General features: G+C 69.3%; 58 protein-coding genes (1 of these 58 cut by a window edge). 24 read left to right on the forward strand and 34 right to left on the reverse strand.

Translation table 11 applies throughout. The features are described 5' to 3' along the window. The 4 genes from K7W41_RS02995 to mqnE all read right to left on the reverse strand — a co-directional run. The coding region (locus K7W41_RS02995; RefSeq protein ID WP_224604581.1) for a hypothetical protein at window positions 1-765 on the reverse strand (765 nt) is incomplete at its 3' end. 214 nt (window positions 766-979) lie between these two features. Beyond that, the gene (locus K7W41_RS03000) at window positions 980-1,852 is read right to left on the reverse strand and encodes a menaquinone biosynthetic enzyme MqnA/MqnD family protein (protein WP_224604585.1); all 873 of its coding nucleotides are present in this window, start codon (window positions 1,850-1,852) and stop codon (window positions 980-982) included. Window positions 1,853-1,973: 121 nt separating this feature from the next. Then, complete coding sequence (locus tag K7W41_RS03005; protein WP_224604589.1) at window positions 1,974-2,312, reverse strand: nuclear transport factor 2 family protein; 339 nt, start codon at window positions 2,310-2,312, stop codon at window positions 1,974-1,976. 3 nt (window positions 2,313-2,315) lie between these two features. Further along, complete coding sequence (mqnE, locus tag K7W41_RS03010; protein WP_224604592.1) at window positions 2,316-3,458, reverse strand: aminofutalosine synthase MqnE; 1,143 nt, start codon at window positions 3,456-3,458, stop codon at window positions 2,316-2,318. A 110-nt stretch (window positions 3,459-3,568) separates the two neighbouring features. On the opposite strand from mqnE, the gene K7W41_RS03015 reads away from it, so the two are divergent. From K7W41_RS03015 to K7W41_RS03025, 3 genes are all read left to right on the forward strand, one after another. Continuing rightward, window positions 3,569-4,597, forward strand: coding sequence for a GGDEF domain-containing protein (locus tag K7W41_RS03015; RefSeq protein WP_224604593.1), 1,029 nt, complete (start codon window positions 3,569-3,571; stop codon window positions 4,595-4,597). Between the two features lie 85 nt (window positions 4,598-4,682). Continuing rightward, a complete protein-coding gene (locus K7W41_RS03020) occupies window positions 4,683-5,009 on the forward strand; it encodes a DUF3006 domain-containing protein (RefSeq protein WP_224604594.1) in 327 nt (108 codons plus the stop codon). Further along, complete coding sequence (locus K7W41_RS03025; RefSeq protein ID WP_224604595.1) at window positions 5,006-6,079, forward strand: ComEC/Rec2 family competence protein; 1,074 nt, start codon at window positions 5,006-5,008, stop codon at window positions 6,077-6,079. Before K7W41_RS03020 ends, K7W41_RS03025 begins: the two co-directional genes overlap by 4 nt. A gap of 66 nt (window positions 6,080-6,145) precedes the next feature. On the opposite strand, the gene K7W41_RS03030 is transcribed toward K7W41_RS03025, so the two are convergent. Beyond that, window positions 6,146-7,030 (reverse strand): RluA family pseudouridine synthase, encoded by an 885-nt coding sequence (locus K7W41_RS03030; protein ID WP_224604596.1) that lies wholly within the window; start codon window positions 7,028-7,030, stop codon window positions 6,146-6,148. Between the two features lie 507 nt (window positions 7,031-7,537). On the opposite strand from K7W41_RS03030, the gene K7W41_RS03035 reads away from it, so the two are divergent. Together K7W41_RS03035 and trmB are read left to right on the forward strand one after the other, a co-directional pair. Continuing rightward, on the forward strand, window positions 7,538-8,281 hold the full coding sequence (locus K7W41_RS03035; RefSeq protein ID WP_224604597.1) for an FAD-dependent oxidoreductase: 744 nt from the start codon (window positions 7,538-7,540) through the stop codon (window positions 8,279-8,281). Beyond that, on the forward strand, window positions 8,278-9,270 hold the full coding sequence (gene trmB, locus K7W41_RS03040; RefSeq protein WP_224604598.1) for a tRNA (guanine(46)-N(7))-methyltransferase TrmB: 993 nt from the start codon (window positions 8,278-8,280) through the stop codon (window positions 9,268-9,270). Before K7W41_RS03035 ends, trmB begins: the two co-directional genes overlap by 4 nt. A 96-nt stretch (window positions 9,271-9,366) precedes the next feature. On the opposite strand, the gene K7W41_RS03045 is transcribed toward trmB, so the two are convergent. Further along, complete coding sequence (locus K7W41_RS03045; protein ID WP_224604599.1) at window positions 9,367-9,753, reverse strand: hypothetical protein; 387 nt, start codon at window positions 9,751-9,753, stop codon at window positions 9,367-9,369. 237 nt (window positions 9,754-9,990) lie between these two features. On the opposite strand from K7W41_RS03045, the gene K7W41_RS03050 reads away from it, so the two are divergent. From K7W41_RS03050 to K7W41_RS03060, 3 genes are all read left to right on the forward strand, one after another. After that, entirely contained in the window at window positions 9,991-10,287 is a 297-nt protein-coding gene (locus K7W41_RS03050) for a hypothetical protein (RefSeq protein WP_224604600.1), read from the forward strand. Window positions 10,288-10,333: 46 nt separating this feature from the next. Further along, window positions 10,334-11,257, forward strand: coding sequence for a methyltransferase domain-containing protein (locus K7W41_RS03055; RefSeq protein ID WP_224604602.1), 924 nt, complete (start codon window positions 10,334-10,336; stop codon window positions 11,255-11,257). Window positions 11,258-11,335: 78 nt separating this feature from the next. Further along, window positions 11,336-11,788, forward strand: coding sequence for a hypothetical protein (locus tag K7W41_RS03060; protein WP_224604604.1), 453 nt, complete (start codon window positions 11,336-11,338; stop codon window positions 11,786-11,788). 54 nt (window positions 11,789-11,842) lie between these two features. Here K7W41_RS03060 and K7W41_RS03065 read toward each other — a convergent pair whose 3' ends face one another. From K7W41_RS03065 to K7W41_RS03075, 3 genes are read right to left on the reverse strand one after another with little or no spacing between them, the layout of a single operon-like run. Then, window positions 11,843-12,277, reverse strand: a complete 435-nt coding sequence (locus K7W41_RS03065; RefSeq protein ID WP_396114965.1) for a response regulator — start codon at window positions 12,275-12,277, stop codon at window positions 11,843-11,845. 5 nt (window positions 12,278-12,282) lie between these two features. Beyond that, on the reverse strand, window positions 12,283-14,553 hold the full coding sequence (locus K7W41_RS03070) for a PAS domain-containing sensor histidine kinase (protein ID WP_224604609.1): 2,271 nt from the start codon (window positions 14,551-14,553) through the stop codon (window positions 12,283-12,285). 15 nt (window positions 14,554-14,568) lie between these two features. After that, on the reverse strand, window positions 14,569-15,234 hold the full coding sequence (locus tag K7W41_RS03075; RefSeq protein ID WP_107137083.1) for a response regulator transcription factor: 666 nt from the start codon (window positions 15,232-15,234) through the stop codon (window positions 14,569-14,571). A 253-nt stretch (window positions 15,235-15,487) separates the two neighbouring features. Between K7W41_RS03075 and K7W41_RS03080 the strand changes: the two genes are divergently transcribed. Next, on the forward strand, window positions 15,488-17,167 hold the full coding sequence (locus K7W41_RS03080; protein ID WP_224604611.1) for a ribonuclease J: 1,680 nt from the start codon (window positions 15,488-15,490) through the stop codon (window positions 17,165-17,167). Window positions 17,168-17,230: 63 nt separating this feature from the next. Here the strand turns inward: K7W41_RS03080 and K7W41_RS03085 are convergent, their stop codons facing one another. After that, window positions 17,231-17,407 carry a hypothetical protein gene (locus K7W41_RS03085; RefSeq protein ID WP_224604612.1) on the reverse strand — a complete coding sequence of 59 codons (177 nt, stop codon included), beginning with the start codon at window positions 17,405-17,407 and terminating at the stop codon, window positions 17,231-17,233. Between the two features lie 97 nt (window positions 17,408-17,504). Continuing rightward, window positions 17,505-17,900 (reverse strand): hypothetical protein, encoded by a 396-nt coding sequence (locus tag K7W41_RS03090; protein ID WP_224604613.1) that lies wholly within the window; start codon window positions 17,898-17,900, stop codon window positions 17,505-17,507. Between the two features lie 258 nt (window positions 17,901-18,158). Between K7W41_RS03090 and clpP the strand changes: the two genes are divergently transcribed. From clpP to lon, 3 genes are all read left to right on the forward strand, one after another. After that, window positions 18,159-18,761: an ATP-dependent Clp protease proteolytic subunit gene (gene clpP, locus K7W41_RS03095; protein ID WP_224604614.1), complete on the forward strand. Its 603-nt coding sequence runs from the start codon at window positions 18,159-18,161 to the stop codon at window positions 18,759-18,761. Continuing rightward, window positions 18,758-19,966, forward strand: coding sequence for an ATP-dependent Clp protease ATP-binding subunit ClpX (gene clpX / locus K7W41_RS03100; RefSeq protein ID WP_221091111.1), 1,209 nt, complete (start codon window positions 18,758-18,760; stop codon window positions 19,964-19,966). Before clpP ends, clpX begins: the two co-directional genes overlap by 4 nt. A gap of 132 nt (window positions 19,967-20,098) precedes the next feature. After that, complete coding sequence (gene lon / locus K7W41_RS03105) at window positions 20,099-22,534, forward strand: endopeptidase La (RefSeq protein ID WP_224604615.1); 2,436 nt, start codon at window positions 20,099-20,101, stop codon at window positions 22,532-22,534. Between the two features lie 109 nt (window positions 22,535-22,643). Here lon and K7W41_RS03110 read toward each other — a convergent pair whose 3' ends face one another. Continuing rightward, window positions 22,644-23,144: a DUF3105 domain-containing protein gene (locus K7W41_RS03110; protein ID WP_224604616.1), complete on the reverse strand. Its 501-nt coding sequence runs from the start codon at window positions 23,142-23,144 to the stop codon at window positions 22,644-22,646. Window positions 23,145-23,383: 239 nt separating this feature from the next. On the opposite strand from K7W41_RS03110, the gene K7W41_RS03115 reads away from it, so the two are divergent. Then, window positions 23,384-26,770 (forward strand): HD domain-containing phosphohydrolase, encoded by a 3,387-nt coding sequence (locus K7W41_RS03115; RefSeq protein ID WP_224604618.1) that lies wholly within the window; start codon window positions 23,384-23,386, stop codon window positions 26,768-26,770. A gap of 338 nt (window positions 26,771-27,108) precedes the next feature. Here the strand turns inward: K7W41_RS03115 and K7W41_RS03120 are convergent, their stop codons facing one another. Then, window positions 27,109-28,572 (reverse strand): MBL fold metallo-hydrolase RNA specificity domain-containing protein, encoded by a 1,464-nt coding sequence (locus tag K7W41_RS03120; protein WP_224604620.1) that lies wholly within the window; start codon window positions 28,570-28,572, stop codon window positions 27,109-27,111. 92 nt (window positions 28,573-28,664) lie between these two features. Here K7W41_RS03120 and K7W41_RS03125 point away from each other — a divergent pair, with 92 nt between their 5' ends. Then, window positions 28,665-29,138, forward strand: a complete 474-nt coding sequence (locus K7W41_RS03125; RefSeq protein WP_224604622.1) for a universal stress protein — start codon at window positions 28,665-28,667, stop codon at window positions 29,136-29,138. Continuing rightward, on the forward strand, window positions 29,135-30,049 hold the full coding sequence (locus K7W41_RS03130) for a lactate/malate family dehydrogenase (RefSeq protein ID WP_224604624.1): 915 nt from the start codon (window positions 29,135-29,137) through the stop codon (window positions 30,047-30,049). Before K7W41_RS03125 ends, K7W41_RS03130 begins: the two co-directional genes overlap by 4 nt. Window positions 30,050-30,097: 48 nt before the next feature. Here the strand turns inward: K7W41_RS03130 and K7W41_RS03135 are convergent, their stop codons facing one another. From K7W41_RS03135 to K7W41_RS03145, 3 genes are all read right to left on the reverse strand, one after another. Further along, entirely contained in the window at window positions 30,098-31,123 is a 1,026-nt protein-coding gene (locus K7W41_RS03135) for an LptA/OstA family protein (RefSeq protein ID WP_224604626.1), read from the reverse strand. A gap of 122 nt (window positions 31,124-31,245) precedes the next feature. After that, window positions 31,246-32,139 carry an LptA/OstA family protein gene (locus tag K7W41_RS03140; protein WP_224604627.1) on the reverse strand — a complete coding sequence of 298 codons (894 nt, stop codon included), beginning with the start codon at window positions 32,137-32,139 and terminating at the stop codon, window positions 31,246-31,248. Between the two features lie 11 nt (window positions 32,140-32,150). Further along, complete coding sequence (locus tag K7W41_RS03145; protein WP_224604628.1) at window positions 32,151-32,756, reverse strand: hypothetical protein; 606 nt, start codon at window positions 32,754-32,756, stop codon at window positions 32,151-32,153. Window positions 32,757-32,957: 201 nt separating this feature from the next. On the opposite strand from K7W41_RS03145, the gene K7W41_RS03150 reads away from it, so the two are divergent. Genes K7W41_RS03150 through K7W41_RS03175 form a run of 6 tightly spaced genes read left to right on the forward strand, consistent with a single transcriptional unit; the run spans window position 32,958 to window position 36,591 of the window. Next, window positions 32,958-33,734: a TatD family hydrolase gene (locus K7W41_RS03150; protein ID WP_224604629.1), complete on the forward strand. Its 777-nt coding sequence runs from the start codon at window positions 32,958-32,960 to the stop codon at window positions 33,732-33,734. Window positions 33,735-33,765: 31 nt separating this feature from the next. Next, a complete protein-coding gene (locus K7W41_RS03155; protein ID WP_224604630.1) occupies window positions 33,766-34,080 on the forward strand; it encodes a PadR family transcriptional regulator in 315 nt (104 codons plus the stop codon). A 59-nt stretch (window positions 34,081-34,139) separates the two neighbouring features. Continuing rightward, window positions 34,140-34,670, forward strand: coding sequence for a hypothetical protein (locus K7W41_RS03160; protein ID WP_224604632.1), 531 nt, complete (start codon window positions 34,140-34,142; stop codon window positions 34,668-34,670). Then, window positions 34,667-35,260: a hypothetical protein gene (locus tag K7W41_RS03165; RefSeq protein WP_224604634.1), complete on the forward strand. Its 594-nt coding sequence runs from the start codon at window positions 34,667-34,669 to the stop codon at window positions 35,258-35,260. Before K7W41_RS03160 ends, K7W41_RS03165 begins: the two co-directional genes overlap by 4 nt. Further along, entirely contained in the window at window positions 35,257-35,898 is a 642-nt protein-coding gene (locus K7W41_RS03170) for a hypothetical protein (RefSeq protein ID WP_224604635.1), read from the forward strand. The genes K7W41_RS03165 and K7W41_RS03170 overlap by 4 nt, the downstream gene beginning before the upstream one ends. A gap of 12 nt (window positions 35,899-35,910) precedes the next feature. Next, the gene (locus K7W41_RS03175) at window positions 35,911-36,591 is read left to right on the forward strand and encodes a hypothetical protein (RefSeq protein ID WP_224604637.1); all 681 of its coding nucleotides are present in this window, start codon (window positions 35,911-35,913) and stop codon (window positions 36,589-36,591) included. Between the two features lie 3 nt (window positions 36,592-36,594). Here the strand turns inward: K7W41_RS03175 and K7W41_RS03180 are convergent, their stop codons facing one another. The 3 genes from K7W41_RS03180 to cmk form a co-directional block, all read right to left on the reverse strand. Continuing rightward, the gene (locus K7W41_RS03180; RefSeq protein WP_224604639.1) at window positions 36,595-37,620 is read right to left on the reverse strand and encodes an alpha/beta hydrolase family protein; all 1,026 of its coding nucleotides are present in this window, start codon (window positions 37,618-37,620) and stop codon (window positions 36,595-36,597) included. Window positions 37,621-37,719: 99 nt separating this feature from the next. Then, on the reverse strand, window positions 37,720-38,262 hold the full coding sequence (locus K7W41_RS03185; RefSeq protein ID WP_224604642.1) for a hypothetical protein: 543 nt from the start codon (window positions 38,260-38,262) through the stop codon (window positions 37,720-37,722). A 51-nt stretch (window positions 38,263-38,313) separates the two neighbouring features. After that, entirely contained in the window at window positions 38,314-38,928 is a 615-nt protein-coding gene (cmk, locus tag K7W41_RS03190) for a (d)CMP kinase (RefSeq protein ID WP_224604645.1), read from the reverse strand. Window positions 38,929-39,007: 79 nt separating this feature from the next. Here cmk and K7W41_RS03195 point away from each other — a divergent pair, with 79 nt between their 5' ends. Then, on the forward strand, window positions 39,008-39,799 hold the full coding sequence (locus K7W41_RS03195; protein ID WP_224604648.1) for a peptidylprolyl isomerase: 792 nt from the start codon (window positions 39,008-39,010) through the stop codon (window positions 39,797-39,799). Window positions 39,800-40,017: 218 nt separating this feature from the next. On the opposite strand, the gene K7W41_RS03200 is transcribed toward K7W41_RS03195, so the two are convergent. The 8 genes from K7W41_RS03200 to K7W41_RS03235 all read right to left on the reverse strand — a co-directional run bounded on the left by K7W41_RS03200 (window position 40,018) and on the right by K7W41_RS03235 (window position 45,700). Beyond that, entirely contained in the window at window positions 40,018-40,542 is a 525-nt protein-coding gene (locus K7W41_RS03200) for a hypothetical protein (protein ID WP_224604651.1), read from the reverse strand. 124 nt (window positions 40,543-40,666) lie between these two features. Continuing rightward, window positions 40,667-41,203, reverse strand: a complete 537-nt coding sequence (locus K7W41_RS03205; protein ID WP_224604653.1) for an HD domain-containing protein — start codon at window positions 41,201-41,203, stop codon at window positions 40,667-40,669. A gap of 156 nt (window positions 41,204-41,359) precedes the next feature. Next, window positions 41,360-41,917: an HNH endonuclease gene (locus K7W41_RS03210; protein WP_224604655.1), complete on the reverse strand. Its 558-nt coding sequence runs from the start codon at window positions 41,915-41,917 to the stop codon at window positions 41,360-41,362. Window positions 41,918-42,014: 97 nt separating this feature from the next. Beyond that, entirely contained in the window at window positions 42,015-42,689 is a 675-nt protein-coding gene (locus K7W41_RS03215) for a MarC family protein (protein ID WP_224604659.1), read from the reverse strand. 49 nt (window positions 42,690-42,738) lie between these two features. Beyond that, the gene (locus K7W41_RS03220) at window positions 42,739-43,896 is read right to left on the reverse strand and encodes a radical SAM protein (RefSeq protein WP_224604661.1); all 1,158 of its coding nucleotides are present in this window, start codon (window positions 43,894-43,896) and stop codon (window positions 42,739-42,741) included. Continuing rightward, complete coding sequence (locus K7W41_RS03225) at window positions 43,890-44,246, reverse strand: twin-arginine translocation signal domain-containing protein (RefSeq protein ID WP_224604663.1); 357 nt, start codon at window positions 44,244-44,246, stop codon at window positions 43,890-43,892. The genes K7W41_RS03220 and K7W41_RS03225 overlap by 7 nt, the downstream gene beginning before the upstream one ends. A gap of 301 nt (window positions 44,247-44,547) precedes the next feature. Beyond that, window positions 44,548-45,252: a hypothetical protein gene (locus K7W41_RS03230; protein WP_224604666.1), complete on the reverse strand. Its 705-nt coding sequence runs from the start codon at window positions 45,250-45,252 to the stop codon at window positions 44,548-44,550. A gap of 58 nt (window positions 45,253-45,310) precedes the next feature. Next, on the reverse strand, window positions 45,311-45,700 hold the full coding sequence (locus K7W41_RS03235; RefSeq protein WP_224604670.1) for a Fur family transcriptional regulator: 390 nt from the start codon (window positions 45,698-45,700) through the stop codon (window positions 45,311-45,313). A gap of 235 nt (window positions 45,701-45,935) precedes the next feature. On the opposite strand from K7W41_RS03235, the gene K7W41_RS03240 reads away from it, so the two are divergent. Together K7W41_RS03240 and K7W41_RS03245 are read left to right on the forward strand one after the other, a co-directional pair. After that, window positions 45,936-46,868 (forward strand): biotin--[acetyl-CoA-carboxylase] ligase, encoded by a 933-nt coding sequence (locus K7W41_RS03240; protein ID WP_224604672.1) that lies wholly within the window; start codon window positions 45,936-45,938, stop codon window positions 46,866-46,868. Between the two features lie 37 nt (window positions 46,869-46,905). Then, window positions 46,906-47,490 (forward strand): biotin transporter BioY, encoded by a 585-nt coding sequence (locus tag K7W41_RS03245; protein WP_224604675.1) that lies wholly within the window; start codon window positions 46,906-46,908, stop codon window positions 47,488-47,490. Between the two features lie 530 nt (window positions 47,491-48,020). Here K7W41_RS03245 and recA read toward each other — a convergent pair. From recA to ilvA, 7 genes are all read right to left on the reverse strand, one after another. Next, entirely contained in the window at window positions 48,021-49,088 is a 1,068-nt protein-coding gene (gene recA, locus K7W41_RS03250; protein WP_224604678.1) for a recombinase RecA, read from the reverse strand. After that, window positions 49,085-49,756, reverse strand: a complete 672-nt coding sequence (thpR, locus tag K7W41_RS03255) for an RNA 2',3'-cyclic phosphodiesterase (RefSeq protein WP_224604680.1) — start codon at window positions 49,754-49,756, stop codon at window positions 49,085-49,087. The genes recA and thpR overlap by 4 nt, the downstream gene beginning before the upstream one ends. Beyond that, entirely contained in the window at window positions 49,744-50,964 is a 1,221-nt protein-coding gene (locus K7W41_RS03260) for a CinA family nicotinamide mononucleotide deamidase-related protein (RefSeq protein ID WP_224604684.1), read from the reverse strand. The genes thpR and K7W41_RS03260 overlap by 13 nt, the downstream gene beginning before the upstream one ends. Window positions 50,965-51,677: 713 nt before the next feature. After that, window positions 51,678-52,700, reverse strand: a complete 1,023-nt coding sequence (locus tag K7W41_RS03265; RefSeq protein WP_224604688.1) for an SRPBCC family protein — start codon at window positions 52,698-52,700, stop codon at window positions 51,678-51,680. Between the two features lie 47 nt (window positions 52,701-52,747). Further along, window positions 52,748-53,221 (reverse strand): GNAT family N-acetyltransferase, encoded by a 474-nt coding sequence (locus tag K7W41_RS03270; protein ID WP_224604690.1) that lies wholly within the window; start codon window positions 53,219-53,221, stop codon window positions 52,748-52,750. 87 nt (window positions 53,222-53,308) lie between these two features. Then, on the reverse strand, window positions 53,309-53,629 hold the full coding sequence (locus K7W41_RS03275) for a hypothetical protein (protein WP_224604693.1): 321 nt from the start codon (window positions 53,627-53,629) through the stop codon (window positions 53,309-53,311). A gap of 108 nt (window positions 53,630-53,737) precedes the next feature. Further along, window positions 53,738-54,064, reverse strand: partial view of a threonine ammonia-lyase, biosynthetic gene (gene ilvA / locus K7W41_RS03280; RefSeq protein WP_224604694.1) — the 3' end only. Its footprint extends 1,218 nt past the window's final position; the window shows 327 of its 1,545 coding nt (coding positions 1,219-1,545); its start codon lies off the right edge, out of view; the stop codon is at window positions 53,738-53,740.

A 54,064-nucleotide genomic window follows, 5' to 3' on the forward strand; every position in this document is an offset into this window, starting at 1 on the left:
GACGTTACCCAGGGGCTGGGCTCTTTTCCCGGCCAGCGGCAACCAGGGAAAGTGCCAGCGCAGGTACGCCTGCACAATGGCCTCGCGGGTCGGGGCGGTGTGCACGACCTCTATCTCGCTGTAGCCCCCCTGTCTCAGCAGGCTGAACCCGCCGTCCATCTCCACCATGAGGGGCAGCGGTCTGTCGGCGGGGGTCCGGTGGATATGTCGCTCGCTCCAGCCCGTCGCGCAGGCATAGGCCGCCACCTGCTCGGCCGTGACGGGAAAGGCCCGGCGCAAATCCTCGCTGGTCAGCTCCCTCCAGGCCTGGACTGGCAGGCCGTACAGTTGAGCCGCCGTGTGGGCGGGCGCTGTGCCGCCCAGTAGCACTTTGCAGGCTTCGACCTCGCCCAGCTGCCGCTGCAATTGAAGCGGCGGTGCAGGACGCAGGGCCGGCAGGCGGCACTGGGCGCGCCCAGCCCCGACCGTGACGGGGCCTGCGGGAACTCGCCGGGGCAGACGGGTGGTCAGGTCATGCCACTGTTCTTCGCCCTGCTGCGAACGTGTGACGGCACAGAGAGGAAGCGGAATGGTGTGGCCCGGCACCTGAAGCCAGAGGGTCAGGTCTTTGGGGGTAGGTGCAGACGGGGGTGAAATCTGCAGGCGCAGGTGCAGGTCTTTGCCCAGCTGCGGCTGTTCGGTGATCAGCCGCAGCCGTCGGCGCGGGCGGGGCGCTGGGGCCGGTGAAGGCTCAGGCGAGGTCTTGCGCAGTGACTGGGCCGGCACCCTGTGCACTGCCTGCCAGGCCCCCCAGCCTATCGCCAGGAGCCCTGCGCCAAGGACCGCCCAGGCCAGTGGCGCCCCCGGCTGGCTCAGCACGCCCACGCCCCCCAGTGTTCCCACCACAAGACCGCCGCTCAGCACCGGGTTCAGCGCGGTCCAGGTGCCAGGGGGCGGCGTTTCGTTCCGCTGTCCCTGAGCCTGCCGAGTCCGCCGGCGTTCAGTGCGTGGGTTCATAGGGCCGGCGGGCCGCCACCGGCCCCGGCCGGGGCCCAAAGGTCAGCTCGGCGTGGCCCGGTACGGCCTTGGCGGCGAATTCGTGCAGGCCCAGACGATCCGGCGCTTCCAGGTGGTAGCGGAAGTTCCACAGGTAATGCTGCACCACGCGCTCCGGCAGCCCCAGGCGCGGGGCGTGGCGCCGGGCCACGGCGGCGAGGTGCCCCAGGCCCTCCCGGCGGGCCTCGCGCATGGCCTGAATCAGCGCCGGGGGTGGGGGGTTGTCCTTGCGGTAGGCCCACACGGCAAAGGTGAAGGGGTGCCCGGTCAGGTCAAACCACGCGCAGGCCAGGTCCGTCACGGTGATGCCCCGGCCGGTGTTGGGCAGGCTGGTCATGGTGGTCTGCGGGGTTAGCGGCCCGGCCACGCCATACCACTCGCGCAGGGCGCTGTCGCCAATGCGCAGCACGCCGTCGTAACCCCCCTTCAGCAGCGTCTCGGCGTCGCCCTCGGCGCGCTCCAGCACTGGGCTCAGGCCCCACTCGCGCAGCAGCACCTCCAGCAGCGCCACGCTCATGGCCGACTGCGCGGTCAGGGCAATGCGGCGCACCTGGCGCAGGGGCCGCGTGTGAAACAGGTTCACCGAATACACCGGCCCCAGCACCGCCACGCTGAAATCCGGCAGGGCTTCCAGAATGTCGGCATGGCGAATGAACTCGACCGCGCTGATGTTGGCGATGTCCACCCGCCCCGACAGCAGCGCCGCGTTCATCTCGGTGGGCACGCCCGTGATGGCCGTGACGCCAGATGGCAACGCCAGGGTGTCAAGAATGGGGGCCACGTTGGTGTAGTGAATCCAGCCGGCGCGGTAGGTCATAGCGCACCTGCGGTGCGCGTTGATGGGTGAAGGTTGAAGGTGGATGGAGAAAATCCCTGCGCAAGGCCAGAGGTGCCTACCGACCCCTCCATCAACCATGAACCATCAACCATCACCCCCCTCACGGCACCACCTGCACACTCACGGCCTGCCACCCTCCCTCTCGGCGGGCATACACGCGCAGGAAACTTTGCACGCGCTCGCCGCCGGCGTACAGGGTGCCCCGGGTAATGGCCGCGTCGCCGTACACGCGGCTGGCGTGGCGCTCGAAAATCAGGCCGGGGGGCGGGGTGCGGTTCATGTTGGCCAGCAGGTCGGCCTTGAACACGGCGGTGCCGTCGGGGAAAAAGGCCAGCCAGTCCTCGGCCAGTACGGCGGCCATGCGCGCCGGGTCGCCGTGGTGGTAGGCCGCGTTCCAGGCGTCGTCCAGGGCCAGCACGGCGTCCAGGTCGGTGCCCACGGCTCAGTCCGCCGCTTCCGCGCTGCGGGGAAAGGTTTCGAGTTCATGGTAGTAGGCGTCGCGCAGCACTGGCACGCGCCCGGCGTGCTGAATCATGCGGATCATGCCCGCCTGCGACAGTGCCATGGGGCTGGTGGCCCCGGCGGCGTGCGCAATGTGCTCTTCCTGAATGGTGCCGTCAATGTCCGACACGCCCCAGTCCAGGCTCACCTGGGTCAGCTCCGAGCCGATCATCACCCAGTAGCCCTTGATGTGCGGGAAGTTATCCAGGTAGATGCGCGCCACGGCGAGATTGCGCAGGTCGTCCAGGCCGGTGGTGAAATCGGTCTTGCCCAGGTTCTGTGCCAGGGTGTTGCCCAGCGGCTGAAAAGCCAGCGGAATAAAGGCGTGAAAGCCGCCGCCGTATCGGGCCACCGAGTCGTCTTGCAACTCGCGCAGGCGGTGCATGTGGTCCAGGCGCTCTTCCAGCGTTTCGATGTGCCCATAGAGCATGGTGGCGTTCGTGCGCATGCCCAGCGAGTGGGCCTCGGCGTGAATCTGCAGCCACTTCTCGGCCTTGACCTTGTTTTTGGCGACCTGTTTACGGACCCGGTCGGCAAAGATCTCGGCGCCGCCGCCGGGCATGGCCGCCAGCCCGGCCGCCTGCAACTCGCGGAGCACCTCCAGGGTGGGCTTTTTGCTGATCTTGCTGAGGTGCTCGATTTCGGCGGCCGTGAAGGCCTTGACCTGCAGGTCCGGGTAGGCCTCACGCAGGCGCTGCACCATTTCCGGGTAAAAGGCCCAGGGGTGGTTGGGGTGGTGTCCGCTGCTCATGTGCAGTTCGGTGATGCCGGGCAGGTAGCGCCGCCCCACCTCGGCCACCACTTCTTCGGGGCTGTAGTCCCAGGCGCGCGCCTCGCCCTTGCGGGCGGCAAAGGCGCAGAAGGTGCAGCCCACGTAGCAGATGTTGGTGAACTCCAGGCGCATGGAGTGCACGAAGTACACCTTGTCGCCGTGCAGCGCCCGCTTGCGCCAGTCGGCCAGGCGCATCAGGGTGTTCAGGTCGCGGGTTCTGAACAGCTGCATGCCTTCGTCAAAGCTCAGTCGGGCCCCGGCCTCGACCTTCTCGGCAATGGGGGCCAGCGCCGGATCGGAGAGCCACTTCATGGGGGCAGGATACGCGCAGGCGGGGGCTGAAAATGTCCCCCTGCCCCCGGTGAACGCCCCCGGGGGCAGGGGGCGCAGCCTGCTCCGCGCGTGCCACAATGGGCGCCAAGGTGAGCACCCCCACCGCCGACGCCCAGCGGCAGATTGCCCGGTACCGTTCCCTGGTGCAGGTCACGGCGGCCCTGGCCCGGCACGCGCGCACCCCGGACCTGCTGCGCACCATGCACGTGGAGGTGCAGCGCCTGTTTGCCATGCCCGTGACCCTGCTGGCGCGGCGCACCCCGGAGGGCGGCTGGCACTGCCTGACCCTGGAAAGCCACAACATGGCCGAGCAGGTCCTGGCCCCGCGCCGCGACGGCCTGCTGGAGCGCGTGCTGGGCGGCACGCTGCGCCTGGAAAACGACCTGCCGGCCTACCTGCAGCGCGAGGGCCTGGGGGTGGTGCGGGTGCACTACCGCCACGATCTGCCGCACACCATGTCCTGGATGGGCGTGCCGCTGCAGGTGGGCGGCGAGGACGTGGGGGTGCTGTCGGTGCAGAGCTACGACCTGCACGCTTTTGTTCCCGAGGACCTGGAATTTCTGGAGCTGCTGGGCGTGCACCTCAGCGTGGCGCTGGAAAACGCGGCCCTGCACGAGCGCATTGAGCGCGAGGCCCGCACCGATCCCCTGACCGGCGTGGCCAACCGCCGCCACTTTACCGAGCAGGCCCAGGCCACGCTGCGCCGAGGCACGCACGGGCCGCCCTGCACCCTGGCGGTGGTGGACGTGCAGGAATTCAAGGTCATCAACGACACCTACGGGCATCTGGCCGGCGATCAGGTGCTGGTGGTGCTGGCGGGCTTGCTGCGCGACCTGGGGCCCGGCAACCACGCCTTCCGGCTGGGCGGCGACGAATTCGCCGCGCTGCTGCCCCTGCCACTGCCCCGCGCCGAGGCGCAGCTGGACGCGTGGCTGGGGCAGGTGGCGGCGGCCGCGTGGCCGGTGCCCCAGCCGCCACGCCTGAACGTGGGGTTGGCCGCCGCGTGGCCCGGCGCCACCCTCAGCGAGTGGCTGCGCGAGGCCGACGCACGGATGTACCGCGCCAAGCGGCGGCGCACCCCCCGCCTGCTGGACCTGGAAGCGGACGACGGCAGCTGACCCCTGCCCGCCGTGGCCCCGCCCACATCCCTAAATCCACCCCGGACCACGCCCAGGCCCGGTGGCGCTGCGCTACGCTGAGAACATGACCCAGAGGAGTGATCCGGCACAGACAGAACTGCCCGCCGAACGCTGGATCGTGGACGGCCTGGAAGCCACGCCGCGCGGCCCGGTGGCCCGGCTGGAGCGGCCCGACGGCCGCACGGTGGTGCTGCCGCTCACCCAGCTGCCGGACGGGGTGAAAGAAGGCGACGTGCTGGCCCTGCACGACGGCCCGGACGGCGCGCGGCTGCTGCCCCTGCCCGGCGAGACGGCCGCGCGCCGCGCCGCCGCCCAGGCTGCGCTGGACACCCTGAACGAGGCGGGACGCGGCGCCCTGCCCCTGAACGATGACGGGGAGATCACGCTGTGAGCGGCGGGGACAAGCCCACGCCGAAGAAGCCCGCTGCCCGCGCGGCGAAGAAGGCGGCCGGCGACCACGGAAAAGCGCCAGCGGCGGCCAGGAAACCCGCCGCGAAACCAGCCGCCCCCCGGACCAGCCAGACCCCCACCCCAGGCCGCGCGGCGCGCGCCCCGAAACGCCGCGCCGGCCGTGGGCCCAGCCCCTCAGACCTGCTGGGGGTGCTGGTGCTGCTGGGCACTGTGGGGCTGGCGGCCTGCGGCTGGATGCGCCAGCAGGGCGGCACTGAGGGGGGCGGCCAGCCCGCCCCGGCGCAGCCCGGCGGCGAGGTGGTGATCCGCTTTCTGGACGTGGGCCAGGGCGACGCCATTCTGATCCAGAGCCCTGAAGGCAAGACCCTGCTGATAGACGGTGGCCGCAGCAGTGAGCGGATGCGCGAGCACTTAAAAGCCCTGGACGTGAAGAGCCTGGACCTGATGGTGGCCTCGCACGCCGATGCCGACCACATCGCCGGGCTGGTGCCCGCCGCTGCCCTGAAGCCGCGCGTGTTTATCAACAATGGCCTGGGCGGCACCACCCAGACCTGGGAGCGGCTGGTTGCGGCCCTGCAGGACGCTGGCACCACCTTTACCAAGGCCAGCAACCAGACGGTCAACCTGGGCAGCGTGAAGCTGCGCGTGGTGGCCCCGCCCCCCGGTATGGGTGACGACCAGAACGAGAACAGTGTGGGCATCGCCTTGCAGTTCGGCGCCTTCCGCGCCCTGATGACCGGCGACAGCGAAACGCCCGAAACCGAAGGTTGGCTGGCCCAGGAACGCGACGACCTGAAGGGCCCTTTTCAGGTGTACAAGAGCATTCACCACGGCGCGGCCAATGGCGACAGCGCCGCGTGGCTGGCGAATGTGCGCCCCGAGAACGTGGTCATCAGCGTGGGCACGCCCAACTCTTACGGGCACCCCACCCAGAAGGCGCTGGCCCTGTACAAGCAGGCGGGCGCGCGGGTATACCGCACCGACCGCCAGGGCACCGTGACCTTCCGGGGCCGGGCCGACGGCACCTACACCGCCGAAACCGAGCGCTAAGTCTCTCGCCGTTGATCTGAAGACTAACCAAGCGGACGAAGACAGCGGCGCCGCAGCGCGAGGGCCCTAACGCAGTTCGGGGGGTGGCGGGGCTTCCAGGGTCAGGGGCTCGCCGGTCAGCGGGTGGGTGAGGCTCAGGGTCCAGGCGTGCAGCGCGTAGCCCAGGTCGCCGGGCAGGCCCGGCAGGTCTGAGTGCGGCGTGCCGCCGGGGCCATACAGCGGGTCGCCCACCAGCGGGTGCCCAATGCTGGCGAGGTGAATGCGGATCTGGTGGGGCCGTCCGGTGTGGATCTGCACGTCAAAGAGCGTCTGCCCCGGGCGGCGCTGCCGGACCTGGGCGTGGCTGAGCGAGGCCTTACCCCCCGCCGAGGCGGCATGCACCGTGCCCAGGCGGGGGTGGGGCACCGGGCCGATGGGCGTGGTGATCGTAAAGGCGTCCTGCGCGGCCTCGCCCTGCGCCAGCGCGCGGTAAACCTTGCGCACCTCATGTTCGCGCCACGCCTGGGCCAGGGCCGAGCCCGCCGCCCCCGTGCGGGCAAACAGCACCAGCCCCGAGGTGCCGCGCCCCAGGCGGTGCAGCGGGTGGGCGCCGGGGAAGTCCTGCTGCACCAGGGTCAGGAGGGTATGGGCCAGAAAGCCGCCGCCCGGCAGGGTGGGCAGACCGGCCGGCTTATGGACCGCCAGCAGGCCCTCGTCCTCGTGGAGCACGGCGTAGTGCAGGGGCGCGGCCTCCTCCTGCCAGGGGGGGCGGTGCCAGGTCACCGTCTGTCCGGGGCGCAGGGGCTGGTCATGGGTGAGGCGCACGCCGTCCACCTCCAGTTCGCCCCCCTGCAGGCGCGCGGCCCAGGTGGCGGGGCCAGAGTGGCGGTATTCGTGGCTGAGAAAGGCCAGCACGCCGGGCCAGGGGCGGTGAACCTGGGTTCGGTAGGCGTAGCCGGGGTTGGGGGGCATGGGGGTAGGGTAGAGGGGCGGGGGGGTTGTTGGATGACGGTTGCTGGTGGCTTTGCCCCACCCCCCAGCCCCCTACCCCAGAGGGGCAGGGGGAGCGGCGCTGCGCTGGCAAACGTTGACTGACGATGCGGGGCGGCCCGGCTTCGTCCCGCGCTGTACGCCGTGGCCTTTCTCCGCCCATCGCCCCACGCCCGCGCGCTGCGCGCACGACGGCTTCGTTTGGACTTGGGCGGGAGAGGGGCAAGCGGTCTTGGTGCGGCCTAGAAGGTTCTACTTTTGAACAGATAGGGTGGTGTTTCGACCCTCTCCCCCCGTGGGACTCGAAGAGCTGCGCCGCAGAGAGGGCCTTGCGCAGCAAGGGGTGGCTCGAAGAGCTGCTTGCAGAGGGGGCCCACAGACCACCTAAGCCGCCCACCACCCACTCTCCTCTTTTCCCGCGCCCCGCCTCCTTCTTTTCCCACTTCCCACACCCCACTCCCCACACCCCATTCCCCTACACTGGCCCCCATGTTTGGTCCCGCCTCTCCCCGAAGCCGCCCGCAACCCGGGCACCTGTACGACGTGGCCGTGGTGGGTGCCGGGCTGGCGGGCACGGAACTCGCGTGGCGGCTGGCGCACGCTGGGCAGGATGTGCTGCTGGTCTCGCAGGCCCTGGACCACCTGGGCAACCTGTACCAGCCCACCACGCAGGGCGTCACCTTTCCGGCCGGCAGTCTGTTCGAAGAGGTCCGCGCGGGTATGGTGCAGGGCACCGACGGCTGGACCTTTCACCGCCTGCTTAAGGCGCGCATTGAGGAAACCGCCGGCATTCACCTGCTGCAAAGCACCGTGACCGCGCTGGACGAGGAAGACAGCGAGGTGGTGCTCTCCACCTGGGAAGGGCCAAAGCTGCGCGCCCGGCAGGCGGTGCTGGCGGTGGGGGCCTTCCTGAAGGGGCGGCTGCTGGTGGGCGACACGATGGAAGAAGCCGGGCGCCTCTCTGAAGTGGCCTACGACTTTCTGGCCGACGACTTGGCGCGCAGCGGCGTGTGGCTGGTGGGCCAGGAGCGCCGCGCCGAGGGCGAGGGCGTGGAGCCCCCCTACGACGTGCGCTTTCTGGTGCCGGCCCCGGGCGAACTGGACGGCTTCCGGGTGGGCCGCTTTGAACGGGTACGGATGCTGGGCCAGTGCACCCCCGGCGAGCACACGTACGCCAGCGTGCTGGAAGGCGCCGCGCGGCTGGCCGCCGAACTGCTCGAGGAGCGCGCATGATTTTCCGCCTCTCGGATTTTCAGTTTCCAGACCATGCCGCGCGCCTGTACCCCGACACGCCAGAGCGCCCCTGGGTGCTGGAGGTCGGCTTTGGCGACGGCCGCTTCTGGCCGCACTTTGCCGAGACGTTCGCAGAAGCGCCCAATTACCTGGGGGTGGAACTCTCGGGGGTGTCCCTGCTCAAGGCGCACCGCCGCCTGAAAGCCGCCGGGCTGACGAACGCCATCCTCACCAAAATGCCCGCCGACGTGCTGGTGCGCGAGGTGGTGCCGCACGCCGGGCTGGACCTGATCGTGGTCAATTTCCCCGATCCCTGGCCCAAAGCCGGGCACACCGACCACCGCCTGCTGCGCGCCCCCTTTTTCCAGCTGGCCGCCAGTCGCCTGAGGCCGGGGGGTGCTTTGCTCCTCACCACCGACCACGACGAGTATTTCGCCTTTGCCTGCGCCGAGGCCGAAGCGAGCGGCGTGATGCGCGTGGACCTGGGCCCGCCGCCCCCGGCCGCCCTGGAAACCAAATACGCCCTCAAGTGGCGCGATCTGGGCCTGGGCGTGAACCACGCCCGCTTCGTGCCGGTGGCCCACGCGCCGGTGCCCCACGGCGAGACCGCTGCCTACCCCAATTCCCCCACCCCGGAGACCCCCGTGCCCCACGCCGTGCTGACCCTGCCCGCCACCTTCGAGCCCCAGACCTTCGAGAAAGTCACCCAGCGCAGCCCCCAGGGGCGCGGCCCCGAGTGGACCGTGGTGCTGCTGGAGCTGTATCAGGGCCTGCGGCGCGACGGCTGGGTGGCCCTGGCGCATGTGGTGGAAGGCGAGCTGACCCAGGAGGTGCTGGTGGGCATCACCGCGCGCGAGGACAGCACCCATCTGGTGCGGCTGGCGAAGTTTGGGGGCCCGATCATCACCCCGGGGGTAAAGGCTGCTGTGGGCACCGTGACCGGGTGGCTGGAAAGCCAGGGCGCCGTGGTCAAGCACCGGGGGTATTAGAGCGGTTGGCCCTGGCCTGGGGGCATCTCTTGACTGTCCCGCCGTGACTGCGCCTGCCCAAGAGAAGAGGCAAGGCGGATTTTGACGACGGCCGGGCTAGAGGCCCGCTGTCGCCTCCCGGTACGCTGCCTGCACCTGTTTCAACCCGGGGGCCAGGGCCAGCGCCCGCAGCAGCGGCCCCTCAATCCGGAGCACCCCGCCCGTCATGGCGGCCACTGGGTTCAGGTCGCCGCGCCAGAAGGCGTGGGCAGCCTTGCCACTCAGCACAAACGTAAGGTCAGCGGGGCCCTGCCGGGCGGCGGCGCCGCTGCGTATCTGACTCTGCCCGCTGCGGCCGTCCACCAGCACACAGGCCTCCGGCTCTGTATGCACAAAGCGCAGGGCCAGCCGCGCCTGGGCAGGGCCGGGGTCGGCGGCGCGCAGGAAGACAGCGGTCAGCCGCGCTTCAAGCTCGGCGCCTGTGTGGGGCCAGGAAGGAGACATAAGGTCAGGTCAGCGTGATCGCCCGGCCATGACCGTCAGAAGTGCTGCAAAGTGGCGGCTGGGCGCGGCAAAAAGCACGGTCGCTTGGCGCTTCATGAAGCGTGCGCGCCTACACTCGCCCCACCCAGGGCTGTGGTTTGCTGCGCAGGCAGGACAGAGGCAACGAAGCCGCTCGGCGTGCGCCCAGGCGCCGGCCCAGCGGGTCCCGTTCCCTGCCCGCTTTCAGGAGGTGTTGCCATGAACCAGCAGTTGCAGCAGACCCTTCAGGCCCTGTCGGGCGGTCTTCAGGGCGTGCCCGCCAGCGCGGCCGTTCAGAACGTCACGGCGTGGCATGAGACCTTAGGCGGTGTCCCCGGCGCCGAAACCGTGGTGGAGCATCTGGCCAGCCTGAAGTCGGCCCTGGAAAGCGGCGATCTGGCCGGCGCCGCTGCCCTCCTGCCCGACCTGGGCGCCGCCACCGAGTCGCTGGCCGCCGACGCCCCCGAGGCCGACCAGGACGGCCTGCGCCAGCTGGCCGCCGCCCTGCAGGGCTAAGCCACCCGCACGCCCAAGCGCAGGCCCCGTCTATCCTGGCGGGGCCTTGACCCGTTTTGCTCCGCTGCACTTCACCCACGAGCCCCTGAGCGCCATCCTGCCCGCCGTGCGAGAGCGCCTGCGCGCAGGGGGCGAGGTGCAGTTCACCGTGCCCGACCCGGACCTGGGGCTGGGGCTCTACGCGGGCGAGGCCACCCCACACGGCCGCCACCGTCCCTGGGCGGTCTGGGCCGATCTGGCCGATCTGCTGGGCGCGCATCTGCTTACCCCACAGCCGGCGGGCCCGGGGCGGGTGCGCGTGACCCTGCGCACCTGGGCCCCCACGCCCGACCCCGACGCCGGGGGCTACGGCCCGGCGGGCACCTGGGGCCGGGTGGATAAACTGGAAGACCCGGTGTTTCTGGCCACCTTTGTGGAGGCCCTGCGCCGGGTGGACCCCCCGCCGGGTGGGCGGGTGCTGGCGCTGGGCGTGAATGCGGGCCGCGAACTGGACGCCCTGGCGCTGGCTTTTCCCGGGCGCGAACTGGACGTGGTGGGCATAGACCTGCAGGCAGACGCGCTGGCGGCGGCCCAGGCCCGCTGGCCCCAGGCCCATTTTCTGGCCCTGGACGTGAATGCCCTGCCCGCCAGCCTGGGCCGCTTTGACCTGGTGCTGGCCCTGAGCCTGCTGCAAAGCCCCGGGGTGGTGCAGGACGTGCTGCTCGCCCGCCTGCGCCGCGAGCACCTGACCCTGGGGGGCGGCCTGATTCTGGGCTTTCCCAATGCCCGCTACCGCGACGGCACCCTCAGCTACGGCGCCCGCATGCGCAACTACGCCCGCCCGGACCTGAGCCTGCTGGCCGCTGACCTCACGAATGCCCGGCGCGGCCTGCAAAAGCACGGTTACAAGGTCTTTGTGACTGGCAAGTACGAGGTGCTGCTCACTGCCATTCCGGCGGGCCGGCGCACGCCGCTTGAGCTGGAGCTGTAGGCAGGTCGGCTGCCAGGCCTCTTCCGGGCGCACATCTGCCCACCGTCTCTTCACGATTGCGCTAGGGTGTGCAGCCGTATGCGCGCCCTGTTTTTACTGCCCGCCCTGTTTCTTGCCGCCTGTGCCCCCGCCGCCACCGGCCCCGAAGACCTGCAAGGCCCCCTGGCTGAAGGCGAACGCTGGACCATCACCGGCTTTGACCAGAACAACGACCCGATGAACGGCGAAGTGGTGGTGCCCAAGACCCCCCGCTACGACCGCCTGGACCGCGATTGGACCTACAGCAGCGGCCGGTCGCTGATCTTCTACACAGAAGCCACGCGCTATTTCCAGGTGCAGGACATTCGCGACCCGCTGCGCATCCTGGTGTGCATCGTGCGCCAGCCCTACGATGCCAACATTCGCGAGTACGCGGGCGTGAGCGTGGCGGGCGCCCGGGACGAGCTGAAGGCGGTGTTCGCCAAGCTGAGTGGCAGCGGCACGCAGCTGGTGGGCGGCGACTGCACCGTTCAGCGCGAAGCGGGGAACTGAGCGTAAAGAGGAGGGGCCCCGGCAAGCGCTTGCTGGGGCCCCCTCCCTCTGCCGCTACACGCGCGGCGGAAAGCGCACGAAGGTGAGCCAGAAGGCCTCGAAAGCGCGCATGGCGCCCAGAAAGTTCTCGAAGCCCACGGGTTTGACCACGTAGCCGCTGGCGTGGCGCTCGTAGGAGGAGCGCACGTCGTCGTCGGCCTGGCTGGTCGTGAGCATCACCACCGGAATGCTGCGCAGCTCGGGATCGGCCTTCAGCTCTTCGAGCACCTCCAGCCCCGTCTTGCGCGGCATGTTGATGTCCATCAGGATCACGTCGGGGCGGGGGGCCTGGGCGTGTTCGCCCTCGCGGCGCAGGAACCGCAGGGCTTCGACGCCGTCGCGCGCCACATGCATGCGGTTGGGCACCCGGGAATCCTCAAAGGCTTCCAGGGTCAGCAGGACATCGGGCTCGTTGTCTTCAACAAGCAGAATTTCAATAGGAGCAGACATGGCGGTCATGGTGTGGGCACCCCCGGCAGAAGCACATGAAACGTACTGCCCTGTCCAGGCACAGACTCGACCCAGATGCGCCCGCCGTGGTGCTCCGCAATCTTACGGCAGATGGCCAGCCCCATGCCGTTGCCCGCAAAGGTGTCGCGGTGGTGCAGGCGCTGGAAAATCTCGAAGACCCGGGCGTGGTACTCCGGGGCGATGCCAATGCCGTGGTCACGCACCCGCAGGTGCACAAAGTGGCCCTCCTGCGCGGAGGACACGTGCACCTGGGGCGGCTGGCCCGGCGCATGGAACTTCAGGCCGTTGCCCACCAGATTGGTCAGCAGCTGAATGAGCAGCGAGGCGCGCCCCAACACCCGGTGCGGGGTGTCCCAGCTCAGCGTGCCGCCGCCCTGCAAGCTGCCCTGCAGGTTGGCGGCGACCGCCTGCAGCAGCTCGTCCAGGGCCAGGGGGGTGGGGGGCGCGAGCTGCCGCCCGGTGCGGGCAAAGGCCAGCAGGTCCTGAATGAGGCTGCGCATGCGCTCCACCGCCGCCTGCGTGAACTGCAGGTACTGCCCGGCGCGGTCGTCCAGTTGTCCCGCGTAGCGCCGCGAGAGCAGCTCGGTGTAGCTGCCGATGGTGCGCAGCGGTTCTTGCAGGTCGTGCGAGGCCACGTAGGCAAACTGCTCCAGGTCGTGGTTGCTGCGCTCCAGGTTCTCGATCATCTCGTGCAGCTGCGCGCGCGCCTTTTCCTGCTCGGTGATGTCCTGCACCATCACCACGGCGCCGCTCACCTGCCCCTGCGCGTCGTGGGTGGGCGTCACCACGTACCCCACGGGCACGGCGCGTCCAGAGGCGTGCCACATCACGTCGCGCTCGGTGCGCCGGGTCTGGCCGTCTTGCAGGGTCTGGTGAATGGGGCACTCGGGCAGCAGGTAGGGGCGCCCGTCTTCGTGGTGGTGGTGCACCAGCGCGTGCTGCGCCTGCCCAATCATCTGCTCCACGCTGTAGCCCAGCATGCGCGCCGCCGCCGGGTTGGCAAAGGTGGTCACGCCCTGGGCGTCCAGGCCAAAAATGCCCTCGCCCGCCGCCGTGAGCAGCAGCGTGGAAAAGCGCGTGACCTGCGCGAGTTCGGCCGTGCGGTCCTGGACCCGCTGTTCCAGCGCCGCGTTGGCGTCCAGCAGCAACTGCTGCGCCGCCTGCAACTCGGTGACGTCCGTGTTGGTGCCCACCCACTCCAGAATCTGGCCCTGTTCGCCGCGCACCGGCACGCCGCGCGCTTCCATGGGCACGTACTGGCCGTCGGCGCGGCGCACCCGGTACGACACGCTGTAGCCGCTGCGGGTGTCCACCGCCCGCTGCCACGCGGCCAGGGCGCGCGCGCGGTCATCCGGGTGCAGGGCCTGCGTCCAGCCCCCGGGGCTGTACTGCTCGGGGGTCTGGCCGGTAAAGGCTTCCCAGTCCGGTTGCGGCGGCACAAAAGCGCCGTCGGGCCGGGCCGTCCACACCACCTGGGCGGTGGCCTGCACCAATGAGCGAAAGCGCTGCTCGCTGGCCCGCAGGGCCTCTTGCGCCGCGCGCAGTTCGGTGACATCGGCAAACACGGTGGTGACCTGCTTGGGCGCTGGGTTCCCTGCGGCAAAGCGCGGAATCGCCGAGACGTCCAGCCAGCGCCACGTCTCGCTGGGCGGGTGAAAGATGCCCATGGGCACGTGGTGCAGGGCCACGCCGCTGCGCAGCGCCTGCATGGCAGGGTGGGTTTCTCCGGGAAAGGGCGAGCCGTCCGGGTGAATGGCCTGCCAGCGCGGGTCCAGGGAGTCGCGGCCGGTCAACTGGTCCAGGCTTAGGCCCAGAACGGCGGTGGCGGCGTGGTTGGCCTGCAAAATGCGGCCGTCCGGGGCCTGCACCGCCATGCCCAGGTGCAGGCTGTCCATCAGCTCCATGGCGACCTCCAGGGGGTCGCGCGCCACATGCAGGTGCACCAGCGCGCCCCCCCCTGCGGGCGCCACTGTCACCAGCGCCGGGGCCACGGTTTCCAACAGCCGCACGGTGACCTGCGCGCTGTGTCCGGCCATGGCCTGCTGCGCGGCGGCGCGCAGCGCCTCGGCGCTGGCGGCGTCAAACAGCGCGCTCCAGTCGCCCTGCGCCGAGACGCCCCCAATGCGCTCGCGGGCGGCGCGGTTTAGGGCCACGTGCCCGTCGGGGCCCATCCAGGCCACAGGGTCGGGCAGGGCCGCCAGCAGCGCCCCGGCGTCCAGGCCCGAAAAGGCCTCATCACCCAATGTGGGGGTCAACGGTGGGGTCCCGTGTCAGCCGCGCAGGGCGTAGCCCACGCCGCGCACCGTGCGCAGCAGCCCGTAGCCGTCCAGGTCGCGCAGCTTGGCGCGCAGGTTGGCCATGTGCACGTCTACCACGTTGCTGCCCTCGGGCAGGCGGCCCTGCCAGATATCCTGGCCGATTTCCTGGCGCGAGTACACGCGCCCCGGCTGGCGAATCAGCAGGGCCAGGATGTCGAACTCCTTGGGCGACAGGCGCAGTTCGTCGCCCTTGTAGGTCACCAGGCGCTTTTGCGGGTCCAGGGTCAGGTCGCCCATGGTCAGGCTCTCGGTGGTGCGCTGGCGCAGCTGCACCTTCACGCGCGCCAGCAGTTCATCGGGGTGAAAGGGCTTGATCAGGTAGTCGTCGGCGCCCAGGCCCAGCAGGCGCACCTTTTCTTCCACGGTGTCGCGGGCGGTCAGCACAATAATCGGCACGGCGCTGTTCTTGCGCAGTCGCTGCACCACGTCGCCGCCGTCGAAGTCGGGCAGGCCCAGGTCCAGCAGAATCAGGGTGGGCTGATCCTCGCGGGCCTTGATCAGGCCGTTCATGGCGCTGTCGGCGTGGTCCACCTCGAAGCCGGCGTCCGTCAGGTCCATGCGCAGGACGTTGGCAATGTCCAGATCGTCCTCGATGACAAGAATGCGTTGCGTGCTCACGCCCCCGATGATACCGCTTCATGAAGCGGGTCTTCACGCGCCTGCCCGCGCGCTGCGGGGCCCCGCGCCCATGCCCCTGCCGGGGGGTGTGCTAGCTTGAACGTACCGCGTCTCTGGACCCAACCTGCCCGGCAGGCTGGCCCTGAGCGACACAATCCATCCTCCCCCTGGCCGTGCCACTGCGGCCCCGCCTTCTCTCACAACCCGCCTGCAGCACGGACCCTGGCTTCAGGCGCGGACGTACGGAGTGTTCATGAGCAACCCCAGCAAGGCCCGCCCCGAGGGTTCGGCCCCCCCCGCCCCCCACCTCGAAGTGATTCCGCTGGGCGGCATGGGCGAGATCGGCAAGAACATCACCGCCTACCGCTACGGCGACGAAATTATGGTGGTGGACGCCGGTTTGGCCTTTCCCGACAGCCACCAGATGGGCATTGACCTGATCATCCCCCGCATTGATTACCTGCAGCAGCACGCCGGGCTGATTAGGGGCTGGATTCTCACCCACGGCCACGAGGACCACATTGGCGGCCTGCCGTACATCCTGCCCCGGCTGCCCAAGGTGCCGGTGTACGGCGCGGGGCTGACCCTGGGCCTGGTGCGCGAGAAACTCAGCGAATTCGGTATCCGCGACGTGGACACCGACCTGCGCGAAGTGCAGATGGGCGACAAGGTGCGCATTGGGACCCACTTTCAGGTGGAATTCCTGCGCATGACCCACTCCATTCCCGATAACGCCGGGTACATCCTGACCACCCCGGCGGGCGTGGTGCTGCACACCGGCGACTTCAAGCTGGACGAGGAACCCAGCGACGGCCGCCCCAGCGATCTGGCACGCATTGAGCAGGCGGGCAAAGACGGCGTGCTGCTGCTGATTTCCGACTCCACGAACGCTGAGCGCCCCGGGCGCAGCGTGAGTGAGGCGGAAGTGGCGCGCAACCTCGAACAGCTGATCGCCAGCTGTAAGGGCCGCGTGTTCCTGTCCACCTTTGCCTCGAACGTACACCGCATGCAGAACATCGTGCAGATTGCCCACCGCCTGGGCCGCCGCGTGGTGCTCGAAGGCCGCAGCATCCTGAAATACGCCCAGGTGGCCCAGAGCGTGGGCTACATGGAGCTGCCCGAGCCCTTCCTGACGAACGACGAGGTGGGCACGCTGCAGGACCAGCAGGTGCTGTACATCTGCACCGGCTCGCAGGGCCAGCCCATGAGCGTGCTGCCGCGACTGGCCTTTGGCAACCACGCCAAGATTGCGCTGCGCCGGGGCGACTCGGTGATTCTGAGCAGCAACCCCATTCCCGGCAACGAGGAAGCGGTGAATCTGGTCATCAACCGCCTCTACGAGATCGGCGTGGACGTGTATTACCCGCCGGCCCACAAGGTGCACGCCTCGGGGCACGCGTCTCAGGAGGAACTGGCCACCGTGCTGAACCTGGCGCGGCCCAAGTTCTTCCTGCCCTGGCACGGCGAGCCACGCCACCAGATCAACCACGCCCGGCTGGCCCAGACGCTGCCTCGCCCCCCCAAGCGCACCCTGATTGCCAAGAACGGCGACATCGTGCGCCTGGGCCAGGACGAGTTCAAGGTGACGGGCACAGTCCCTGCCGGCGCGGTGTACGTGGACGGCCTGGGCGTGGGCGACATTGGCGACGACGTGCTGCTGGACCGCGTGAACATGAGCCAGGAAGGCATCCTGATCATGACGGCGGTGCTGCACCCCACGCCCCATGTGGAAATCGTCTCGCGCGGCTTTGTGCGCGCCAACCGCGAGCTGGACAACCAGATTCGCAAGGTGGCGCTGGACGCGGTGGACCAGGGCATGCGCGAGAAAAAGCGTCTGGAAGACGTGCGCGACGACATGTACGGGGCCGTGCGCCGCTTCGTGCGCAAGGTGACTGGCCGCAACCCGGTGCTGATTCCGCTGATCGTGGACTGAGGGGAAGAAAGGAGAAGGCGCGCCAGACAGTTGCTGGCGCGCCTTTTGCTGAATACGACCGGCTTACTCCTCCACCACCGTCGTGGTTGTGGTGGTCTGGGTCACGGCGGGCTGGGGCGCTGGCTGCTCTTCCTGCCGCACCTCGTGGCGCTCGTGGTGGGTCTCGGTGCCGGTCATGGGGTCGCGGGTTTCGGTCACTTCGGTGACCTCGGAACGCTTGGCGGTGTCGTCTGCGTGCATGGCTGACCTCCTGGGAATGAATTGAGGGCCTTAGCGTACTGCGGCCCCGCGCTCGCCCGGCCTCAGATAAACCCTTGCGTAAGCCCGCGCGAAGGGTTCAGGCCTGGCGCGCTTCCCAGCGGGCGCGGAAGGCCTCTTCGGCGGCGCCCAGCTGTGCCAGGGCCGGTGCCCGTTCGGCTAGAGGCAGCAGCGCTTCAAGGACGAGGGCAGCGCGGCGAAAGGGAAGAAACAAGCTGGGCGAGACCAGCATCAGTGGCTGATAGTCCTCAGCCATGAAAGCCAGGAGGCCTGCTGGCGTGCCGACACGGTTGAGAAACGGGAGCAGGGCTTGACGGCAACTCGCCTCTAGTTCTGTGGCCACACGGTCAATCTTGGTTTCTGTGGCTTTTGCAGGCAGAAGCCACCTGTCGGGCTGGGCGGGGTCTAAACGGTGCGGCACACTGCGGAAACCCAGCTCAAGATGCTCGCCGCCGTGAACCACATGAAAGGTCATGCGGCCCAGAACGTTGAAAAAGCAGCCGTTCTGACGCTGGCTGACGTGGTATTCGAGAGCTTGAGTCCCGTACCCCACCCGTCGCTGGAAGACTGGGCCCCAGGTCCCCGCTTCTCCTCCCTCAAACCCCCACCCTCTCGCCTGTGCCGCCAGCCGGGCCAGCAGCGCGTCCCGGGCGCGCGTGTCGTCCGGCGCTTTCCCACCTTGACCCCCCACACTGACACTTTACTTTTTCCATCGCGTGCGATAATCGCCCCCATGAGCGTGATTCCCTACGTGATCGAGCAGACCGGGCGCGGCGAGCGGATGTACGACATCTACTCGCGGCTCCTGAAGGACCGGATTATTTTCGTGGGCACGCCGATCGAGTCCCAGATGGCCAACACCATCGTGGCGCAGCTGCTGCTGCTGGACTCGCAGAACCCCGAGCAGGAAATTCAGATGTACATCAACTGCCCCGGCGGCGAGGTCTACGCGGGCCTGGCGATTTACGACACCATGCGCTACATCAAGGCGCCCGTGTCCACCATCTGCGTGGGCATCGCCATGAGCATGGGCAGCGTGCTGCTGATGGCCGGCGACAAGGGCAAGCGCATGGCCCTGCCCAACAGCCGCATCATGATTCACCAGGGGTCAGCAGGCTTCCGGGGCAACACCCCGGACCTGGAAGTGCAGGCCAAGGAAGTGCTGCACCTGCGCGACAAGCTGGTGAGCATCTACCACAAGCACACCGACCTGCCGCACGACAAGCTGCTGCGCGACATGGAACGCGACTACTTCATGTCGCCCGAAGAGGCCCAGAAGTACGGCCTGATTGATTCCGTCATTGAAAACACCCGCGAACTGGGAGGCGTGCAATGACCAAAACCGGAGGAGACCGCTGCTCGTTTTGCGGGCGGCAACATCCGCAGATTGCCCAGCTGATTGAAGCGCCGGGGCGCGCGGCGTTTATCTGCAACGAGTGCACCGAACGGGCGCACGAACTGGTCAAGCAGAACAAGAAGTCCGGCGGGGAATTCAACCTCACCGAACTGCCCACGCCCAAGGAAATCAAGGCCTACCTCGATGAGTTCGTGATTGGGCAGGACGAGGCCAAAAAGGCCCTCGCCGTGGCCGTGGTCAGCCACTACCAGCGCCTCGCCCACCCTGACGTGAACCTGCAGAAGAGCAACATCCTGCTCATTGGCCCCACCGGCACCGGCAAGACGCTGCTGGCCTCCAGCCTCGCGGAGATGCTGGAAGTGCCCTTCGCCATCGCCGACGCCACCACCCTCACCGAAGCCGGCTACGTGGGCGACGACGTGGAAAACGTGATCGTGCGCCTGCTGCAGGCCGCCGAGTACGACGTGGCAGCGGCCGAGCGCGGGATTATCTACATCGACGAGATTGACAAGATTGCCCGCAAGAGCGAGGGCACCAGCATCACCCGCGACGTCTCCGGTGAGGGCGTGCAGCAGGCGCTGCTGAAGATCATTGAGGGCACGGTGGCGCAGGTGCCGCCGCAGGGGGGCCGCAAGCACCCGCAGCAGGAACTGGTGCAGGTGAACACCAAGAACATCCTGTTCATCGTGGGCGGCGCCTTCGACGGCATTGCCGACATTGGCCGCAGCCGCACCAACGTGCGCGCGGTGGGCTTCGGTGCCGAGCACAAGGGCGACGAGAAGGAAGAACTGCGCTTCCTGCCCGAGGACCTCGTGAAGTTCGGCCTGATTCCCGAGTTCGTGGGCCGCCTGCCGCTGGTGGTGCAGCTGCAGGACCTCGACGAAGGGGCGCTGGTGCGCATCCTCACCGAGCCGCAGGGTGCGATTGTCTCGCAGTATCAGGCGCTGTTTGGCTTTCAGGACGTGGACCTGAGCTTTACCGACGCCGCCCTGCAGGAGGTGGCCCGCCGCGCCCGCGAGCGCAAGACGGGCGCCCGTGGCCTGCGCGCGGTACTGGAAAAGGCCATGACCGACCTGCTGTTCGAACTGCCGGTGGAGGGCCTGCGCGAGCTGCGCTTTGACGCCGAACATATTGACCACCCCATGACCTTGCTTGAGTCGAAGGGACTCAAGAAGTCTGCGTAAACGCAACAGAGCTTACAGCATTCCCCCGCGCCCGTCCCTAGACTCTGGGGACACCGTGCGGGGGTGTTTTCTTCTTTTCCCTCCGCGATACACTGATCCATTCACGCGCGCTGCGCGACCCAAGGAGCAAGCATGATCTGGGAACTACCCGTCGTCGCCCTGAGAAACATAGTGATCCTGCCCGGCGTCACCATGAACGTGGACGTGGGGCGCCCCAAAAGCAAGCGGGCCGTGGACGAGGCCCAGGCCAGTGATCGCCGCGTGCTGCTGCTGACCCAGCGTGACGCCCGTACCGATGACCCCACCCGCGCCGAACTGCACGACATGGGCGTGCTGGCCGTGATCAAGCAGGTCGTGCGCATGCCCGACAACACCTATCAGGTGCTGGTCGAGGCCCAGGAGCGCGCCGCCGTGCTGGACGAGGTGCCGTCGAGCTACATGCGCGTGCGCGCGGAGACCCAGCCCACCGCCGCCGACGGCAGCCGCGAAGTCGCCGTGCTGGCCGGCGAGGTGAAGGCCGCCTTTGAGGAGTACCAGCGCCAGAACAAGAACCTGCGCCTGGACAACTACCAGCTCGAGGGCATCAAGGCCCTGACCGACGCGGGCGCGCTGAGCGATCAGGTCACGCACCACGCCACCTGGACCCCGGAAGAGAAGCAGGAGATCCTGAACGCCGTGGAACTGCGCCCCCGCCTGGAGGGCGTGCTGAAGCTGCTCTCGCGCGACACCGAGCGCTTCAACATGGACAAGAAGATCGCCGGGCGCGTCAAGGAGCAGATGGACGCCAACCAGCGCGAGTACTACCTGCGCGAGCAGATGAAGGCCATTGGCAAGGAACTGGGCGGCGGCGAGGACGGCCCCGCCGAGGTCGAGGCCCTGCGCGAGAAGATTGAAGCGGCCGGCATGCCCGACAGCGTCAAGGAAAAAGCGCTGAAGGAACTGCAGCGCCTGGAGCGCACCCCCGGCGGCAGCCCCGAAAGCACGGTCGTGCGCAACTACATTGACTGGCTGGTGGACGTGCCCTGGAACAAGCGCGACGAGGAAATCCTCGACATTGGCCGCACCCGCGAGATTCTGGACGCCGACCACTACGCCCTGGGCGATGTGAAAGACCGCATTCTGGAGTTCCTGGCGGTGCGGCAGTTGACCCACACCCCCGGCGAGACCGAGGACGCCCGCAAGGAGCGCGCGGCCGAGGAGCGCACCGACGACGCCGAACTGCGCGCGCCGATTCTGGTGCTGGTGGGCCCTCCCGGGGTGGGCAAGACCTCGCTGGGCAAGAGCATCGCGCGTTCTCTCAACCGCAAGTTCGTGCGCATGGCCCTGGGCGGCGTGCGCGACGAGGCCGAGATTCGCGGCCACCGCCGCACCTACATTGGCTCGATGCCTGGGCGCATCATCCAGGCGATGAAGACGGCGGGCGTGACCAACCCGGTGGTGCTGCTGGACGAAATCGACAAGATGAGCAGCGACTGGCGCGGTGACCCCAGCAGCGCCATGCTGGAAGTGCTGGACCCCGAGCAGAACCACACCTTCCAGGACCACTACCTGGAAGTGCCCTACGACCTGTCGCAGGTGATGTTCATCACGACGGCCAATAGCCTGCAGACCATTCCCCGCCCGCTGCTGGACCGCATGGAAATCATCCAGATTCCTGGCTACACCCAGCCCGAGAAGGTGGAAATTGCCAAGCGCTACCGCGTGCCCCGCCAAATCAAGTCGCACGGCCTGACCGGCAAGCTGGAAATCACCGACGCCGCCCTGAACCGCATCGTGGAGGAGTACACCGCCGAGAGCGGCGTGCGCAATCTGGACCGGCAGATCAGCAAGCTGGCGCGCAAGGCGGCCCGTGAACTGCTGGAACAGCCCTGGGACGGCGTGAAGGTGCTGGACGCCGCGCAGATTCCCGATTACCTGGGCGTGCCCATGCACCGCCCCGACAAGATGGAGAAAGAGCCCCAGGTGGGCGTGGCCCAGGGGCTGGCCTGGACCAGCGTGGGCGGCACCATGCTGCTGGTGGAAGCCCTGGCGACCCCCGGCACCGGCAAGATCAACATGACGGGCAGCCTGGGCGACGTGATGAAGGAAAGCGTGGCGGCGGCCGTGGCCTACCTGCGCGCCAACGCCCACCTGTACGGCGCCGACCCCGAGTTCCACAAGACTCTGGACCTGCATGTGCACTTCCCCGACGGCGCCACCCCCAAAGACGGCCCCAGCGCGGGGATCACCATTGCCACCGCTGTGATCAGCGCCGTGACCGGCCGCCCGGTGCGCCTGGACGTGGCGATGACCGGCGAGATCAGCCTGCGCGGGCGCGTGCTGCCCATCGGCGGCGTGAAGGAAAAGCTGCTGGCTGCGCACCAGGGCGGGATCCGCGAGGTCATCATTCCCAAGGACAACGAGCCGCATCTGCAGGAGGTGCCCGAGAGCATTCGCGGCGACCTGCGCATTCACACCTTCGAGCGCGTGGGCCAGGTGCTGGACCTGCTGCTGCTGCCCAAGCCCGAAACCGACGAGCCCAACATGCCCGTCCCCATGAGCAAGGGCGCCACGCAACCCGGCGCGTAAGCGAGCGAGAGAAAGCCCCCCGGTGCAATGCCGGGGGGCTTTCCTGTCTGACTCTGAGCCGTGGGCTCTGGGGGGTTGCCCCATGGCTCATGGCCCAGAGCCCACAGCCTTACTGCGTTTCGCCGTACGCCCCGCTGCACGAGGCGCCGCGTTCCGGCGCGGTGGCGCCCTGCTCGTATTTGTCGAGGAAGGCCTTCAGGCGGCTGTCGTCGGCCTTGTCCACCTTCAGCTGGGCGCCCCAGGCGCTGATGGCGACCGGCTTGTCCAGGCCCTCGTAGGGGCTGAGCAGGGTGTACGAGCGGCCCTCCACCAGCTTTTTCAGCTGATCCACCTGGGCCTGGTCCAGGTCGGGGCGGTAGGTGAGCCACACGGCGCCGTGCTCCATGCTGTGAACCGCGTATTCGTTGTACAGCGGGCGGTCGTACACGCCGCAGTTCTGCCAGCTGGCGTTGTGGGCGCCGCCCACCGGGGGGCTTTCGGCGTAGACCAGCGAGCCGGTGCGGTGGTCGCCGCCGTTGTACTTGAAGGTCTGCACGCCTTCGATGGTCTTGGAACCGCAGGCGGTGAGGGCCAGAAGGGCGAGGGGAGCCAGCAGGAACAGGCGTGTCATGGGCCCCCACAGCTTAGCGGCTGGGCATGAGGGGAAGGGCAGGGGTGGCCGCCCCCACCGCCTGGGCCCGCCCGCTGGGGGGGCGCGCCGGGCACTCCCCCACAACCGCCGCGTTTTCACATACTCTGGCAGCACCCCACGGCTGAAGGCTGGTCCGCCGCTGCAGCCCATCCCTTCCCTGGCGGGGTGGCCGCCCGGCCTCTCAGCGGGCCGCGCCACACACTGTTTTCTGGAGGGTCATGTCGCAGGAACCCAGCGCGTTCAAGCTGCCGCCCCAGGCCCACGCCGCCGTGTCCCGGCTGCTGAAGCTGGGTGCGCGGCTGCTGGGGGTGCCGGCCGCCGCGCTCTGGGCCCCGCGTGCCGACGCGGCCGGCGCCGCGCCGCGCACACGGCTGGACTGGCTGTGCCTGCAAACGTGGCTGAGCCCGGACCAGGGGCCCCTGGTGTACCCCGGCCCGGCCCTGCACCCGCCAGCGGCGCTTCGGGCAGATGAACCGCGTTTTTTCGTGGGCCTGCTGCTGCGCCAGGACGACGGCCAGCCGCTGGCGGTGCTGTACGGCGCGGCCTCTACCCCAGGCCCGCCCCTGGACGACGACACCCGGGCGGCCCTGGCTGACCTGGGGGCCCTGCTGGTGCATGAACTGGGCCGCGCATCGCCGGCGGTCCCCGAACCCGCGCTGCAGGCGCTGGCCGAACACACCTCGGACGCGGCGTATGTCAAGGACCGCGCTGGTCGCTACCTGTGGGTCAACCCGGCCGCCAGTGCCCTGCTGGGGCTGGCCCCGGCACGCCTGCTGGGCCAGACTGACGAGACGCTGTTTGGCCCGCAGGCCAGCGCCGAGCTGCGGGCCCTGGAACAGCGCGTGATGACCACCCGCGTTCCCGAGGTCACCGAGCGCGAGGTGCAGCGGGCGGGCGGCCCCCACATCTACCAGCTCACCACGGTGCCGGTGGTGGAGGGTGGCGGGGCAGTGGAGGGCGGCGCGGTGGAAGGCGTGGTGGGGCTGGGCCGCGACATCACCGACCGGCGGCGCCGGGTCCAGGCCATTCAGGACGTGAGCGCGGCCCTGTCGCCCCAGGCGGACCTGCACACCCAGACCCTGGCGCGGCTGGCGCTGGAGGACCCGGTCACGGGCCTGCGCAACCGCCGGGCTTTCGACGCCGATCTGGAGGCTTACCTGGCCCAGCTGGCCCCAGGCGACGGGGTCTCGCTGCTGCTGCTGGACGTGAACGCATTCAAGGCCTGGAACGACGTGCACGGCCACGCGGCGGGTGACACGCTGCTGCGGGCGCTGGGCGCGGCGCTGCAGGCGCACTGCGCGGCGGCCACCGTGTACCGGCTGGGCGGCGACGAGTTCGCGCTGCTGCAGCCCGGCCCGGCCCCGGGCTCCCTGCGCGAGTGCGTGCGCGCCGCCGAGCGCGCCGTGCAGGCCCAGGGCTTTGCCGAGCTGAGCTGCGCCGCAGGGCTGGCCCGCGCGCCCGCCGAGGCCACCACCCCCAGCACCCTGGCCCGCTTGGCCGATCAGCGCATGCTGCACGAAAAGGCCGCGCGCCGCGCCGACCAGGGCCTGGGCAACCTGACCGGCGCCCCGCCCGACGACCGGGCGCTGGAACTGGCGGGCGAGGTGACCTTTGGCGCGCTGCGCGCCACCCTGGCGCTGCTGGCCCACGACACCCGCCCCGAGCAGAACGTGTGGGCGCCGCTGCTGGAAGCTGCCGTGGCGGCTGTGCCCGGGGCTGAAAGCGGGTCGCTATCGCTGCGCGAGGGGGACAGCTTCGTGCTGCAGGCGCAGGTGGGCTTTTCCAGCGCGCTGGTGGGGGTGCGCCAGCCGGCCGCCGCCGCGCACGTGTGGTACGGCGCGGCCAGTGCCCCCCAGGTCAGCCGCGCGCGGGTGCTGACCCGCCGCGAGATCAGCCAGCGCCTGCGGGCGGCGGCGGCCAACGAGGAATGGACCCGCGCCCGGCCTGCCTTTGAAACCCACGGCGAACTGACCCATATTCAGGCCAACGTCTGCGTGCCGGTGGTGCAGGGGGGCGAGGTGGTGGCCTACCTGAATCTGGACAACCTGCAGAACCACGCGGCGTTTTCGGCCCGCAGCGCCGATATTGCCGAGGCTTTTGCCACCCAGATTGCCGCCCTGCTGGCCGCGCAGCGGCGCCAGGCCCAGGAAGCCGCCCGCCGCCGCGAACTGGAAGGCCTGCTGAGCGTGACAGCGGCCCTGCGCGAGGTGGCCCACTCGGCGCAGGCGCAGGGGGTGCTGGCGCAGCAGGCGGCGGCGCTGCTGGGCACCGCCCAGGCCACGCTGTGGTGCCCGGCCCAGAATCAGCCCCCGCTGCCCCGGCCCCAGGACGAAGCCCTGGCCCGGCAGGCCCTGGCCACCCGCACCGTGATGCGCTGGCCGCCCCCAGAGGAGCCAGCCTCGAATCCGGCGGCCCAGAGCGCGGCAGCCCAGGAGCCGGCCCCCGCCGTGATGGCCGCGCCGCTGTGGCGGGCCAACGGCGAGCCCCTGGCGGCCCTAGTGGTCAGCCGCCCGCACCCGCCCTTCAGTGAGCTGGACGCGCAGCTGCTGGGCGGTATTGCCGCCATTGGCACCACGACCCTGGAGCGCCTGGAAGGGGTGGAGGCCCTGCGGCGGCGCGCCGAAGAGTTTCAGAAGCTCAGCGACCTGTCGCACCTGACGGCCACCCTCACCGACCCGGCGCAGGTGGCGCGGCGCATTCTGGCCGAATGCCGCAGCTTCCTGGGCGCCGAGGTGGCCGCCTTTCTGGACATCGACGGCCAGCCGGTGGTGACTGACGGTCACGCCTCGCCCGGCCTGCTGGCGGCGCTGGGCGCGCCCCAGGTGCTGGCCCCGGACGGCCAGATGACCGCGCCTGTGCAGCAAGACGGGCTGGTGGTGGGGCAGGTGGGCCTGTTGTGGCGCCCGGCGCGGCCCCTGCCCCACGCCGCCCGCCCCCTGCTGGACCGCGCCGCCGAGCTGATCGGGCAGGCGCTGGAGCGCCGCGCGCACCTGGCGGCCCTGGAAGCCACCCAGGAAGGCGCCCTGCTGACCCTGGGGCTGGCCCTGGAACTGCGGGATTTCGAGACTGCCGGGCATACCCGCCGGGTGGTGAGGCAGGCGCTGGCCCTGGGCGCGGCCCTGGGCCTGGGCCCCGAGGAACTGGAAGGCCTGCGTCAGGGCGCCTACCTGCACGACATTGGCAAGCTGGCGGTGCCCGACCGCATTCTGCTGAAGCCCGGGCCTCTGGACCCCGACGAGTGGCGGGTGATGCAGGAGCACGCGGCCGTGGGCGATGGGCTGACGCGCAGCATCGCCACCCTGCACCCGCTGGCGCGCGCCGTGATTCGCCACCACCACGAGCGCTGGGACGGGCGCGGCTACCCCGACGGCCTTGCCGGCGCCGCCATTCCGCTGGTGGCCCGGGTGTTCAGCGTCGTGGACACCTACGACGCCCTGACCAGCCACCGCGTGTACAAGGCCGCGTGGCCCCCTGAAGCGGCCATTCTGGAGTTGCAGGCCCAGGCCGGCCACCAGTTTGACCCGGTGATCGTGGCTGTGTTTATCCAGCTGCTGCGCGCCCAGCCCGACCCCCTGGCCGGCCTTCAGGAAACCCCAGCGGATTAGCGGCAAGAGGGAGTGGAGGTGTGCGGCCTCGGGCAAGAGGGGAGGCGGCGCGGCGGGCGAGTGAGCTCATACGGTGCCCGTTCAATCCAGGATTGAACCGCGACACCGCCGATTCGATCTCTCCTTTCCCGGCCACCGTTTTTTTCTCCCTACTCTGCTCGGGTTGAACAATTTTCGCACCTGTTCAACCCGACTTCGGATCACCTGTCCGCCGCGAGGAAGCAAGCCGGGGCCATTGGGAAGGCCCCGACCGCGCCGCTAGCTCTTTCGCACACTCCCTTCGTTCGCCTCAGAGCCAGGAAGGGTATTGGCTCGGGCCAGTTCTGGGGTCCTCCAGCCTACTCGCCCCCGGCCACCACGTCGCGGCCGGTGTCGGGCTGCGCCGCGAACCCCGGGGGGGTGCCGTTCGGAAACCCGGGGCCCAGCAGGTCCACCGGCTGGCGGTCGGGCACAATGTCGCCCTTCAGGCCCTGGGCGGCCAGCACCGGCAGGAAGGCTGCCATGACCTCGTCTTCGCCGTGCACCAGCCACACATGCGGCTGGCCCGCGCTCTGTAAGAAGGCCAGCAGGTCGTCTTGGTCGGCGTGGGCGGAAAAGCCGCCGATGGTGTGCACCTGTGCGCGCACCGCCACCTCCTCGCCCATGATCCGCACCGTGTCGGCGCCCGCCACGATCCGCCCGCCCAGGCTGCCCGGCGACTGGTAGGACACGATAATCAGGCTGGTCCCCGGCTTCCAGAGGTGGTGTTTGAGGTGGTGCTGAATGCGCCCGCCCGTCATCATGCCGTTGCCCGCCAGAATGATCGCCGGGCCGTCGTAGCGGTTGATGCGCTGGGATTCGGCGCTGGTGTTCACCACATGCAGGGTGTTCGGCCGGAAGGGGTCCTCGCCGGCCTGCAGGGCGTCACGGACCTCGGGAATTAGTTCGTCGCCGAACTCGAAATACTCGTGGGTGGCGCGCGCCGCCATCGGGGAATCCAGAAACACCGGCATGCGCGGCACCTCGCCCGCGTCCATCAGGGTCTTCAGGGTGTGCAGGATGGTCTGGGTGCGCTCAATGGCAAAGCTGGGAATCAGGATCTTGCCGCCCTGGCGCACGCTGTCGCGCAGGGCCGCGCTGAATTCGGCCAGGGTGTCCGGCCAGGCGCGGTGGGTGCGGTTGGCATAGGTGGATTCAATCACCACAGCGTCGGCCTGGGGGGGCGGGGTGAAGTCCAGCTGCAGGCCGCTTTCGCGGTTGCCCAGGTCGCCGCTCATGATCAGGCGACCCTCACTGCCCTCCAGCAGCAGGTAGGCGCTGCCCAGAATGTGCCCGGCGCGCTCCGGGGTCACGCGCACGCCCGCAATGCGCTGGGTGTCGCCAAAGTCTAGGCTGGGGCGCAGCAGGGCCAGCGCGCGGTGCACGTCCGCTTCCTCGTACAGCGGCGGAAGCACGGTGTCGTCGGCGTGGCCCTGGCGCCGGGCGCGGCGCAGGTCATGGCGGTAGCCGTCCACCTGCAGGCGGGCGCTGTCCAGCAGCACCGTTTCGGCCAGCGCGGCGGTGGGGGCGGTGCAGTACACCGGGCCCCGGTAGCCGCGCTGCACCAGCAGTGGCAGGCGGCCCACATGGTCCAGGTGGGCGTGGGTCAGGATCACCGCGTCCAGCCCGGCCACGTCAAAGGGAAAATCCTCGCGGTTGCGCGCCTCTAGGTCGTCGCCCCCCTGAAACAGCCCGCAGTCAATCAGCAGCTGCCGCCCGCCCAGCGTGAGCAGGTGCATGCTGCCCGTGACCGTCTGCGCCGCCCCGAAGCTCTGAAGGTTCATAGGGCAGTGTAGGGGCGCGGGGCCGTGCGGCACGCTTTACCTGCCCTTTACCCTCCTGGCGCCGCGCGGCGGGATTGGGTACGGTCTGAGGCATGACCCAGCATTCCGGCAGCTCCGTGCCCGGCGCCCCAGACGGCTTTGGGCGGATTCTGGTGGGCGTGGATTTCTCGGCGTCCTCTCAGGCGGCCCTGCGGCTGGCCCGCAGCCATTTTCCGGCCGCCCAGCGCCTGCTGGTGCACGTCACCGACGCCCGCGTGACAGCCGCCCCGGACCTGATGGGCGGCGTGACCCCTTCCCTGACCGACCCGGCGCTGCTGCACACCATGGAGCAGGCCGATGCCCAGCGCCTGCAGGCCCTGGTGCAGGACGGCGAGGAACTGGCGGTGCTGGTGGGCGACCCGGTCACGGGCCTGCTGGACAGCGCCCGGCGCTGGGGCGCGGACCTGATCGTGGTGGGCACCCACGCCCAGAGCGCGCTGGAGCACTTTTTCCTGGGCAGCACCGCCGAAAAGATCGTGGGCCGCAGCGCCGTGCCGGTGCTGACCGTGCGCGGGGGCGCGGCGTGAAGGTGGGCATTGTGGGCGCCGGGCTGGTGGGCGCCACCGCCGCCTACGCCCTGACCCTGCGCGGGTCGTGCAGCGAACTGGTGCTGACCGATATGGACGAGGACCGCGCCCGCGCCGAGGCGCAGGACGTGGCCCACGCCGCGCCGGTGAGCCACGGCGCCCGGGTGACCAGTGGCGCGCCCGGCGACCTGCAGGGCAGCGCGGTGGTGATCGTGGCGGCCGGGGCCAACCAGAAGCCCGGCGAATCCCGCCTGGACCTGCTGCAGAAAAACGCGGCCATCTTCCGCGACCTGATTCCACAGGTGACGCGCGCCGCGCCGGAGGCCACGCTGCTGATCGCCACCAACCCGGTGGACGTGCTGACTGGCCTGAGCGCCGAACTGGCCCCCGGGCAGCCGGTGATCGGCTCGGGCACGGTGCTCGACAGCGCCCGCTTCCGGCATCTGGTGGCCGAGCGCGCGGGTGTGGACCCCACCCATGTGCACGGCTACGTGCTGGGCGAGCACGGCGACAGCGCCGTCGTGGCCTGGAGCACCGCCACTGTGGCCGGGCTGCCCGTGGCCGACTTCATGGCGGCGCGCGGCCTGCCCTGGACCCCAGAAATTCGCACGCAGATTGAGGCAGACACGCGCGGCGCCGCCGGGCAGATCATTGCGGGCAAGCGCGCCACCTATTACGGCATTGGCGCGGCGCTGGCCCGCATTGCCGAGCGCATTCTGGATGACCGCCGCGCCGTGCTGACCGTCAGCGCGCCCACCCCTGAATTCGGCACCAGCCTCAGCCTGCCGCGCGTGCTGGGCCGCGCTGGCGTGCTGGACACGATTGTGCCCGCCCTGACCGAAGAAGAACGCGCCGCCCTGGGGCGCAGCGCCGACATTCTGCGCGAGGCAGGGGCGTCCCTGGAGGGGTAGGGGAGAGCCCGGCCCCCGTTCTGGGCCGGGCTCTCTACTTGGGTGCTTCTAACGGCCAGTGCCGGGCGGGGTCACTGGGGCTGGCGCGGCCGTCCCCGGGGCGGGTTCAGCGTCCACAAACTCGCCCGTAATGGTGCCGCCCTCGGCCTTCACGGCGCGCACCTCGTTGCGGTCCAGGTCGTACAGGATGGTGCCGGCGCGCAGCACGTCCTGGCCCTTGACGCTCTCGGCGGGCTGCTCTGGGGTGCCGTACAGGCGGGCCACGTTGCGCGTGTCGTCGTACTCCACCCGCGCGGCCTTGCTGATGCGCCCACCTTCAGAATTCAGCACCACGTTGCCCACCAGCGTGGTTTTCTCCTCGTCCACGCTGACCTCAATGCGTTCGCTCTGGCCGCTCAGGGCGTCCTTGTCGCTGCGGCGCTGAAAGGTGATGGGCCCGTCAATACGGGCAATGCCGTCGGTGCTGTCGTACACCAGTTTCTGTCCTTTCAGTTCGGTGCGGCCCTGGGTCACCAGCACCGTGTTGGGAGCGGGTTTGGGGCTGGTCTCCACGCCGCAGCGGCTTAGGCGGTCAGTCTTGCCGGGCGGGGCTTCGTCCAGAAAGCGGGCGGTGCCGGCGCTGGCTTCCACCCGGCCGTCGCTGCCTTCCTCGTCCCCTTTGGGCGGCAACTGCGTGACCAGCGCCAGGGGCACCTGAATGACATTCTTGTCAATGGTGATGCGCACTCCGCCTACGTCCGTCTCGCTGAACACGGCCAGGGTGGGAGCGTCTTCGGGGTCGCTCTCGGTGGGCTGGCAGAACGTGAACACCCCGGTGTCATCCCGGGTCCCGGTTTTGACAATGAGGATGCGCCGCTCCTTGCCGTCCTTTTCACTGCGGCGCACCAGCTCTGTGCTGGACTGCTCTGCTCCTGGCTCCTGCGGCGCCAAGTCTTCCGGGGGCACTTGTGGGGTGGACTGGGTGGCGGGCGGCGGCGTGCCCGGCGCCTGCTGCGCCCACACCATGCCTGCCCCCAGCCCCAGCAGCAGGGCCAGCGTGGCCCGCCCTGTCCATGTCCAGCCCGCTTTGCTCATTGCGCGCAGTCTAGCGGCTCCCTGCATGAGACTTTGCGTGTCGGCGCCGCCTTCTGGCCATGTCCATACCGCAAAAATCCCCCCGGCACGGAGGAGCCGGGAGGGCAGGGGAGCGACTGAAGTTACTTCTCGCCAGTCAGCTTGAACTGTTCGGTGGGGATCTTGTACGCCGAGTTCAGCGCGCGCACGCGGGCCAGGTCGGTGCGCTGTTCCAGGTAACCGCTGGCGGGGGCCTTCACCGTGGCCTTGCTCTTGCTGTCCACGCTCACCGCGTTGCCCACCACGTAGGCCACGTTCTTCTTGTCGTCGTAGTACACGGCGTCGCCGGTGGTGGTGGTGGTGCCCTGCACCAGTTTCACGCCGCCGCGCACGTACAGGGTCTTGGTTTTGGTCAGCGCGCGCACTTCCTGGCCGGTGATTACCAGTTCCTTCTGGTTGCCCTTGGCCGCGCGGGTGAGGCTGGGGGTGCCGGTCAGCTGGGCCACCTCGCGGTCCTCGTCGAACACCAGCTTGTCGGCCTTGCCGCTCTGGGTGCCGGTGGACAGGGTCACGCCGCCGGTGCTGGTGGACACGTTGTTGTCCACGTCCAGGCTCATCTTGGGCGCCTTGATGGTCACGGTGTCGCCGTCTTCCTTCTTCTCCGGCACGAAGGTGGCGCTGGCGTTGCCGTCCAGCACGCCCTGGCCGGTGCTCTCGTCGTAGTTCAGGCCGTTGCCGGTGGCGGTGAGGCGGCCACGGGTCACCTTCACGTTGCCGGTAAAGGTGGCGGTGCGCTTGCCCTTGGCTTCAATCAGCGGCGTGCCCTTGGGGGCGGCCAGGACAGCCTGCGAGGCTTCGATGTTCAGCGTGCTCACCTTCGCCTTCACGGGGCTGCCGGTGAAGGTCAAAGGTCCATTGCGCACGTCGCCGCGCGGGCCACCCTGAATGGTGATCAGGCGCTTGGCGGCGTCGCCGCTCTGGGCCAGCACGGGGGCAGTCACGGCCAGCAGGGTCAGGAGGGAGGCAGTCTTTTTCATGGAAACTCCTTTCAGGCTTTCACGCGCTGGCCGTTGACGCAGCGCTCGGTGGTGTCGAGGTCGGAATAAGTGACAGAGTTGTCGTTGTCCACGTCTTCAATGTTGAAATCAAAGCCCATCTGTAGCTTCTGGTAGTCGCCGTTGAGGAAGGGAGAGCGCACCTTGGCCACCGGCGCATAAAAGCCCCGGCCCCCCTCAATCCGCACCAGAGTCTGTTCGTTCCCGGTCAGATCGATATCCGCACATTCCTTTACCAGGGTGATGCGGGCCTGACGGGTGGTCATGTTGTCCTGGCCGTCAATCGTCAGGTCTGGGGTGGTCAGCCGGGCGTCCAGGGTCATGCGGCCGGTGTAGCGGCCTCTGGCGTCCTTCTCCTTGACCACACGCTGGCCCCCCGACAGGCCCGTCAGGCGCGTGCGGTTTTGCAGGGGATCGCTGTCCACCTTGGCGGCCCGGAAGCTCCACACGGCGTCCGGATCGCGTGAGGGGTACAGGCGCAGTTCCACCCCGCTAAGGGTCACGCCGGTCCCCGCGTCGCGGCGCCCGGTGGGCACAAACGCAAAGACCAGCGCAAAGAGGGTGATGCCCGCCAGGGCGTAGAGGCCAGTTTTCTGCACGGCCCGCACTTTAGCGCGGTCCTCTCATGAGAGTGGTGGGGACAGGATGGGACGGGCGACCCCGGCAATCAGGACCTCACTGCTGGACTTGACCCGGGCAACGCGAGAAGCGAAGAAAGAGCCTTGCACCGGCAGTCGCCCCTGTCCGGCGACCCTCCAAACAGTTGGAGGGGGAGGGGTAAGGCCCTTAGCCTGCGGGGCATGATTGACACGCACACCCACCTCGATTACCTGGAGGACCCCGCCAGCGCGCGCGGCGAACTGGGTCTGACCGCCCTGGTCTGCATTGGCGCCAGCCCTGAACACGCCCGCAATGCCATTGCCCTGGCCGAGCAATTCCCCGATGTTTACGCCACCGTGGGCCTGCACCCCACCGACGCCGCCCAGGACAGCCCCGAGGCACGCGCCGAACTGGAAGCCCTCAGCGCCCACCCGCGCGTGGTGGGCATTGGCGAAAGCGGCCTGGACGACTACTGGGACGATACGCAGCGCGCCGCCCAGCGTGCGGCCTTCGAGTGGCAGCTGGACCTCGCCGCGCGCACGGGCAAGCCGCTGGTGATCCACACCCGCGACAAGGCCGGGCAGGACCGCGCCCACCAGGGCGTAATAGACGTGCTGCGCGCGTGGCCGGGGGTGCCGGTCATCCTCCACTGTTTCAGCGGGCACGCGGGGCTGCTGCGCTTTGGCCTGGACCGGGGCGAGCACACGTACTTTGGGTTTGCGGGCAACACCACCTACAAGAACGCCCCCGAGATCCACGCGGCGGCCCGCGAGGTGCCCCTCTCGCGCCTGCTGCTGGAAACCGACGCGCCCTTCCTGGCCCCGGTTCCCAAGCGCGGCAAGCCCAACCGTCCCGGGTACGTGCGCTACACCCTGGAGTTCATCGCGGCCCTGCGCGGCCTGGACCCGGCCGAACTGGAACGCGCCACCGACGCCAACGCCCGGCGGGTCCACAACCTGCCCGATACCTCGGCTTGAGATACATCTAACCCAGAGGTATGCTACGGCCATGAACACCCGCGAGCAGCTGCGCATGCTGATCCTGGCGGTGCTGGACCGGCAGCCAGAACACGGCTACGCCATCGCCCAGGCGATCAAGGGCCGCAGCGAGGGGTTGCTAACCGCCCGTGAAGGCACCCTCTACCCCGCCCTGCACGCCCTGGAAGCCGAGGGCCTGATTGAAAGCGAGGAACACGAGGTGGGGGGGCGCCTGCGCCGCGAATACCGCCTGACCGAAAGCGGGCGCCGCGTGCTGGCCCGCAGCCGCAAGGCGTGGCAGCAGCAGGTGAGCGCCGTGCAGGCGGTGCTGGGGGGGCAGTCGTGAGGCTGGAGGCGTGGTTGGCCGCAGCCACGGCGGGCCTGACGCCGGGTGTGCAGGCGCGGGTGCGCGCCGAATACACCGCCCATGTGCAGGACGCAGGCTTGGACGAGAGTGAAGATGTAGAAGGGTTGCTGGGTGAGCCGGAGGGGGCGCAGCGAGCTCTAGCGCGTCTCTATTTGAGCGCGGCGGCCTTGAAGGGTTTGCGCGAACCGAAGGGGCAGCAGGTCGGCTTCTGGATCCTGGGGTGTCACAGCGCCCTGCTGTTGCTGCTCTGGGCGGGCGGGAACGATCAGGTGGGCCCGTCTTTGACCGGGGTGGGAGCGGGTGGTCTGGTGCTGAGTGGATTGACGCTCTGGGCCCGTCGGCTGGCACCTGAACTTCGGACGCTGGTGACTGGACATGGGGGCCTCTGGGCCGTGAACTTTAGCCTGTGGGTGAACTGGATGGTGGAGGCTGGGCAGACCGGCACGGCGCCAAACGCCTTCGTGCGCCTCCTGCCGCTGCTGTGGATTCTCTGGGGGGCCACGTTGTTCGAGGAAGTGCGCAGACTCCGCCGCACCTTAGCCCTGGAACAGCCGGCGGTGTCCGCATGACGCCCGAACAGTGGCTGCACGAAGCCACCCGTGGCCTGCCCAGGGCTGTGGTCATGCGCGTTCAGACTGAGACGTTGGCCCACCTGCAGGAGGCCGGGCTGGGAGAGGGCGACGACATCACGGCCCTGCTGGGTCCGCCGGCCACCACCCGGAAGGCGCTGGGTCGGCTCTACGTGTCGGCGGCCGAACTGGACGTCTTGGGCCGTGACCGGGTGGACGGCTGGTTGCTGAGCCTTGTGATGCTGGGCGTGCTGGCGGTGGGGCTGCTGTTTTGGGGGGCCTGGACAGGTGACCCGCATCTGCCGACACTGGGTGGGGTGGCCGCAGGGCTGGGCCTGCTGGCGCTCACAGCGGCCTGGACCCACTACTGGCGCCCAGAACAGCGCCGACAGATGCGGGCCAACATGGGCTTGTGTGGAATGATGCTCTTTCAGATCGTGCTGCCGGCTCTGAGCAACCTTCCGCTGGGCCTCCTGGAAAGTGTTTCGCTGTGTCTTTGGGGAGGTTTGTTCCTTACGGGGCTGATCGCGGCCCAGCACAGCGCGCAGAAACTTCGCCGCACCCTGGCCCTGAAAGGTGTGCGCGTATGACCCACACGCCCCAGCCCCTCACCGACTATCTGGCCGCCGTGACTGCACCCTTTCCAGCTGAGACTGCCGCCCGGTTGCGCGGCGAACTGCAGGCCCACGTCCTGGACGCCGCCGAAGCCCTGGCCGACCAGGGCGACCCGACTCCTACCGAGACCGCGCTGCGCGACCTGGGCAGCGTGCGCGAGGTGCGCCGCGCCCTGGAACGCCAGCACTACACCGGGGCAGAAGAAGAAGTCCTGCTGGCCTGCCGGTTTGCCCATCTGAAGCGCACCTCTCCGCTTTCTATGGCCCTGGGCGCCGCCATCGTCCTGGCGTGGCCACTCCTGCTGCAGTGGCTGGAACGGCCGATCACCTGGGGGCTGTATGGGGCCCTGGGTGCGGTGGTCCTGGCCTCCGCCATTCTGGAAAGGTGGGTGCCGCCCCGCTTTCCAGCCCGCAGTGCCCGCGTGCTGCTGGGGCTGCTGCGCCTGTGCATGGTGCCCGCCGTGATCGGCGCCTTTCAGGTGCTCACCCTGGATGGGGAAGCGACGCGCTGGGCTGGCTTGCTGGGCGCTGGGGTGGGCTTCTGGCTGGTGGCGCGGCACGACTGGCGAACCCTCTGGGCCCTGTTGCCCAAGGCCCTCTCCGGGGCCCGCTGAGGAGGGGAGGACATGGCGGCCCAGACCCCTTTTGACCACTGGCTCACCCAGGTCACGGCCCCCTTCCCGGGCGATACGGCGTGGCGCCTGCGTGCCGAATTCAGTGCCCACCATGAGCAGGCGGTGGACGCCCTGACCCAGCTGGGCGACCCAGAGCCCGCGCAGACGGCGCTGCATGAACTGGGCGAGCCCGCCACCGTGATTGCCGCGCTGGCGCACACCCATTTCACGCGGGCAGACCTCGCCTGGATGGAACGCGATGGCGATCTGAAGAGGCTGCTGGCCGACCCGGACCAGCTGCACCGGGAACCGTTCGGGCGCTGGGTCGCTGGGGTGGCCCTGTGGCTGGGGCTGTCGGTCTGGTTGCTGTTCGGGCTGCCGGGATTGCCCAGCAGCATGTCGGCCCATACCGCCTTCGGCCTACTGCCCGGCTTGCTGCTGCTGGCGCTGGTGGGGGTGCAGCTTGGCGAGCGGTGGACCGTCAGTCGGCGGCCCCAGCGGTCCGCCGCCATCTTGCGCCGCTGCTGGCGCGTTCTATGGCATCCCCTCGGCGGCCTGCTGGTGGCCGCTGCCCTTCTGGGCCCTCACCCACTGCTGGGACTGGTGGCGCTGGGCCTGACGCTGCACGCTTTTCTCACTCGGCCCCGCGAGGCCCTGTCCCTGCTGGACAAAGCGTGGCGCGGAGCGCACTAGCCTCTACAGGTGGCGCTTGAAAAAGGCCACGCTGCGCCGCAGGGCCAGCCCCAGATTGCCGCTGAGGTTGTGGTTGTCGCCCTCGTAGCGGTAAGCCTCCACAGGCTGGCCTGCCGCGCGCAGGTCATCCGCCAGCGCCTGCTGAAAGCTGTAGGGCACGTCCTTGTCGGCGGTGCCGTGGTGCAGCTGCAGGGGGCGGCCCTCTAATTCCTTCAGGTAGGCATTCGGACTGAGCAGGCGCAGGTAGCGGCGGCTCGGGCTGCCCAGGGTGCGCCGCTGGCCCCCCGGCGGGTTCCAGTCGGTGTTCAGAATGTCGTAGCCCGCCACCACGCCCGCCCACAGCGAGGCGGCCTTGAGGTCACGGTCCACCAGCAGGGCCCGCAAAGAGAGTTGCCCGCCCATCGAATGGCCCCACAGGCCCAGGCGCCGCCGGTTCACGCGCGGGTCCTTTTTCAGGCTGGCGGCGGCGTTCAGCACGTCCACGGTGTAGCCAGGGTCGGTGTAGCCACCTCTGGCTTCGCCCTCGCTGTCGCCGTGGCCCCGGTAGTCGCTTTTCAGGGTCACGAAGCCTGCGCGCGCAAAGGCGTCCTGGTAGGCCACGTAGCGCTCGGTGGTGCGGTACTTGTCAGGCGGAATGTAGCCGTGGTTGAACACGATGGCCGGCCAGCCGCCCGGGGGCGGGGTGCCGCGCGGCACGGTCAGCAGGGCATAGATCCGCAGCCCCTCGGACTGGTAGCTCACCACCTGCCGCGTGTAGTTCACGCCGGGGGCGAGCGTGCGCCGCACCGTGAGGGCGCTGCCCGGGTAGGTGCGCGCCCGCAGCGCCGGAATGCTGATGGGCTGCGCGGCAGCGGCGGCGCGCAGGGCGGCCTCATCCGGCGTGGCGCGGGGGGGCGGGCTCGCCTGGTCTGCCACCTGGGGTGGGGGCGCCGCCTGGTCTTGTTGCCTCAGCTCTTCGGGCTGTGTCAACGCCACGTACCCAGCCCCCAGGCCCAGCGCCAGCAGCGCGCCCAGGATCAGGCGCCGCATGGCGGCTCCGAATGGGTGGCGGGCGGGGTCATGCCCAGAGGCTAAAGAAGCGGGCCGCTGCACATTGCGCGGCGGCCAACGGTTGGTCTTGGGCGGGTCTTAACGGCTCAGCACGTAGGTACTCAGCTTCAGGAAGGGGCTGGGGTTGGCGCCGCTCAGAGGCTGCGCTTTGTCGTACAGGTTCCAGCCGCGCTTGACCGACATGGCGGGCAGCACCTCGGCGCCCCCCAGGTACTCGGGAATGGAGATGGCGTCTAAGTTGGCGTCCACGGGGCTGAACACCAGCCACTGCCGGTTGCGGGCAAAGCTCTCGCCGACATCAAAGCGGGCGTTGTTGTTGCTGTCGTCAAACACGACCACCTGATACACCCCCGCCACGGAGGGAATGGTGGGCAGGTCAAAGCCAAACGCCCAGGTGTTCACGCCAGTCGAGACGATGTTCTGGTCAATGGTGCTGGTGTTCGTGACCGCCACCGGCAGTCCCGTGCCTACCAGGGCCAGCCGCAGGTGGGGGTTCTGGCCCCAGTCCCCGGCGACAGAACCGCTCAGGGGGTAGGCCTCCGGCGGGCGAACATTCTGGGGCCGGCAGGCGGTGAGGGTCAGCAGGCTTAGGGGCAGAACAAGCAGGGCAGCGGCGCGCATGGGGTTTACCCTAGCGGCCCGAGCCATGAGGCGTGTGGGTGCCCCTCACCTTCAGGGCAGCCGGGCCAGCACCGCGTCAATCACGCCTTGCAGGCTCAGGGCACCCGTGTCAATCACGTGGGCGTCTGGCGCGGGGGCACTTTGCATGGTGTCCAGGCGGTCGCGCTCAACCAGGGCCGCTTCGATGGTGTCCACTTCCTCGGGGCGCTCGGCGGCGCGGCGCTGGGCGCGCACCCGGGGGCTGGCCGTCAGGTAGAACTTGGCCTGCGCGTGGGGAAAGACGTTGGTGCCCATGTCCCGCCCCTCGGCCACCAGGGGGGCGGGCAGGGTGCGCAGCTGGGCGTCCACCCAGGCGCGCACCTCGGGCAGGGCGGCCACCACGCTCACGCCCCGGTCCACCCGGCTGGAGTGCAGGTCCGGGGTCAGGTCGCGCTCGCCCTGCCACACGCGGTTGCCGCTGGCCAGCGGTTCCAGGCGCGGCGCCGGGTTCAGGCAGGCCAGGACCGCCTGGGCGCGGCCCAGGTCGGCGCCCGCTTCCAGCCCCAGCAGGGTCACGGCGCGGTACAGCAGCCCGCTGCTGACATAGGGCACCCCCAGCGCCTGGGCCACCCCGGCCGAAACGCTGGATTTGCCGCTGGCGGCCACGCCGTCAATGGTCACAATCATCAACTGCGCAGTCTAGAGCATCTGCATCTTCAGGTGGACGCCGGCCGGGTGCCAGGGGCCGTTACACTGGGGGCAGACCATGAAACACGCCGCGCTGATCCTGACCGCCCTGCTTGCCCTGACCGCCTGCCAGTCCAAGGACAAGGCCGAGACCACGACCACCGAAACGAAGACGGAAACGACCACCGAGCCCAGCACGGCGGCCGAGCCCGGCAAGACGGACACCGCAGACAGCAAGCCTGCGGCCCAGGCCGTCACCACCCCCGGCCCGGTGCCGGCCGGCTACACGGCCGTGCCCGAACTGAGCAAGACGCCCGTGCGTGAATTCAAAGCCGAGCCCGCCATGAGCCTGCAAGACGGCAAGGACTACTACGCCCTGATTGACACCAACCGGGGCCAGATTCTGGCTGACCTGTACGAGCAAGAAACCCCGGTGACGGTCAACAATTTCGTGTTCCTGGCACGCAACCACTACTTTGACGGCATTCGCTTTCACCGCGTGATTGACGGCTTTATGGCGCAGTCCGGCGACCCCAAGAGCGTGGACGACGCCAAGAAGACCGAGTGGGGCACCGGCGGCCCCGGCTACCAGTTTGCCGACGAATTCCGCACCCGCCTCACCTTCGACGCCGCCGGCATTCTAGCGATGGCCAACAGCGGCCCCGCCACCAACGGCAGCCAGTTTTTCATCACCTTCGGGCCCACCGAGGGCCTGAACGGCAAACACACCATCTTCGGCAAGGTGGTCACGGGCGACGACGTGCTGCCCAAGCTGACGCGCACCAGCGACACCAGCACCGGCCAGGAAACCCCCATCGAGGGCGCCGTGGCCGACCAGATTCTGAGCGTGCGGATTCTGACCAAGGGCTGATACGGCTCCCGAAAAATTCCGTCATCCCTGACGGAATTTTTTCGACCGGAGGGAGAGGGAAAAAGGACGGATTTCCGGGAATTGGACCTGGAAGGCTCCGCAGGAGAGGAACATCCAGTTCTTTCCTGGATGTTACGGAAATGGACGGCAGTCCGTATGAGCACCCATGCAGAGGACCCCGGCACCAGCAGGCGCCGGGGTCCCCTTCTGTTTGCTGCTTAGCGGCGGTCGGTGGGCTGACCGGTCGTGGTGCCGGTGGTGTAGGTCGTGGTGGTGGTCGTGTGGCGGTTGCGCCCCAGCAGGCCCGCCAGACCCAGCAGGCCCAGCAGTCCCCAGGGGAACTGGCGCGTGTCGGCCACGCCGTCATTGTTGGTGTCCACTACGCCGTCGCCGTTGGGGTCCACGGCGTTGTTCACGGCTTCGCCTGCGTTGTTCACCGCTTCGCCGGTGGCCTGGGCGGCGTTGTTCACGGCCTCGCCGGTCGCCTGGGCCGCGTTGTTCACAGCTTCACCCGTCGCCTGGGCCGCGTCGTTCACGGCTTCGCCGGTGGCCTGGGCCGCGTTGTTCACCGCTTCACCCGTGGCTGCTGCGGCGTTGTCCACGGCTTCGCCGGCCTTCTCAGCGGCGCCGTCGGTGGAGTCGGTGTTCGTGTCCTGCACCTGAATCAGGTTGGGCTGGGGCGCGGCGGCCAGGGCGGTGGGGGCGGCAAACAGCAGGGCCAGGGTCAGCAGGGTCTTGTTCATGGGGATCTCCTTGGTGGGCCGCAGCCGGCAGGTGCAACGGTGGCCGGGCCTTTTGACCCCTGCATTGTGAGTGCTCTTACGCAACGCCGCCCAAAGCTGATCTTGACCCCATGCTCAGGTGATCTTATGAATTGGCCGCCTGCATGGCCTGAAGCACCCGCGCCATGTGCTCGTCCAGCGGCACGCCCAGCTCCTGGGCACCCTGCTCCACCTCCTCACGGTTGACCCCGGCGGCGAAGGCGCGGTTTTTAAAGCGCTTTTTCAGGCTGGACAGCTCTACGCCGCGCACGTCCCTGTCCGGGCGGATCAGGGCGGCGGCCTGCACCAGTCCGGTCAACTCATCCACCGCATAGAGGGTCTTGGCCAGCCGGGTGTTCCGGGGCGTGCCGGTGTAGGCCGCGTGGCCCATGATGGCGTCTAGCACCTCGGGCGGGGTGTCGGTGTGCGCGCGCAGGTAGGCCACGCCCCAGGCCGGGTGCTCCTCGGGGTGGGCTTCATAGTCAAAGTCGTGCAGCAGGCCAGTCACCGCATACAGCTCCTCGTCTTCGCCCCAGTGGCGGGCATAGGCGCGCATGGCGGCTTCCACATTCAGCATGTGCCGCTGCAGCGACAGGGACGGCGTGTGCTGGACCATCAGGGCGTAAGCCCGCTCGCGGTTCATGGCCGCAGTGTAGAGGGGAGAGGGGCCAGGGGCTTTGAGCCATGGGCCATGAGGTCTGGACCGTGAGGATGGAATGCCACCTCAATCCAGCCCCAAAGACAAGAGCCACGTGGCCAGCATCTGCCCCATGGCTCATGGCCCATAGCCCGCGCCCCTTCACCCCCCCAGATACCGGCTCCACTGCGGCTGCCAGTGGGCAAACTGCCCGTGGGCATACACCCCGAAGCTGGGCGCCCGGGGGCGGGTGCGCAGGGGCATGGCGGCCTCTTCGGGGGTGCGGTTGCCCTTGCGCTGGTTGCAGGTGCGGCAGGCGGTCACCACGTTGTCCCAGGTGTGGCGCCCGCCGCGCGAGCGGGGCAGCACATGGTCCAGGGTGAGTTCCTCGGCCGAGCCGCAGTACTGGCAGGTAAAGGTGTCGCGCCGCAGCACGTTGCGCCGGTTAAACGGCACCGGATGCACGCGGGGGCGGCGCACGTAGCGCCGCAGGCGAATCACGCTGGGCACCGGCATCACTGTGCTGGGCGAGCGCACGACATCGGCGCTGTTCTCCAGAATTTCCGCCACGCCGTACTGCACCAGCGTGATGGCCCGCTTGGCACTCGTGACATGCAGCGGTTCATAGGACGCGTTCAGGACCAGCACGCGGGGCGCGTTCAGGTCAGCCGCTACGGTGGGTCGGCGGGGCTCGGGCTGCACGTCCTTTCTGGAGATCATGCCCGGCATTCTAAAGCGGCCTGTTCAGGCAAATGTTGCGCACAGACGCTTAGTTGGCCCTTAAGGGCGGTGGGGGCAATGGCCTAGCGCGCCCGCCCTAGCCCAGCCCAGGCAGCACGCCGCCGGTTTTCAGACCGCCGCGCAGCAGCTCCAGGGTGCCGTCGGCCACGTACTGCACCGCCAGGGCGCCCAGCAGCACGCCCAGCACACGCGTGACCACGTGCACGCCGGTCAGGCCGATCACGCGGGCAATCTGTCCGGAAAGGCGCAGGGCGAGGTAACACAGCAGCAGCACGCCGGCGGTGACCAGAAACACCGCCGAGAGCAGCAGCGGCGAGCCGTGGGCGTCGGCGGCCAGAATCATGATGCTGGCCAGCGTGCCGGGGCCGGCAATCAATGGAATCGCCAGCGGAAACACACTGATGTCCTGGCGTTCGTGGGCCTCCTGCTCTTCCTCGGCGGTTTCCTTGCTGCCGCTGGGGCGCGCAAAGACCATGTCCAGCGCGATCAGAAACAGCAGCACGCCCCCGGCAATGCGAAAGGAGCTGAGGCTGATGCCCAGGTGTTCCAGCAGCGCCCGCCCGAACAGCCCAAAGGCCAGGATGATGATGCCCGCCACCACACAGGCCTTCACGGCCACCCGGCGCCGCTCGAAGCTGGGGCGATTGCCCGCCAGCCCGATAAAAATGGGGGCCAGCCCCACCGGGTCCATCACGACCAACATGGTCAGGAACGTCTGGAGGGCGATACTGGACAGTTCCGCGACGTTCACGGTCCGAGCGTATCAGACAGGGGCGTGGGGGCGGGTCCCTGCCCCCCCACTAAGCCCAGGCCACGGGGGGCGCCCCAGCAGCGGGGGCGGGCGGCAGCGCCCGGTCAATGTGCTGCGCCACATGCAGGATGACGCGCTGCAGGTCCAGGCAGTACACGCTGGGGTTGGCAAAGCCGCGCTCAGCGCTGTAACGGTTGGGCAGGTAGCCGCCGCCGCAGACCTCGCGCAGCGCGCAGCCGCCGCACATGATCGCGTCCAGCCCCTGCTGTCCGGCCACCGCCGCTTGGTACACCGGCGTGTCCTGCAGCGCCCACAGGTCGTGGCGCAGCACGTTCAGGCCCGTCAGGGTCAGGCCGTCGCGGCAGGCACGCAGGGCGTCGAGCGGCTCCAGGCTGCCGTCGGTTTCCACCACGGCGATGTTCACCGGCGCGCCGCCCAGCGAATCAATGTGCTGCCGCGCGCCCACCAGCAGCTTCATGATGTCAAACAGCATCCGCACCAGCACCTGCGGGTTGTTCTCGGCCCACCACGCGTCAAAGATGGGCAGCAGGTACTCGGCGTAGGCGCCGGGCCGGGGCGGCGGGGCGTCCCAGTTGTGGTCCAGCGGCAGCAGGAAATCCATGCGGTCCACGCCCAGCGCGCGCAGATGGTGGTAAGTGGCCGCCCCCGACACCGACGGGTCAATCACGCACAGCACGCCGCCGAACAGCTGTTCACGCGCTGGGTGGGCGTTCAGGCGCTCAAGGGCGCGCCGGGTGGCCTCGTAGGTGCCGCGCCCGGCGTGGTCCACCCGGGTGCGGTTGTGCACCTCGGGCAGGCCGTCCACGCTGAGGGCCACCACCACCCCCAGGTCGGCAAACAGGTCCAGCCACTCCCCGGTCAGCAGCACCCCGTTGCTCTGCACCGTGAACTCGAAGGCCACCTCGGGCGCCGCGCCCCGCAGGGCCGCCACAGCGTCGCGGAACCACGCCGGCCCGGCCAGCAGCGGTTCGCCGCCGTGAAAGGTGACGCTGGCCTTCGTGCGCCCCAGGCGCCGCACCTGCGCGGCAATGCGCCCCGCCGCCGCCACCACCACCTCGCGGGGCATGACCGGCGGCCGGCCGGCGAACGAGCGGTCGCGCAGGTTGAACATGTAGCAGTAGGGGCAGTTCAGGTTGCAGCGGGCCGTGGCCTTGAGGATGAACGACGCGGGTTCGTGCCCTACCACCGCAGGCCGAAGCTCAGGTCGAAGCTGGCTGCGGCGTCAGGGTTGAAGGTGCGCACGATTTCCAGGCCGCGCAGCAACATGGCGCTTTCGGCAAGGCGCTGCGACTGGGCCTGAATGCTGCCCAGGCCATTGAGGCGCGTCTGCACGGCCGCCTTGTCCAGCAGAATAGGCGCGGCTTTCATCACCGGCTGGGCCAGGGCGCCCTGCCCCAGCGCGCCGCCCACCACGGCGGCCCCGGTCATCAGGCCGGCGCGGCGCAGGAAATCGCGCCGCTGCTCGGCGGCCGTCAGGTCCTGCTCGGTTCCTGCAGTGTCGTCGGAAAGCGGGCGGTCGAGATCATGCTCGGACATCGCAACCCCTCCTGGGTGCCCACACGGCAACGCCACGTCTGGCTTCTCCCCTTACACGTCCAATGTGAGCAACTTCATAGTTATCCTGCGGGTCAGCTTCAACTACAGAGCGGCTTACATTTGAGGTGGCAGTTCGTGGCCCTCAGAGCGGAAAGCACATGACCTGAAGGGTTCACTTTCAGGTCATGTGGGGCGAGTGGACTTGCAAAGCTGCGGAGCAGAGCGATTGACCGCGACAGACAGTGGTTGGAGTGGAGTTGAGGGGGTGCCTTCATCCCCAGGGCGAAACGGATGACCGCTGTCAGGGCGCTGCCGGGCGCACATTCAATTCCAGGGTGCCGCTGGCCTCTATGGCGCGGCCCTGTTGCTGGGTCACGGCGCGCACGCCCACGGTGTAGGAATTGACGGGCGTGTTCGGCGCCACCTCCACCTTGAGCGCGAAGGCTTCGCCCGCCCGCACAGGGGTGGCGGGCACGGTCACCCGGATACCCGTCACCGGGCTGGCGCCCTGCAAGGTGAACGGCTGCGGATGGCTCTGAACGGTAAAGCCGCCGATCCGGCCGCTTAGGGTGCGCGACTGCCCGGCCGGCAGGCTCAGCGCGCTGATGCTCTCGCCCGGCTGTCCCGCGTTCACGCCAGAGAGCACCACGTAGCCGCCCGCACAGCCGCTGCGGCGAAGGCCGGCAATATCCTGCGCCCCCACGAACAGGGCCGGCAGCAGTGAAGCCACCACCAACCCCAGCCCCAGCGCGGCCCGGGTCGGGCGGCGCCAGTTGGCCGCGGTCAGCGCGAGCCCCCCGGGGCCCAGCAGCAGCGCGGGCAGCAGGGCCAGCAGCGTGCGGCCCTCGCAGGGGCCCGTCAGCAGGCCGGTGCCCAGGGCGCGCACAGCCAGGGTCAGCGCCGCGCCCAGCCCCCAGCCCAGCGCGAAGGCCGGCAGGAAGGTCTGCAGGCGGTAGGTGGGAAAGGCCGGCGGTTCGCTGGGCGGGGCAGGGGGCGGCGCGCTCATGGGCGCAGCGTAGCGCCGCGCTCCCAGGCCGCGCGTCCCGCGCAGCGCAGGGCCGCGCTCAGGCGCTCTGGCAGCCGGGGCACAGGCCCATGAATTCCAGGCGCACGTCGGTCACCTGGAATCCCGGGGGCAGGGCCGAGGCCGGAAGGACTGGCACGTCGCCCGCATCCAGGTCGAAAATGGCGCCGCAGGTGCGGCACACCGCGTGGGGGTGGGTGCGGCCTTCGTGCTTGTAATCGTAGCGGGTGGCCTGCCCGGCGCGTTCCAGGGTGACCACCACGCCGTCACGCACCAGGGCGTCCAGGGTGCGGTACACGGTGCCCAGGCTCACGCTGGGCAGTTGCTGGCGCACCTGGGCATGAATCCAGGCGGCGTCGGGGTGTGACCGCGCTTCACGCAGCACCTCCAGAACGGCCAGGCGCTGTTTGGTCTGGCGCACCATCGTCATGGGTCCAGTTTACCAAACGCGTTCTGACGGGCCAATGACCGCTTCAGGATGGCCGCTGGCAGAGGGGGTAGGGTTGACTTGCCAGCTCTGTGCACGGCCCTGTGCGCCGCCCTATGACCTCCGCTCCGGCCGCCCTGGGAAGCCCTCGAACCGCTCTGCCTCCTGCCCCGCGCCCACAACTCTGCACCCGGTTCATTGCTTTCGTTCAGCGGGGCGCGTAAAACCCTGAACGGCCATGCCCGACCGCCTCCTGCCCCTGCTGACCCAAGAGCCCCAGACCGGCGACGCCCTGGGCGCCCGCCTGGGGGTGGGCCGCGTGACCGTGAACACCCTGGCCCGCCGCCTGCAGGACGCCGGGGTGCCGGTGCAGATTGGCCGCGCTGGCTACGCCCTGAGCGCCGAGACCCCCGCGCCGCAGTTCGTGGTGCGGCCCACGCCTATTGGCGCCCAGCTGCGCTATCTGGGCACGGTGGGCAGCACCCAGGACGAGGTGCGCGCCTGGGCCGACGACCCCCACGCGCCCGCCCCACACGGCGCCGCCGTGGTGGCCGAACGCCAGACTCAGGGCCGGGGCCGCCGGGGCCGCGCCTGGGCCACCACGCACGGCACGCTGGCGTTCTCGGTGCTGCTGCGCCAGGGGCCGGGGGGTGCCCCACTGACCCTGCCGGAACTGGCGCTGTTGCCCCTGGTGGCCGGCGTGGCGGTAGCACGCGCGGCGGGCGTGGGCGGCCTGAAATGGCCCAACGACCTGCTGGCCCCGGATGGCCGCAAACTGGCCGGCATTCTGCTGGAAGCCGACCTGCGAGGCGAGGAAGCCCGGCGGGCGGTGCTGGGCATTGGCCTGAACGTTTCGGCGGCCCCGGACGGCGCGGCCCACCTGCGCGAATTTGTCCCCGAGGTGACCCGCGCGGGCGTCCTGGGGGCCGTGCTGCGCGAACTGCACACCTGGCTCTCGGGCACGCCCGAGGAGGTGCTCTCGGCGTGGCGGGCCGCCAGCCTCACCCTGGGGCGCCCGGTGCGGGTGCAGACCCCGGCCGGCCCCCTGGAGGGCCTTGCCACCGATCTGGACGCACGCGGCAGCCTGCTGGTGCAGACCCCAGAGGGCCTGCACACCGTCAGCGCCGGCGACGTGCAGTTGATCGGCATGCTGGGCGCCGCTTCCCCCTGACCGTTTCCCTTTCGTCCCTCACCCCAAGGAGATTCCCATGACTGTGCTGCACCCCACTCTGTCCCGCACCCTGCTGCCGGCCCACAGCCGCGCCCGTGACCTCGCCCTGATCGTGGGCGGTGCGGCCTTCGTTGCCGTGCTGGCCCAGGGCTCCATTCCCCTGCAGCCGGTGCCCCTGACCCTGCAGACGCTGGGCGTGCTGCTGGTGGGCGCCGCCCTGGGCTGGAAGCGGGCCCTGGCCGCGCTGCTGCTGTATGTGGCGGCGGGCGCCGCAGGGCTGCCCATTTATGCCGGTGGCGGCAGCGGCGTGCTGAACCCAGCCGGTACGGGCCTGCGCGCCAGTCTGGGCTACCTGATCGGCTTTCCCTTCGCCGCCGCGCTGGTGGGCTTTCTGGTGGAACGCTTCGCGCTGGACCGCAAGTTCCTGGGCACCTGCCTTGCCATGCTAGCGGGCAACGTGGTGATCTACCTGTTCGGCCTGCCCGTCCTGGGCGCGATCACCGGCCTGGAGGGACAGACGCTGCTCACCGCTGGCCTGACCCCCTTTCTGCTGGGCGACACCCTGAAACTGCTGCTGGCCGCCCTGCTGCTGCCCGGCGCCTGGGCGCTGCTGCGCCGCTAACTCCACTCGACCACCAACAAAGTGCCCCCGCCTTCACTCGGGCGGGGGCGCTTGCTTGGAGCCGGGTTGTCGATGTCTCCCGTGCGGAAACCCCGGCCCTTTGCGTGGGTTCAGTGTGCGCGGGGCGGGCTATGCCGGGCATCCGCCGAAAGGTGCAGCGCGCTGTAGGCGAAATGGGGGAGGGGGCAAGCCCGCCCCTTTTGAGGCCCCTATGATTCAGTGCCCCTGTGTCGCCGAAGAGGCTGACAAAATTATGCCCTTGAGCGGCGCGTCTATACATTCTGCCTGTTTTCTAGAAAGAAAAAGTCCGGAGGCGACGGTGCAGTCAATATGGGCACGAGCATCGGCATGGGGACAGGCATCGCCATTGGGATGGGCGGCAAAGAACGGCCACCGGAGTCATGACTGGTTTGGTCATGACTGCCGCGCTGCCCGGACGCCATCGTTCCGGGCGCTTGCGCTGCAGCGATGAGGCCACACAAGAAGCGCCGGCGGCTTCATAACCCCGGCGCTCTTGACAGGCTCTGCGCTTATTCCGCCACGCTGGGCACGGCGGCCAGCGGATCGCGGCCGTCCTTGATGGCGCCCAGCACGCGGGTGCGGATCTCGGCTTCCATCTCGGGGCGCTCGGCGATGTAGGCAATGGCCTTTTCCTTGCCCTGGCCGATGCGTTCGTCGCCGTACGAGTAGAACGAGCCGGCCTTCTTGATGATGTCCATGTCGCTGGCCAGCGTCACGAGGTCGCTCAGCTGGTCAAAGCCCTTGCCGTACATCAGGGTCAGTTCGACTTCCTTGAAGGGCGGGGCCACCTTGTTCTTCACCGTCTTGACCTTGACCGTGTTCGCCACGGCGTCGTTGCCCACCTTGATGGGCTGGCCGATCTTGCGCACGTCCAGACGCACCGAGGCGTAGAACTTCAGCGCCCGGCCCCCCGTCGTCGTCTCGGGGTTGCCGTACATCACGCCGATCTTCTCGCGCACCTGGTTGATGAAAATGGCGGCGGTGCCCGTCTTGGAGAGAATCGCGGTCAGCTTGCGCAGCGCCTGGCTCATCAGGCGGGCTTGCAGGCCGGGCAGAGAGTCGCCCATCTCGCCCTCAATTTCCGCGCGGGGGGTCAGGGCGGCCACCGAGTCCACCACCACCACGTCAATGGCGCCCGAGCGCACCAGCAGCTCCATGATTTCCAGCGCCTGCTCGCCGTTGTCGGGCTGTGAGACCAGCAGTTCGTCGGTGTTCACGCCCAGGCTGCGAGCGTACACCGGGTCCAGGGCGTGCTCGGCGTCAATGAAGGCGCAGGTGCCGCCGGCTTTCTGCGACTGGGCCACGATGCTCAGGGCCAGCGTGGTCTTGCCGCCGGACTCCGGGCCGTAGATTTCGGTGATGCGGCCCTTGGGCACGCCGCCCACGCCCAGCGCGAGGTCCAGCGACAGGCTGCCGGTGCTCACCGCCTGCACGTCGAGCTTGCTCTCGGCGCCCAGCTTCATGATGGAGCCCTTGCCAAACGCCTTTTCAATCTGGCTCATGGCCGTTTCGATGGCCTTGGCGCGTTCTTTGGCGTCGGCGGGGGCGGCGGTGTTCAGCTCTTTGTCTTTGCTCATAGGGTCTCCTGGGCACGGGGTTCAGGTGAAGTGGGGGCGGATTCGGACGCGGGCGCCGGTGCGCCGCGCAGGCGGAAGGTACTGACGGTTTCGTGAATGGGGCCGGTCTTGCGCAGGATGGAGCGGTAGAGCGTGACCTGCGGCGCCTGCCAACCCTGCGAGAACAGCAGGGGCGGCACGCGCGGCGCCGGGCCCTTCTTGCGCGCCAGGGTGACATGCGCCTTGAAGGGCAAGTCGTCGGTGTCCACGCCCAGCGCCTGCAGGCCAGCGCGCAGGGCGGCGGCCAGTTCGTTCAGGCCCTCGCCCTCCACCTTCACGAACCACACGCGGGGGCTGCCTTCGTTGGGAAAGTAGCCGGTGCCGCGCAGCTTCAGGTGCAGTGGGGGCAGGTCCTGGGTCAGCTGGGCCCCCAGGCGCTTAAGGTCGTCCACGCGGGCGGGCGGCACGGCGGGCAGGTAGGCCAGGGTCACATGAAACTGCTCGGCGGGCACGGGGCGCCAGTTGCCGCGCAGCTTGCCCTGGGCCTCCTGCAGGGGGGGCGCCAGCGTGGCGGGCACCTTCAGGGCGTAGAACAGGCGCAGGGTGCTGGGGGTATGGGGCTCGGCCGGAGACGACCCCTTGGGCGGGGCGGGGCGGCGGGGGGCAGGTTTGACCTTCACGCCGACCATCCTCCGGGCCGCAGGCCCCGCAGGGCAAGCCCCAGCGCCGAGACGGCCGCGCGGTCCCGCACCTGCGCCGCGTCGCCGGGCCAGTTGAGGCTGAGGGTCCGCACGTCGCCCTCGCCGGTGTCCAGCGCAGCGTGGGTCTGCCCGGCGCCCTCGCCGTGGGTGCAGGCCACCACCGCCAGCCCCACCTGCGCGCCCAGGTGCTCGCGGGCGCCGGCCGCCAGTTCGCGCGCGGCCTGCTCGCTGTACAGCCCCTGGTCCTGCAGGGTGACCGGGGTCAGGCCCAGGGTGATCAGGCGGCGGTGGTCCTGGGTCACGGCGGCGTCCAGAAAGCCCGCCTGATCGGCCAGCAGGGTACACAGCACACCGCCGCTGCCAGCCTCAATGACGCCCAGCGTGCGCCCGCCCAGGGCCGCTTGCACGGCGCCCGGTAAGGTCTGGTCGTCCTCGCCCCAGGTCCACTTTTTCAGGGCCGCGCGCACCTGCTCGCGCGCGGGGTGCAGCAGGGCCTGGGCTTCGGCTTCGCTGGGGGCGCTGGCCGCCACGCGCACGTCCACGCCGGTGCGGCGGGCGTAGGTGGCCACGCTGGGGTTGGCCTGCCGGGTCAGGTCGCCCAGCAGTTCGGCGATGTTGCTTTCGCCAATGCCCTGGGTGTGAATGGTGGTGTGCAGCAACGTGGCGCTGGGCAGCGGCAGGCGGGGCAGCACCTGTTCGCGCCACATCTTCTGCATCTCGCGCGGGGGGCCGGGCAGGGCCACGATCAGGCGCTCCTGCCCCTGCCAGAGGGTGCGAACAAACCAGCCCGGCGCCGTCCCCACCGGGTTGGGCAGGGCCTGGGCCGAGGGAATCAGCCACGCCTGCTTGCGGTTGATCTCGGGCATGGTGCGCCCGCGCGACTCGTACAGGCCGCGCAGCCACGCCAGGAGTTCGGGATCTTCTGTGGGGGTTTCCTGCAGCGCGGCGGCCACCGCCTCGCGCGTCAGGTCATCGTCGGTGGGGCCCAGGCCGCCGCCCAGCAGCAGCAGGTCGGCGCGGCCCAGGGCGGTGTGAATGGCGTCGGTGAGGCGGTGCAGGTTGTCGCCCAGCACAGTTTTGCGGTGCAGGGTCACGCCGCGCCCGGCCAGTTCTCTGGCCAGGAACGCCGCGTTGCTGTCGACGATTTCGCCGAACAGCAGTTCTGTTCCCACACTGATGATTTCTGCTATAGGCATAACAACCTCGGGGTAGTATAGGCGAAAGCGAAACTTGAGTCCAGTGTGGGGGGCTATGGTTTTGTGAATGGAGTTGGGGCGGTGGGGCGTTGGTTTGCTGGCATTGCCCCACCCCCCAGCCCCCTACCCCAGAGGGGCAGGGGGAGCAGGCGTTGGCACTGGGCAACGTTGACTGACGGTTCGGGGCGGCCTTCCTTCGCCCCGCGTTGTACGCCGTCGCCTTGCTCCGCCCATCGCCGTATGCCCGCGCGCTTCGCGCACGACGGCTTCGTCTGGACCCGGGCGGTAGAGGGGCAGGCCATCTTGGTGCGGCCCAGAAGGTTCTACTTTTCAAAAGACAGAAGCTGGGGTGGTAGTGGTTCAGACGATTTGAGCCGTCTGCCTCGGGTGGCTTGGCAGACAGGCTGCTTTTGCCCCTCCCCCCTTGCGGGGGACTGGGACAGCTCGCACTGCGAGAGGTTGGGAGGGGGGTGAGCGGGCATGGCGTCCCAGATGCCCTCACTCTCATGGCCTCCTGACCTCGCTTTAGAGCAGTTGACATCAAGAAGATGTTGGTTCTTGACCCTCTCCCCTCGTGGGAGAGGGCCTCGCGCAGCGAGGGGTGAGGGGTTCTTTTGTCAACCGCTCTAAAACGGCCCGAACCATGCAGGAGGTAATTTGGGCGTGGTCAGCGTGGTTGTGCCTGTTCGAAGGGGGCGAAATGGAATTCCTTGTCAATCCAACCGGGCCTCGGCTTCAGCGCGGTCGCGGACCACGTCCAGGATGGTGCGTTGCAGGTCGTGCATGATGGCCTGCGTAAAGTAGGCGGCGTAGCCGTTAAAAGGCGTGCTCAGGCGCTGGGTGCTGCTCAGGTGGAGGAGGGTGACGCCTGGCTCCACCTCCTCCAGGCGGTAGGTGCCGCTCAGGACGTCGAAGAACCGGCCGCCCACCCGCACATGGGGGTCCAGGCCGCCGGGGTCGCGGGCCTGGATGCGGAACGACAGCAGCCGCCCCTCCTGCCAGTCGGTCACCGTTTCCAGAAAGCTCAGGCCGCCGTCAAAGGTGGCGAGGCGCGCTGCCCCCACACCCGTTCCCGTCAGCACCGCCTCGCGGGGGCGGGGCAGGCCAGCAAGGTGGGCCCAGCCCGTCTGAATTTCGCGGTCCTGAATACGCGGCACGCTGCGAATCTGCGCCCAGACGGCTTCCGGGGGCGCCTTTACCAGCACGCTGTTGGTGACGGTGCGGTACACGCTGGGCGGGGTAAGGCGCTGCTCCAGCGGGCCCAGCACGGCTGGCAAGGCGGCGGTCAGCAGCAGTGCGCCCGCGCGGCCCCGCCCCCACCAGCGCTGCGCCAGGAACGCCGCGCCTGCCCCCAGCGCCGCCATCACGTACATCACCGGGGCGGCAATAAAGGCGCACAGCACGCCCTCGAAGCCCACCACCAGCGCCGTCACCAGAAAGACGGTGGTGGTCAGCGCCGCCACCCCTATCGCTTCGCCCAACGGCGAGGGGCGCGGCGGTGGCGGGTCGCCAAATGGGTCGGGCACCGGGGCCGGCGGGCGGGGCGGGGTGAGGCGCAGGGTGATGGTCACCGACAGCAGCCCCAGCACGAACGGCACCAGAAACAGGTAAGACGCCACCATCACCCCGGCGCCACCGTCGCTGCCGTCCAGCACATGTAGCCACAGATACACGCCCAGGCCATACAGCACGCCTGCCGCGCCGCCCAGCAGCGCCCCGGCCCCCAGGGGTTTCATGGCCCCAGCCTACCCTGCGCCCGGTGGTGGGGCCGGGCAGATGGTGCCTAGGCTTCCCGCAGCGGCAGCTCGTAGCACAGGCTGTTGTCTATGCCCTCGTAGTAGCCAAAGTTGGGAATGCGGCGAAAGCCCGCGCGTTCGTACAGGGCCAGCGCGGCGGCCTGCTGGTCGCCGGTTTCCAGCACCAGCCGGGCGTACCCGGCGGCGCGGCCCCGGGCAATCAATTCGTTCAGGAGCGCCCGCCCCACCCCCCGGCCCCGCGCGGCAGGCACGGTGTACATGCGCTTGACCTCGGCTGAAGCCTCATCCCAGCGTTTCAGGGCGCCGCAGGCCAGCAGGTCGCCGTTCTCCTCGGCGGCCAGCAGCACGCAGCCTTCACCGCTGAGGGTCAGGGGGTCAAAGGGCTCGGTGCGCTCGTCGGTGTCCTGGTACAGCTCGCGCAGTTCGCGCTGCTGGGCGTTCATCAGGGCCTGCACGCGGAGGTCGGTGGGCGGCATGTCCAGCAGGCGCGGGGTGGGCATGGCTCAGCGTAGGCACAGCCCGCCACCAGGCGCAAGGCCAAATTCTCGCCCCAGGGTGAAGGCGGGCGGGGAGTGCTGCGCCGCCCGTCAGTGGGCCACCAGTTCCGCCACCCAGTCGCCCGAGGGCAGACGGTCGTCGCGGCTCTGGCCGGTGGCGCTGGGGTGCTGGGTGAAGCGGGCCACGGTCCAGTGCTGTGCCCCGGCGCTCAGCACATAGCTGCCGTGTTCGCCGGGCCCCGTGACGCGGCGGCCACTGCTCTGAAAGGCCACCTCCACGCTGGTCCCCACCGGAAGCGCTTCCAGACTGGACGTGACCACTTCACCCTGAAAGGTGCGCTGGGGGTCGGTGGCCTCGCCCTGCCACGCGCCACTCAGGCCCACGGTCTGCGTTGTGCGTGTCTCTGTCATGGGGTTTATCTCGCCATGCCGGGCCCCGGCGGGGGTGAGTGGGGCCGCAGCACCCCTTCATATGTGACTGGGCGTTTAGACAGGCGGGGGCTCAGGGCAGCGAAGCGATCAGGTCAGGAAGAGGCGGTAGGCGGGGTTGTGGGTCATGTCGCTCGCCGGGTAGCCCACGCCGGCCAGGAAGGCCTCAAACGCGGCCTCGTCGTCTGGGGGCACCTGCAAGCCCGCCAGCACCCGTCCGTGGGCGCTGCCGTGGTTGCGGTAATGAAAGAGGCTGATGTTCCAGCGGCCATGCAACTGGGTCAGAAAGTCCAGCAGGGCGCCGGGGCGCTCGGGGAAGGTGAACGAATACACCCGCTCAAAGGCCGCCTCGGGCGCCCGCCCGCCCACCATGTGGCGTACATGCACCTTGGCGAGTTCGTCGCCGGTCAGGTCCAG

Source organism: Deinococcus multiflagellatus, assembly GCF_020166415.1.
Taxonomy (GTDB): Bacteria; Deinococcota; Deinococci; order Deinococcales; family Deinococcaceae; genus Deinococcus; species Deinococcus multiflagellatus.

Excerpts from the sequence above, each read along its gene's own strand:
- K7W41_RS03000 (WP_224604585.1), bottom strand. The coding sequence starts at position 1,852 with ATGACCTACCGCGCCGGCTGGATTCACTACACCAACGTGGCCCCCATT.
- mqnE (WP_224604592.1), bottom strand. The coding sequence starts at position 3,458 with ATGAAGTGGCTCTCCGATCCGGCGCTGGCCCCCATTGCCGAGAAGGTC.
- K7W41_RS03020 (WP_224604594.1), top strand. The coding sequence starts at position 4,683 with ATGACCCAGAGGAGTGATCCGGCACAGACAGAACTGCCCGCCGAACGC.
- K7W41_RS03030 (WP_224604596.1), bottom strand. The coding sequence starts at position 7,030 with ATGCCCCCCAACCCCGGCTACGCCTACCGAACCCAGGTTCACCGCCCC.
- K7W41_RS03035 (WP_224604597.1), top strand. The coding sequence starts at position 7,538 with ATGTTTGGTCCCGCCTCTCCCCGAAGCCGCCCGCAACCCGGGCACCTG.
- trmB (WP_224604598.1), top strand. The coding sequence starts at position 8,278 with ATGATTTTCCGCCTCTCGGATTTTCAGTTTCCAGACCATGCCGCGCGC.
- K7W41_RS03045 (WP_224604599.1), bottom strand. The coding sequence starts at position 9,753 with ATGTCTCCTTCCTGGCCCCACACAGGCGCCGAGCTTGAAGCGCGGCTG.
- K7W41_RS03050 (WP_224604600.1), top strand. The coding sequence starts at position 9,991 with ATGAACCAGCAGTTGCAGCAGACCCTTCAGGCCCTGTCGGGCGGTCTT.
- K7W41_RS03060 (WP_224604604.1), top strand. The coding sequence starts at position 11,336 with ATGCGCGCCCTGTTTTTACTGCCCGCCCTGTTTCTTGCCGCCTGTGCC.
- K7W41_RS03065 (WP_396114965.1), bottom strand. The coding sequence starts at position 12,277 with ATGTCTGCTCCTATTGAAATTCTGCTTGTTGAAGACAACGAGCCCGAT.
- K7W41_RS03080 (WP_224604611.1), top strand. The coding sequence starts at position 15,488 with ATGAGCAACCCCAGCAAGGCCCGCCCCGAGGGTTCGGCCCCCCCCGCC.
- K7W41_RS03085 (WP_224604612.1), bottom strand. The coding sequence starts at position 17,407 with ATGCACGCAGACGACACCGCCAAGCGTTCCGAGGTCACCGAAGTGACC.
- K7W41_RS03090 (WP_224604613.1), bottom strand. The coding sequence starts at position 17,900 with ATGACCTTTCATGTGGTTCACGGCGGCGAGCATCTTGAGCTGGGTTTC.
- clpP (WP_224604614.1), top strand. The coding sequence starts at position 18,159 with ATGAGCGTGATTCCCTACGTGATCGAGCAGACCGGGCGCGGCGAGCGG.
- clpX (WP_221091111.1), top strand. The coding sequence starts at position 18,758 with ATGACCAAAACCGGAGGAGACCGCTGCTCGTTTTGCGGGCGGCAACAT.
- lon (WP_224604615.1), top strand. The coding sequence starts at position 20,099 with ATGATCTGGGAACTACCCGTCGTCGCCCTGAGAAACATAGTGATCCTG.
- K7W41_RS03110 (WP_224604616.1), bottom strand. The coding sequence starts at position 23,144 with ATGACACGCCTGTTCCTGCTGGCTCCCCTCGCCCTTCTGGCCCTCACC.
- K7W41_RS03115 (WP_224604618.1), top strand. The coding sequence starts at position 23,384 with ATGTCGCAGGAACCCAGCGCGTTCAAGCTGCCGCCCCAGGCCCACGCC.
- K7W41_RS03120 (WP_224604620.1), bottom strand. The coding sequence starts at position 28,572 with ATGAACCTTCAGAGCTTCGGGGCGGCGCAGACGGTCACGGGCAGCATG.
- K7W41_RS03125 (WP_224604622.1), top strand. The coding sequence starts at position 28,665 with ATGACCCAGCATTCCGGCAGCTCCGTGCCCGGCGCCCCAGACGGCTTT.
- K7W41_RS03135 (WP_224604626.1), bottom strand. The coding sequence starts at position 31,123 with ATGAGCAAAGCGGGCTGGACATGGACAGGGCGGGCCACGCTGGCCCTG.
- K7W41_RS03140 (WP_224604627.1), bottom strand. The coding sequence starts at position 32,139 with ATGAAAAAGACTGCCTCCCTCCTGACCCTGCTGGCCGTGACTGCCCCC.
- K7W41_RS03150 (WP_224604629.1), top strand. The coding sequence starts at position 32,958 with ATGATTGACACGCACACCCACCTCGATTACCTGGAGGACCCCGCCAGC.
- K7W41_RS03155 (WP_224604630.1), top strand. The coding sequence starts at position 33,766 with ATGAACACCCGCGAGCAGCTGCGCATGCTGATCCTGGCGGTGCTGGAC.
- K7W41_RS03165 (WP_224604634.1), top strand. The coding sequence starts at position 34,667 with ATGACGCCCGAACAGTGGCTGCACGAAGCCACCCGTGGCCTGCCCAGG.
- K7W41_RS03170 (WP_224604635.1), top strand. The coding sequence starts at position 35,257 with ATGACCCACACGCCCCAGCCCCTCACCGACTATCTGGCCGCCGTGACT.
- K7W41_RS03175 (WP_224604637.1), top strand. The coding sequence starts at position 35,911 with ATGGCGGCCCAGACCCCTTTTGACCACTGGCTCACCCAGGTCACGGCC.
- K7W41_RS03180 (WP_224604639.1), bottom strand. The coding sequence starts at position 37,620 with ATGCGGCGCCTGATCCTGGGCGCGCTGCTGGCGCTGGGCCTGGGGGCT.
- K7W41_RS03185 (WP_224604642.1), bottom strand. The coding sequence starts at position 38,262 with ATGCGCGCCGCTGCCCTGCTTGTTCTGCCCCTAAGCCTGCTGACCCTC.
- cmk (WP_224604645.1), bottom strand. The coding sequence starts at position 38,928 with ATGATTGTGACCATTGACGGCGTGGCCGCCAGCGGCAAATCCAGCGTT.
- K7W41_RS03195 (WP_224604648.1), top strand. The coding sequence starts at position 39,008 with ATGAAACACGCCGCGCTGATCCTGACCGCCCTGCTTGCCCTGACCGCC.
- K7W41_RS03200 (WP_224604651.1), bottom strand. The coding sequence starts at position 40,542 with ATGAACAAGACCCTGCTGACCCTGGCCCTGCTGTTTGCCGCCCCCACC.
- K7W41_RS03205 (WP_224604653.1), bottom strand. The coding sequence starts at position 41,203 with ATGAACCGCGAGCGGGCTTACGCCCTGATGGTCCAGCACACGCCGTCC.
- K7W41_RS03210 (WP_224604655.1), bottom strand. The coding sequence starts at position 41,917 with ATGATCTCCAGAAAGGACGTGCAGCCCGAGCCCCGCCGACCCACCGTA.
- K7W41_RS03225 (WP_224604663.1), bottom strand. The coding sequence starts at position 44,246 with ATGTCCGAGCATGATCTCGACCGCCCGCTTTCCGACGACACTGCAGGA.
- K7W41_RS03230 (WP_224604666.1), bottom strand. The coding sequence starts at position 45,252 with ATGAGCGCGCCGCCCCCTGCCCCGCCCAGCGAACCGCCGGCCTTTCCC.
- K7W41_RS03235 (WP_224604670.1), bottom strand. The coding sequence starts at position 45,700 with ATGACGATGGTGCGCCAGACCAAACAGCGCCTGGCCGTTCTGGAGGTG.
- K7W41_RS03240 (WP_224604672.1), top strand. The coding sequence starts at position 45,936 with ATGCCCGACCGCCTCCTGCCCCTGCTGACCCAAGAGCCCCAGACCGGC.
- K7W41_RS03245 (WP_224604675.1), top strand. The coding sequence starts at position 46,906 with ATGACTGTGCTGCACCCCACTCTGTCCCGCACCCTGCTGCCGGCCCAC.
- recA (WP_224604678.1), bottom strand. The coding sequence starts at position 49,088 with ATGAGCAAAGACAAAGAGCTGAACACCGCCGCCCCCGCCGACGCCAAA.
- thpR (WP_224604680.1), bottom strand. The coding sequence starts at position 49,756 with ATGGTCGGCGTGAAGGTCAAACCTGCCCCCCGCCGCCCCGCCCCGCCC.
- K7W41_RS03260 (WP_224604684.1), bottom strand. The coding sequence starts at position 50,964 with ATGCCTATAGCAGAAATCATCAGTGTGGGAACAGAACTGCTGTTCGGC.
- K7W41_RS03265 (WP_224604688.1), bottom strand. The coding sequence starts at position 52,700 with ATGAAACCCCTGGGGGCCGGGGCGCTGCTGGGCGGCGCGGCAGGCGTG.
- K7W41_RS03270 (WP_224604690.1), bottom strand. The coding sequence starts at position 53,221 with ATGCCCACCCCGCGCCTGCTGGACATGCCGCCCACCGACCTCCGCGTG.
- K7W41_RS03275 (WP_224604693.1), bottom strand. The coding sequence starts at position 53,629 with ATGACAGAGACACGCACAACGCAGACCGTGGGCCTGAGTGGCGCGTGG.